The sequence below is a fragment of the Elizabethkingia miricola genome (assembly GCF_001675285.1).
Taxonomy (GTDB): domain Bacteria; phylum Bacteroidota; class Bacteroidia; order Flavobacteriales; family Weeksellaceae; genus Elizabethkingia; species Elizabethkingia miricola.
Genome location: NZ_LSGQ01000028.1, coordinates 115,344 through 173,014, shown reverse-complemented (window position 1 = coordinate 173,014; position 57,671 = coordinate 115,344). Strand labels below are relative to the sequence as shown.

The 57,671-nt window shown below is 35.2% G+C and carries 51 protein-coding genes and 1 riboswitch (1 of these 52 only partly in view); of the genes, 17 read left to right on the top strand and 34 right to left on the bottom strand.

What is annotated here, in order from left to right; genetic code table 11:
* Positions 1-926, top strand: partial view of a glycoside hydrolase family 130 protein gene (locus tag ATE49_RS13475; protein ID WP_065082614.1) — the 3' portion only. Its footprint begins 43 nt before the window's first position; 926 of the gene's 969 nt are visible here — the last part of the coding sequence; its start codon lies beyond the left edge, outside the window; the stop codon is at positions 924-926.
* Positions 927-1,034: 108 nt separating this feature from the next.
* On the opposite strand, the gene ATE49_RS13470 is transcribed toward ATE49_RS13475, so the two are convergent.
* A complete protein-coding gene (locus ATE49_RS13470; protein ID WP_059154021.1) occupies positions 1,035-2,972 on the bottom strand; it encodes a DUF3857 domain-containing protein in 1,938 nt (645 codons plus the stop codon).
* A gap of 6 nt (positions 2,973-2,978) precedes the next feature.
* On the bottom strand, positions 2,979-4,871 hold the full coding sequence (locus ATE49_RS13465; protein WP_065082613.1) for a DUF3857 domain-containing protein: 1,893 nt from the start codon (positions 4,869-4,871) through the stop codon (positions 2,979-2,981).
* Positions 4,872-5,106: 235 nt separating this feature from the next.
* On the opposite strand from ATE49_RS13465, the gene ATE49_RS13460 reads away from it, so the two are divergent.
* The gene (locus ATE49_RS13460; protein WP_065082612.1) at positions 5,107-5,832 is read left to right on the top strand and encodes a Bax inhibitor-1/YccA family protein; all 726 of its coding nucleotides are present in this window, start codon (positions 5,107-5,109) and stop codon (positions 5,830-5,832) included.
* Positions 5,833-5,968: 136 nt separating this feature from the next.
* On the opposite strand, the gene ATE49_RS13455 is transcribed toward ATE49_RS13460, so the two are convergent.
* Genes ATE49_RS13455 through ATE49_RS13440 form a run of 4 tightly spaced genes read right to left on the bottom strand, consistent with a single transcriptional unit; the run spans position 5,969 to position 9,088 of the window.
* Positions 5,969-6,736: a TIGR02757 family protein gene (locus tag ATE49_RS13455; RefSeq protein ID WP_065082611.1), complete on the bottom strand. Its 768-nt coding sequence runs from the start codon at positions 6,734-6,736 to the stop codon at positions 5,969-5,971.
* A gap of 1 nt (position 6,737) precedes the next feature.
* The gene (locus ATE49_RS13450; RefSeq protein WP_065082610.1) at positions 6,738-7,652 is read right to left on the bottom strand and encodes a ribonuclease Z; all 915 of its coding nucleotides are present in this window, start codon (positions 7,650-7,652) and stop codon (positions 6,738-6,740) included.
* A gap of 33 nt (positions 7,653-7,685) precedes the next feature.
* On the bottom strand, positions 7,686-8,252 hold the full coding sequence (gene rdgB / locus ATE49_RS13445; protein WP_059154028.1) for an RdgB/HAM1 family non-canonical purine NTP pyrophosphatase: 567 nt from the start codon (positions 8,250-8,252) through the stop codon (positions 7,686-7,688).
* Between the two features lie 5 nt (positions 8,253-8,257).
* A complete protein-coding gene (locus ATE49_RS13440; protein ID WP_065082609.1) occupies positions 8,258-9,088 on the bottom strand; it encodes a CPBP family intramembrane glutamic endopeptidase in 831 nt (276 codons plus the stop codon).
* A 128-nt stretch (positions 9,089-9,216) separates the two neighbouring features.
* Between ATE49_RS13440 and ATE49_RS13435 the strand changes: the two genes are divergently transcribed.
* Together ATE49_RS13435 and ATE49_RS13430 are read left to right on the top strand one after the other, a co-directional pair.
* Positions 9,217-9,924 (top strand): hypothetical protein, encoded by a 708-nt coding sequence (locus tag ATE49_RS13435; RefSeq protein WP_233174307.1) that lies wholly within the window; start codon positions 9,217-9,219, stop codon positions 9,922-9,924.
* A 58-nt stretch (positions 9,925-9,982) separates the two neighbouring features.
* Entirely contained in the window at positions 9,983-11,581 is a 1,599-nt protein-coding gene (locus ATE49_RS13430) for a peptide chain release factor 3 (RefSeq protein ID WP_059154030.1), read from the top strand.
* A gap of 35 nt (positions 11,582-11,616) precedes the next feature.
* Here ATE49_RS13430 and ATE49_RS13425 read toward each other — a convergent pair whose 3' ends face one another.
* The 6 genes from ATE49_RS13425 to dnaA form a co-directional block, all read right to left on the bottom strand.
* Complete coding sequence (locus ATE49_RS13425; RefSeq protein WP_059154031.1) at positions 11,617-11,997, bottom strand: GreA/GreB family elongation factor; 381 nt, start codon at positions 11,995-11,997, stop codon at positions 11,617-11,619.
* A 325-nt stretch (positions 11,998-12,322) separates the two neighbouring features.
* Positions 12,323-12,895, bottom strand: coding sequence for a hypothetical protein (locus ATE49_RS13420; protein WP_065082608.1), 573 nt, complete (start codon positions 12,893-12,895; stop codon positions 12,323-12,325).
* An 11-nt stretch (positions 12,896-12,906) separates the two neighbouring features.
* Positions 12,907-14,031, bottom strand: a complete 1,125-nt coding sequence (locus ATE49_RS13415) for an AI-2E family transporter (protein WP_065082607.1) — start codon at positions 14,029-14,031, stop codon at positions 12,907-12,909.
* Between the two features lie 50 nt (positions 14,032-14,081).
* Entirely contained in the window at positions 14,082-14,780 is a 699-nt protein-coding gene (locus ATE49_RS13410) for an SAM-dependent methyltransferase (protein WP_065082606.1), read from the bottom strand.
* Between the two features lie 11 nt (positions 14,781-14,791).
* Entirely contained in the window at positions 14,792-15,241 is a 450-nt protein-coding gene (locus tag ATE49_RS13405) for a low molecular weight protein-tyrosine-phosphatase (RefSeq protein WP_065082605.1), read from the bottom strand.
* A gap of 66 nt (positions 15,242-15,307) precedes the next feature.
* The gene (gene dnaA, locus ATE49_RS13400; RefSeq protein WP_034866921.1) at positions 15,308-16,762 is read right to left on the bottom strand and encodes a chromosomal replication initiator protein DnaA; all 1,455 of its coding nucleotides are present in this window, start codon (positions 16,760-16,762) and stop codon (positions 15,308-15,310) included.
* A gap of 128 nt (positions 16,763-16,890) precedes the next feature.
* On the opposite strand from dnaA, the gene ATE49_RS13395 reads away from it, so the two are divergent.
* Positions 16,891-17,295, top strand: coding sequence for an acyl-CoA thioesterase (locus ATE49_RS13395; RefSeq protein ID WP_059154036.1), 405 nt, complete (start codon positions 16,891-16,893; stop codon positions 17,293-17,295).
* Positions 17,296-17,443: 148 nt separating this feature from the next.
* Here the strand turns inward: ATE49_RS13395 and pepE are convergent, their stop codons facing one another.
* Positions 17,444-18,142, bottom strand: a complete 699-nt coding sequence (pepE, locus tag ATE49_RS13390) for a dipeptidase PepE (RefSeq protein ID WP_065082604.1) — start codon at positions 18,140-18,142, stop codon at positions 17,444-17,446.
* A gap of 127 nt (positions 18,143-18,269) precedes the next feature.
* On the opposite strand from pepE, the gene fsa reads away from it, so the two are divergent.
* Positions 18,270-18,923: a fructose-6-phosphate aldolase gene (gene fsa, locus ATE49_RS13385; RefSeq protein WP_065082603.1), complete on the top strand. Its 654-nt coding sequence runs from the start codon at positions 18,270-18,272 to the stop codon at positions 18,921-18,923.
* Positions 18,924-18,978: 55 nt separating this feature from the next.
* Here the strand turns inward: fsa and ATE49_RS13380 are convergent, their stop codons facing one another.
* Entirely contained in the window at positions 18,979-21,150 is a 2,172-nt protein-coding gene (locus ATE49_RS13380; RefSeq protein WP_065082602.1) for a S9 family peptidase, read from the bottom strand.
* Positions 21,151-21,163: 13 nt separating this feature from the next.
* Complete coding sequence (locus ATE49_RS13375; RefSeq protein WP_065082601.1) at positions 21,164-22,558, bottom strand: aminopeptidase P family protein; 1,395 nt, start codon at positions 22,556-22,558, stop codon at positions 21,164-21,166.
* A gap of 174 nt (positions 22,559-22,732) precedes the next feature.
* On the opposite strand from ATE49_RS13375, the gene ATE49_RS13370 reads away from it, so the two are divergent.
* The 6 genes from ATE49_RS13370 (at position 22,733) to ATE49_RS13345 (ending at position 29,417) form a co-directional block, all read left to right on the top strand.
* Positions 22,733-23,611, top strand: coding sequence for an AraC family transcriptional regulator (locus ATE49_RS13370; protein WP_059154041.1), 879 nt, complete (start codon positions 22,733-22,735; stop codon positions 23,609-23,611).
* A gap of 95 nt (positions 23,612-23,706) precedes the next feature.
* Positions 23,707-24,612 (top strand): dihydrodipicolinate synthase family protein, encoded by a 906-nt coding sequence (locus ATE49_RS13365; RefSeq protein WP_065082600.1) that lies wholly within the window; start codon positions 23,707-23,709, stop codon positions 24,610-24,612.
* Between the two features lie 16 nt (positions 24,613-24,628).
* A complete protein-coding gene (locus ATE49_RS13360; RefSeq protein WP_065082599.1) occupies positions 24,629-26,110 on the top strand; it encodes an aldehyde dehydrogenase (NADP(+)) in 1,482 nt (493 codons plus the stop codon).
* 4 nt (positions 26,111-26,114) lie between these two features.
* Entirely contained in the window at positions 26,115-27,113 is a 999-nt protein-coding gene (locus ATE49_RS13355; RefSeq protein ID WP_065082598.1) for a 4-hydroxyproline epimerase, read from the top strand.
* 8 nt (positions 27,114-27,121) lie between these two features.
* Positions 27,122-28,387 (top strand): NAD(P)/FAD-dependent oxidoreductase, encoded by a 1,266-nt coding sequence (locus ATE49_RS13350; protein ID WP_065082597.1) that lies wholly within the window; start codon positions 27,122-27,124, stop codon positions 28,385-28,387.
* A 31-nt stretch (positions 28,388-28,418) separates the two neighbouring features.
* Entirely contained in the window at positions 28,419-29,417 is a 999-nt protein-coding gene (locus ATE49_RS13345) for a CE1 family esterase (RefSeq protein WP_065082596.1), read from the top strand.
* A 122-nt stretch (positions 29,418-29,539) separates the two neighbouring features.
* On the opposite strand, the gene ATE49_RS13340 is transcribed toward ATE49_RS13345, so the two are convergent.
* Genes ATE49_RS13340 through ATE49_RS13315 form a run of 6 tightly spaced genes read right to left on the bottom strand, consistent with a single transcriptional unit; the run spans position 29,540 to position 35,700 of the window.
* Positions 29,540-30,424 (bottom strand): GLPGLI family protein, encoded by an 885-nt coding sequence (locus tag ATE49_RS13340; protein WP_065082595.1) that lies wholly within the window; start codon positions 30,422-30,424, stop codon positions 29,540-29,542.
* Positions 30,425-30,435: 11 nt separating this feature from the next.
* Positions 30,436-31,323 carry a GLPGLI family protein gene (locus ATE49_RS13335; RefSeq protein ID WP_065082594.1) on the bottom strand — a complete coding sequence of 296 codons (888 nt, stop codon included), beginning with the start codon at positions 31,321-31,323 and terminating at the stop codon, positions 30,436-30,438.
* 2 nt (positions 31,324-31,325) lie between these two features.
* Positions 31,326-32,174 (bottom strand): GLPGLI family protein, encoded by an 849-nt coding sequence (locus ATE49_RS13330; RefSeq protein ID WP_065082593.1) that lies wholly within the window; start codon positions 32,172-32,174, stop codon positions 31,326-31,328.
* A gap of 1 nt (position 32,175) precedes the next feature.
* Positions 32,176-32,997, bottom strand: coding sequence for a GLPGLI family protein (locus ATE49_RS13325; RefSeq protein ID WP_065082592.1), 822 nt, complete (start codon positions 32,995-32,997; stop codon positions 32,176-32,178).
* 40 nt (positions 32,998-33,037) lie between these two features.
* Positions 33,038-35,335, bottom strand: coding sequence for a M56 family metallopeptidase (locus tag ATE49_RS13320; RefSeq protein ID WP_065082591.1), 2,298 nt, complete (start codon positions 35,333-35,335; stop codon positions 33,038-33,040).
* Positions 35,335-35,700 (bottom strand): BlaI/MecI/CopY family transcriptional regulator, encoded by a 366-nt coding sequence (locus ATE49_RS13315; RefSeq protein WP_034868453.1) that lies wholly within the window; start codon positions 35,698-35,700, stop codon positions 35,335-35,337. Before ATE49_RS13315 ends, ATE49_RS13320 begins: the two co-directional genes overlap by 1 nt.
* Positions 35,701-35,874: 174 nt before the next feature.
* On the opposite strand from ATE49_RS13315, the gene ATE49_RS20250 reads away from it, so the two are divergent.
* The gene (locus ATE49_RS20250) at positions 35,875-36,057 is read left to right on the top strand and encodes a hypothetical protein (protein WP_155759310.1); all 183 of its coding nucleotides are present in this window, start codon (positions 35,875-35,877) and stop codon (positions 36,055-36,057) included.
* 241 nt (positions 36,058-36,298) lie between these two features.
* On the opposite strand, the gene ATE49_RS13310 is transcribed toward ATE49_RS20250, so the two are convergent.
* Positions 36,299-37,780, bottom strand: a complete 1,482-nt coding sequence (locus ATE49_RS13310; protein WP_065082590.1) for a SusD/RagB family nutrient-binding outer membrane lipoprotein — start codon at positions 37,778-37,780, stop codon at positions 36,299-36,301.
* 7 nt (positions 37,781-37,787) lie between these two features.
* Positions 37,788-40,763, bottom strand: a complete 2,976-nt coding sequence (locus ATE49_RS13305; RefSeq protein WP_065082589.1) for a TonB-dependent receptor domain-containing protein — start codon at positions 40,761-40,763, stop codon at positions 37,788-37,790.
* A 332-nt stretch (positions 40,764-41,095) separates the two neighbouring features.
* Between ATE49_RS13305 and cdd the strand changes: the two genes are divergently transcribed.
* Both cdd and ATE49_RS13295 read left to right on the top strand, forming a co-directional pair.
* Positions 41,096-41,581: a cytidine deaminase gene (cdd, locus tag ATE49_RS13300; RefSeq protein WP_065082588.1), complete on the top strand. Its 486-nt coding sequence runs from the start codon at positions 41,096-41,098 to the stop codon at positions 41,579-41,581.
* A 6-nt stretch (positions 41,582-41,587) separates the two neighbouring features.
* A riboswitch (cobalamin riboswitch) is annotated at positions 41,588-41,761 on the top strand.
* A 103-nt stretch (positions 41,762-41,864) separates the two neighbouring features.
* Positions 41,865-43,775 (top strand): TonB-dependent receptor plug domain-containing protein, encoded by a 1,911-nt coding sequence (locus tag ATE49_RS13295; RefSeq protein WP_065082587.1) that lies wholly within the window; start codon positions 41,865-41,867, stop codon positions 43,773-43,775.
* Positions 43,776-43,834: 59 nt separating this feature from the next.
* Here ATE49_RS13295 and ATE49_RS13290 read toward each other — a convergent pair whose 3' ends face one another.
* Positions 43,835-44,830, bottom strand: coding sequence for a YihY/virulence factor BrkB family protein (locus ATE49_RS13290; RefSeq protein ID WP_169817118.1), 996 nt, complete (start codon positions 44,828-44,830; stop codon positions 43,835-43,837).
* A gap of 32 nt (positions 44,831-44,862) precedes the next feature.
* Between ATE49_RS13290 and rlmH the strand changes: the two genes are divergently transcribed.
* Positions 44,863-45,336 carry a 23S rRNA (pseudouridine(1915)-N(3))-methyltransferase RlmH gene (gene rlmH / locus ATE49_RS13285; RefSeq protein ID WP_009093184.1) on the top strand — a complete coding sequence of 158 codons (474 nt, stop codon included), beginning with the start codon at positions 44,863-44,865 and terminating at the stop codon, positions 45,334-45,336.
* Positions 45,337-45,397: 61 nt separating this feature from the next.
* Here rlmH and ATE49_RS13280 read toward each other — a convergent pair whose 3' ends face one another.
* The 4 genes from ATE49_RS13280 to ATE49_RS13265 all read right to left on the bottom strand — a co-directional run bounded on the left by ATE49_RS13280 (position 45,398) and on the right by ATE49_RS13265 (position 50,645).
* Positions 45,398-45,952, bottom strand: a complete 555-nt coding sequence (locus ATE49_RS13280; RefSeq protein WP_059344601.1) for a phosphatase PAP2 family protein — start codon at positions 45,950-45,952, stop codon at positions 45,398-45,400.
* 3 nt (positions 45,953-45,955) lie between these two features.
* Positions 45,956-46,381, bottom strand: coding sequence for a Sec-independent protein translocase subunit TatA/TatB (locus ATE49_RS13275; protein ID WP_034868432.1), 426 nt, complete (start codon positions 46,379-46,381; stop codon positions 45,956-45,958).
* 60 nt (positions 46,382-46,441) lie between these two features.
* Positions 46,442-47,653, bottom strand: coding sequence for a TCR/Tet family MFS transporter (locus ATE49_RS13270; protein ID WP_065082586.1), 1,212 nt, complete (start codon positions 47,651-47,653; stop codon positions 46,442-46,444).
* Between the two features lie 97 nt (positions 47,654-47,750).
* The gene (locus ATE49_RS13265) at positions 47,751-50,645 is read right to left on the bottom strand and encodes a protein translocase subunit SecDF (protein WP_059154058.1); all 2,895 of its coding nucleotides are present in this window, start codon (positions 50,643-50,645) and stop codon (positions 47,751-47,753) included.
* Positions 50,646-50,844: 199 nt separating this feature from the next.
* Here ATE49_RS13265 and ATE49_RS13260 point away from each other — a divergent pair, with 199 nt between their 5' ends.
* Positions 50,845-51,510, top strand: a complete 666-nt coding sequence (locus tag ATE49_RS13260; protein ID WP_081278479.1) for a murein L,D-transpeptidase catalytic domain-containing protein — start codon at positions 50,845-50,847, stop codon at positions 51,508-51,510.
* A gap of 68 nt (positions 51,511-51,578) precedes the next feature.
* Here ATE49_RS13260 and hemN read toward each other — a convergent pair whose 3' ends face one another.
* From hemN to ATE49_RS13230, 6 genes are all read right to left on the bottom strand, one after another.
* Positions 51,579-52,937: an oxygen-independent coproporphyrinogen III oxidase gene (gene hemN, locus ATE49_RS13255; RefSeq protein ID WP_065082584.1), complete on the bottom strand. Its 1,359-nt coding sequence runs from the start codon at positions 52,935-52,937 to the stop codon at positions 51,579-51,581.
* Between the two features lie 56 nt (positions 52,938-52,993).
* Complete coding sequence (locus tag ATE49_RS13250) at positions 52,994-53,215, bottom strand: putative signal transducing protein (RefSeq protein WP_065082583.1); 222 nt, start codon at positions 53,213-53,215, stop codon at positions 52,994-52,996.
* A gap of 319 nt (positions 53,216-53,534) precedes the next feature.
* Complete coding sequence (locus ATE49_RS13245; RefSeq protein WP_065082582.1) at positions 53,535-53,945, bottom strand: hypothetical protein; 411 nt, start codon at positions 53,943-53,945, stop codon at positions 53,535-53,537.
* 10 nt (positions 53,946-53,955) lie between these two features.
* Complete coding sequence (locus ATE49_RS20425) at positions 53,956-55,374, bottom strand: hypothetical protein (RefSeq protein WP_179195565.1); 1,419 nt, start codon at positions 55,372-55,374, stop codon at positions 53,956-53,958.
* Between the two features lie 254 nt (positions 55,375-55,628).
* Positions 55,629-57,005, bottom strand: coding sequence for an APC family permease (locus ATE49_RS13235; RefSeq protein WP_065082581.1), 1,377 nt, complete (start codon positions 57,003-57,005; stop codon positions 55,629-55,631).
* Between the two features lie 116 nt (positions 57,006-57,121).
* Positions 57,122-57,562 carry a PepSY-like domain-containing protein gene (locus ATE49_RS13230; RefSeq protein WP_065082580.1) on the bottom strand — a complete coding sequence of 147 codons (441 nt, stop codon included), beginning with the start codon at positions 57,560-57,562 and terminating at the stop codon, positions 57,122-57,124.
* Positions 57,563-57,671: the final 109 nt, after the last annotated feature.

The following is a 57,671-nucleotide window of genomic DNA, read 5'->3' as shown; positions in this document are numbered from 1 at the left end:
ACTGTACAGATGTAATGTGGAGATATAGTAATAATCCCATTATAGGGCGCTATCATATTCCCAGCTCAAACAGTATTTTTAATAGTGCAGTTGTTCCGTTTGAAGATGGTTTTGCCGGAGTATTCAGATGCGATAACAAGGCTGTGCAGATGAATATATTTGCAGGTTTTAGTAAGGATGGAATTAACTGGGATATTAATCATGACCCAATTGTAATGCAGGCTGGCAATACGCAGATGATAGAATCTGATTACAAATATGACCCAAGAGTAACTTTTATTGAAGATCGCTATTGGATTACCTGGTGTAATGGTTATCATGGACCAACAATAGGAATTGCATATACTTTTGATTTTAAAGAGTTTTTCCAGTGTGAGAATGCTTTTCTTCCCTTCAACAGAAATGGTGTGCTTTTTCCGGAAAAGATTAACGGCAGATATGCTATGCTCAGCAGACCTAGTGATAATGGGCATACACCATTCGGAGATATTTATATCAGTTTTAGTCCGGATATGAAATATTGGGGTGAGCATCGTAATGTAATGAAAGTAGCTCCTTTTCAGGATAGTGCATGGCAGTGTACAAAAATTGGTGCTGGTACGGTTCCGTTTTTAACCAAAGAAGGATGGTTAATGTTTTATCATGGTGTAATTAATACTTGTAATGGTTTCCGTTATTCTATGGGGGCTGCTATTTTAGATAAAGACAATCCTGATAAAGTTCTGTACCGTAGTAAAGATTACCTATTGGCTCCTGCTGCGGGCTATGAACTTGCAGGTGATGTTCCAAATGTAGTTTTCCCGTGCGCTGCATTGCAGGATGGCGAAAAAGTATGTGTTTATTACGGCGCAGCAGATACTGTTGTATCTGTGGCTTTTGGGTATATCGATGAAATTATTGAATCGATTAAGAAAAACAGCTTATAGTACTGTAGAATACTAAGGAGCGAATGCTAAGCTTTTACTTCTTTTGTACTTACATAACAAAAAGAGAGGCCTTTTAGCCTCTCTTTTTATTTTCTATAATTGTTGTTTTTATTTCTTTACTACAGTAATCAGTTCACCTTCTTTTTTCAGCATGGTATCCCATATTTGTTTGAAAGCAACATAATATCCTTTAGGATAATTGCTGCTTGCCACGATGGTTGAAGTTTTTATATTAATCTTATTTTTATCCTGAGAAACCTCATAAGTATAAGAGATTTCTTTGTCTTCTGTAACTATTCTTTTGGATTTTGGAAGGTTTTCTACAACATAGCCGTCCGGAATAGTAAGAGAAACATTTTTTATCTTTTCGTAGCCTGTTAAAAGTTCTATAGGCATTGTTCTTTCACCTTTCTGGTCAAATGGATTCTTTTCAGTGTTCAAGAATAATAAAGGGTTAATGATAAACTTATTCCCCACTGCATCCACCATATTATCGGCGGTGAAATTGAATGTTGTTTCGAAATCGTTATTGGGTAAAAGTTCCGTTTTGATATCGGTAAACGGAAACTTGTAACGATCCTTATAATATGATTTCTGGTATTCTTCTTTATCATCCTCATAACGCTCATTATTGACCATAGAATACAAAGAAGTATCTTTATCGGAAAAGCTGCCTTTAATTGTTCCGTCCGGATTAAGTGTAGCATTTACTGTTAAAAATGTTTTACTACTGTTCTCATTCTCCAGATTTACTTCTTTTACCTCTTTATCTTTCATGATAAATCCTCTGTAATTGTATATTTTTGGAGGTAAAACATTGATGAGGGATTGTTTGTTGGAAGCGTCCATAATATAAAGTTTCCCGTTAATTTCAGAACATGCTATAACATAATTAAGGCTGTTCATAGAAGGGTTATAGCTGATAAAACCATTGTTGATTGTAGACAATACTAATGGATTAGTTATTATACCAGCTTCACGAAGCATCTTTACAAGAGTCAGGTTAATATCTCCAACACTTCCGATCTTTGTTTTAATAAGGTTATTGCTTCCATTATCTGATGTAAAGTCATGTACGCGGTCCCACTTAAAGCTTTTTTGAGCAAGAGCAAGTATTTTTTTTGCTTTTTCCATTTCATCTTTCTCCGTCAGTATATCGGCGGGGATAAAGCCTGAAGGAAGTTTCTTTTTCAGTTCTCTGCCAAAGTCATCATGCTCATATAGCTGCTTTCGGATGTCTTCCCAGCTCATTGCATAGTTTTTGACTTCACCACTTCTGTAAGCTACAGAGTTTAGTTCAGCAGAAATTTTAGTTTTATAGTTGTCACTATTCAGTACATATTCTTCCTCTTCAAATGGTTTAAGATTTTCAAACCCGAAACGGTATGTTCTGCCTTCTACTCCATACAAGAATTCTTCAGCAATATGCCTGTTTTTTGGAGTTAAGCTACCTGTATAATTGATATTATAACCAAAGTATTTCGGCATATCGAATACATATTCTGTGTAGACTACAGGAATATCCTTTTCAATCGTTGTTGTTGGAACATACCAGAAAAATGGAGATATTCTTTTATATTTAAATTCCAGAACAGAACCATTTTTCACATTAGGAAATGTAAACTTGGAAACCTCGTAGTTTTTACTCTCTTTTGATTTAAACTTATCTTCTTTTTCTACTTTGTCAGCTTCAACTTTTCCGTTGACAAAATTATAAGTCGTTCCTTTTAGAGCAGTAAGTATTTCTGCATCAGAGGATTTTGTAGATTTATATAGATTCAGTTCTACTGTGAGATAATCTTTTGCTTTATTTTTATCATAGATCTTTACCTGACTGTAAACTTCCTGATTCAGCATGTTACTACTAGGATCTATGAAATAATGTACTGAGCGATACAAAATTTCAGCACCGGCATTCGGGTCGATGGCTGATTTTTCTTTTTTCATATCATTTTCAGATACTTTAGGATAGTTCAGAAACTTATCTTTTTGAGCATAGCTCATTGTGAAAATCCCTGAACAAGCAAGTAAAATTAGTTTATTCATTAATATCTAGTTTTTAGTAATTAGCATTTTAGAATTGTCCGCGCTGACAATTTTTTTACGGAATGCGAGATAATCTGCAAACTGTTCTTTTGGGTAACTTCCTCTGTTAATTGTAATTTGTCGTTTAATGATAATCTGGTTTTTATCATTAGTGACTGCCTTCAAGGAATAGTTTCCATAAACAGAGTTTATAGACTGTGATTGTGGTATTTCTGATATTTTATATCCAGCAGGAATATTATATATGATTTCATAATCATCGGCATAAGCAAATGCATTTTCAAAAGGTAGTTTTCGCTCTTCGGTATTATTGATGGATGTTAATTCGTTGAAAGGAATTGCCCGGAAAAGTAAATCCTGACCGATCTTTTTTGAATAATTTTTTGCCTGATAATCAAAATCGAATGACATTACTGCATCATTACGGTTGTTTTTGAAATTGTTGATATTTGCTGTTTCATAATTCAGTTCACTGAATCTGCTCTTTAAAGCATCAGAAGCTTCTTTATTACTCTGGCCATCTAATGAGAGGTACATATCGTACTGCCATCCTGTAAGACTGAAAGTAGATTTACCGCTAACACCACCTTCACTGTTAATCGTTATTTCAGCTTTCATGATGCTCTTGTTTTTTCCGGCATCGTAGACAGGAGTCTTTATAATTTTTATTCCGTTCTCATCTACTGCTAAAACGTTTCTGGCAGTAGTTGAATAACTTAAGTGATTAAATGCTGTTTTTTGTGAGGTATTTTCCAGCCAGATATTATCTTTTTCTGTAGGAATCATCAAAATAGCATGATTGCCTCCCATTTTTGGAAAATCTTCATCAAAATTAATAACGCTGTCATCGCTGTTTATAATGGCATAATAAGATTTTATTCCGGCAGCATCCAGAAGTGTTTTCATATAATTGGACAATGCCTTGCAGTCACCATAGCTTTTTTTGCGTACATCATCTGCAGGCATAGGCTGCCAGCCACCAATACCAATTGCAACGGCTATATAGCGGGTCTTATTCTGCATATATTGATAGAGGCTTCTTACTTTATCTTCGGTGCTCCCCTGAAGATTGAGTGCTGCAATTTCTTTTTTCAAATCTTCTGTGAGAACAGACGATGGTTGAAGAAGATTGCTATAATACCATTTCCCAAAACTGTTCCAGTCTTTAAAATCTCCTTTCTTCCCTTCAAGGCTGAATTGATCGAGTGAAAATTGTACTTTGGGAAGCATCTGATCCAAATCCGGAGACTTTACCTCATTTTCAACGGCTGGAACATTTGTAAAGGTATAGCTAATAATGTCATTGGTACGTTGCTCTGAAGGAGTTGCTATAAAGCTAGGATTAACCTTGGTTCTTAGATTGATACCAGATGTATTTTTAATATTAACACTGGCTTTCTCTAAAGATATTTTATAGGAGTGAAATGGTATAAAACTCGGGAAAAATATTGTATTACTGGTATTCACAGTATATTCTGCAACTACAGTATACGGAAAGGTAGAGGCTTCGGGAGTTAGGAATAATACTCTGTCATCAGTATACAGAACAAAATTTTGACCATGGCTGTAATCTTTAAAATCGGATTTTGAATAAGTTTTAATCTGTTTGCCATTTTCATCCAGTATGCTGACTTTTATTTGGCTGGGCCTGGATAATTTATCATAAGGAATAGTTATATAAGCAAGCTCAGCTCCACTCTGGTTAAGAACAGTTGTGGCTTTCGAGTACTTTATTTCCATCTGATCGATGGATTTTATTGTAATATCTTGCTGGTCCTTTCTGATGACAGCGTTTGCTTTCTTTTTCAATTCATCTTTTATATTGCCTACGGCATACTCTTGTCCATATAAGGCAGAGATACAGAGGATTGTGAAAGGCAGAAAATAATTTTTCGGCATAAAAATAATTTCGGTAAAAATAAACAAATAACAAACTGGAATGATTAAAATTTATCAATATCCTGTGAGATAATTTTATTCCGGATATAATCTATTTATTTACAGAACTATTTTATAAAATTTATCTGCTTTGTAATTTAAATTTTAGTGTCATATTGTCTTAGCTTAATCCGTGGTATAGAAGTTGATTTAATCAATTGAAATAATTATATTTGTATTTAATCAAAATAACGAAATGGAACAAAACACTTACGAACCAAGGACAATTCAGGTAGTGCCTGAAGAACTGAAAGCAAGTCAGGCGAAGTACATGTCGAAAGTTTATGGATGGATGTCACTGGCTTTAGTGGTAACTGGTTTAATTGCTTATTTGGTTGCAGGGAGCGAAACTCTTATTACTGCAATTATGGCTAATAAACTTCTTTTTTATGGATTAATCATTGCTGAGTTTGGATTGGTAATCTGGTTATCCGCTAGAATTGCAAAAATGTCTACGACTACTGCAATTGCTGCATTTATGGGTTATGCAGTATTAAATGGTTTAACATTATCATTAATATTCCTAATCTATACCTTCTCTTCTATTGCATTAACATTCTTTGTTACAGCTGGTACATTTGCTGTAATGAGTGTTTACGGATATGTTACCAAAACAGATTTAACAAAAATCGGTAAAATCATGATGATGTTGTTGGTAGGTATAATCATTGCTTCTTTAGTAAATCTATTCTTAAAGAGTCCAATGATCTACTGGATTACAACTTACATTGGTGTTGCAGTTTTTGTAGGACTTATCGCTTATGATACTCAGAAAATTAAGAACTATTTCCTTGAACTAAACGGAGATGAATCCTTAATGGGAAGAATGGCTATTATGGGAGCTTTAACGCTTTATTTAGACTTTATCAACCTGTTCTTATTCCTTTTAAGATTATTCGGAGGCGGAAGAAGTAACGACTAAGACATCGCCAAAATATAAAAACTATAGGCCGGAAGATTACTCTTCCGGTTTTTTTATATTTTTATCAAAATACAAACGCCATAGATTTTGAATCTATGGCGTTTGTATTTTCAGAGAAGAGTCTTAGTCTACTACTCTATTCTAATTCTTTTGTTACTCCTAATCCGAAAAGTGCAAAATCATAAAGTGCAGGATCTTCGGAATTATACGTTCTAAGTTTTATATCCAATTCTTCAACAGCTTTCCAGTCGTTCTGCTTTCTGTTCAGTATTCCCAATTGTCTGGCAATATTTCCGGAATGTACATCCAGAGGACAGGATAATTTTTTTTGATCTAAGTCCGACCATATTCCCAGGTCTACTCCTCTTTTATCTTTTCTTACCATCCATCTCAGGTACATAATCAGTCTTTTTGCTGCAGAATTTTTATATGTACTGCTTACATGCTTGTAACAACGGTGATTATTTTCATTAAGAAATGCTGTCCTGAAACGCTCTAAAGCATGATAGAAATTTTGTTCATCATCTTTTGGCTTGAAAAAATAAGCAAGGGATTCCTGTTCCTGATAGAGCCTTTGCAGATTGAAAACAAACTGCTTCAGGTCTTCCCCATTGAAAGTTCTGTGTACAGCTTTATCTTCGATACTTTTAAAATCAGATTCTTTGGCATTCATCACAAAATCATAGGGAGAATTTCCCATGAAGTCCATAATCTTAGTAGCATTCGTAATAATGCTTTTTCTGTTTCCCCAAGCTAATGTAGCTGCAAAGAATCCTGAAATTTCGATATCCTGTTTCACAGAATAACGATGTGGAATCTGAAGTGGATCGCTATTTATATATTCCGGATGATTGAAAGCATTTGCTTTTTCATCCAGAAATGCAAAAATTTCTTTTTCGGTCATTTTATACTTTTACAGGCTCTAAAGCTATTGGTAAAAAAGTATTTGGAAAATATTCACGGGCTTCATCAGTAAAGACGGTCAGGTCTGCATACCGGTTAGAAAAATGGCCTAAAATAAGTTTCTTAACACCAGCTCTTTGTGCAATAATTGCAGCTTCTTTCGCCGTGGTATGCCCTGTATAATCTGCCATTTCTTTTAGATCATGCAGGAACGTAGATTCATGATATAACAAATCTACATTTTCAATTATTGGTATAATATCCTCTTTGAATCTGGTATCAGAACAGAAAGCATAAGATACGGGTGGTTCCGGATTTGTAGTTAAGACCTCATTCTTCAGCACATATCCATCAGATAAAACAAAGTCCTTACCACGTTTCAAATTATGATAATCGCATATTTCAATTTCAGAATATTTAGAAATCTCGACCATATTCAAGCGCCTGTCTTTTGGTTTCTCTCTGAAAAGATACCCGTTGCAGTAAATTCGGTGGTCTAAAGGTATAGTCCATACCTCCAGTTTATCATCTTCATAAACTTTCTGAGACTGATCTCCCTCCAGTTCATGATAAATAATTGGAAAACCGCGATGGGTTTCAGTAATTTCAAATATCGTTTCCAACATCTTCTTGATTCCTTTCGGTCCATAGACATGCAATTCCTGATCTCTTCCTAAAAGTCGGAATGAAGCAATAAGTCCGGGCAGTCCGAAACAATGATCTCCATGAAGATGAGAGATGAAAATATGATTGATCTTAGAAAACTTTGCTTTAGCTTTTCTCAGTTGTACCTGTGTTCCTTCACCACAGTCGATAAGAAAACAGCGTTCATCCATTTCCAGGAATTGTGCTGTAGGTGAAGATTTAACGGTTGGTATTGCTGAATTATAACCTAAAATAGTGAGATATGCCCCCAAAATTTATACTTAATTTTATAACAAATATACGTTTTATGCTTTTAAATAGTCTAAAAACTTCTTCAAAGCATTGGCTCTGTGGCTGATTTTATTTTTTTCTTCTGCAGGCATTTCAGCAAATGTAATACTGTGGTCCTTAGGAATAAAAATCGGATCATAACCGAAACCTTTCTCTCCGCTTGGTTTATATGTTAAAGTACCATATACCCTGCCTTCAAAATATTCTTCTTTTCCTTCAGAAATAAGACAAAGAACAGTAATAAAGTAAGCTTCGCGATCAGTTCTGTCTTCCATTTCGCCAAGGACTTTTACAATATTTGCTTTGAAATCATGATCGCCCGCATATCTTGCTGAGTAGATTCCTGGTCTTCCGTCTAATGCTGGTACCACTAATCCGCTATCGTCTCCAAGGCTTGGTTTCCCCGTCTTTTCAAAACAGTATTTAGCTTTTATTTTTGCATTTGCTTCAAAACTGTCACCATCTTCAATGATTTCTTCAAAAAGATCATAATCGGTAAGACTTGTGATATTGTAATCGGGTAAAATTTGCTGAATTTCTTCTTTCTTGTGTTGATTGTGTGTTGCAACTAGAATTTCCATCTTCGTTAATCGTTATAATGAATTTTATTTTTATAAATAAACAAGTAGCCAAAAACAGCTGTCAGAACTATACCAATTAATAATAAATAGATTTCCGGAACTCCGAAAAATTCGGAATAGGATTCCTTTTTGGTATAAATGACAAGCAGTGACGATATTAGATTGTTAAAGGCATGTAAAAGAATTGGGAGTAATAATGTTTTGGTTTTGTAATAAACCAATCCCATTACACTGCCTAAAATTGCTGCTCCCATAAACTGCCAGGGATTTCCATGAACAACTCCGAAAACTATAGCGGAGATAATAATGGCTTTAGCCGGAGAAACACCTTTATTAATCAGCCCTTTCTGAATTATACCTCTGAAAAGTATTTCTTCGAGTATCGGAGCGAAAAAACTGGTCATTAAAATCATTGTGAACGGATCCAGAGACATTCTTGCAAAAAGACTGGTTACCTGTTCATACCAAGGACCAAAAAATTCTCCTGTTGTAGGAAGTAATCCGGAAGTGTATTCGGCAATAAATATTCCGCCAATCATTAACGGAAATACAAGCAGATAGGTAGAAAAAGGCGAAGTACGCATATTAAAACTAAGCCTGCTGCCTGTGGGTTTTACAATAAACTGATCGAATGCAAATATGCATCCTGTAAAAGTTAGGATATAAGAAATAATAATAAAATAATCTTTATAAGCCGGATTATCATGAAGCACAAACATTTCGAAGGCTGACCAGCCAGCCAGTAAAAACTGCATGAATAGAAATGTAACTGCTAAGAGTATAGCTTCTTTCCAACCAAACAGGTAATTTCTTCCGGGATGTAAATCTTTATCCATTAAAATGATTTGAACAACAAAGATAATGTTTGTGCTTCTTTTTTGCTAATGTCCCTGTCTATATTTACTTGTGATTAGCATAGCTATTGCAATTATCCTTTGTCTGTTTTTATTATATTTGAATTATTATGAAAATCGATTTTCCTGAAATGATATCCGGATCATATTTTCCTAAATCTTTAAGATTTCTACAGGGATTTATGCTTGGTATTGTATTCATTATTATTGCTACTGTTCTTCTGATTTTAATTTTATTGACTTTCACTGATTATGCACCAATAATAGATGATACTTACAGATTTTTATTTTTTGTTTTTTTTATCATTTTGGCTTCACTTGCAGGCTTACTTATTTATGATACAATCAATAATAAAAAGCGTAGAATAAGCTGGTATAAAATTAATAATCTGGGAATCTTATTTTTTAATAAAGAAAATCAACTGATTCAAAAAATACTCTTCAATGACCTTACAAAAAATCCTGATATCTACAGCAAGGATGTTTACAGTGAGTCTTCTGGTTCCGGAAAATATCGTTCCTTTAAAATGAATCTCTGTGTCTTCGAAAAAGATGCCAATGGACAAGTCGGAAAAAGAATTGTTGATTTCAACTCTGTTTTCGTGAAGAACAAATATAGCCTTATTGCTCATTTCCTTAAAGGTATAAAATTGTTTAGACCCGACATTATTATTAATGCTGACATTTACAAGGATTTTTATCTTAATGAAAATACATTAGACTTTGTTCCTGAACAATTCAAAAAGGATATTTATATGAAGGGTGTTGTTTTTGGTATTATAGCACTTCTATTTATAATAGTAAGTTTTATAATATAACAAGATCATTTGATTTGCTCGTAAAAAATCCCGATTTTTGCACTCATTAAAATTCAATATGTCGAACTTACTACAAGAAATACAAAAACGTAAAACCTTCGGGATTATTTCCCACCCGGATGCCGGAAAAACAACATTGACCGAAAAACTCTTACTTTTTGGTGGAGCAATTCAGGAGGCAGGAGCTGTAAAAAGCAATAAAATTAAAAAAGGGGCTACTTCTGACTTTATGGAAATTGAACGTCAGAGAGGAATTTCCGTTGCAACTTCTGTTTTGGCATTTGAATACAAAGATCATAAGATTAATATTCTGGATACACCAGGACACAAGGATTTTGCTGAAGATACTTACCGTACACTTACTGCAGTAGACAGTGTGATTGTAGTAATAGACGTTGCTAAAGGGGTTGAGGAACAAACTGAAAAGCTAGTGAAGGTTTGTCGTATGCGTAATATCCCGATGCTGGTTTTCATTAATAAGCTAGACCGTGAAGGTAAAGATGCGTTCGACTTATTAGATGAAGTTGAACAAAAATTAGGGCTTCACGTAACACCTCTTTCATGGCCAATTGGTATGGGTGCCGAATTCCAGGGAATTTATAATATCTGGGAAAACAACATCCAGTTATTTTTAGAGGATAAAAAGCAAAAGGTAGGTGAAGCTATAAAAATAGAAGATGTCAATGATTCAACAGTAGATGAATTAGTTGGTGAAAAAGCTGCAAGTGCACTTCGTGAAGAAATTGAATTAACTACTTCAGTATATCCTGAGTTCGACCGCGAAGCATATATGAAAGGAGACCTTCAGCCAGTATTTTTTGGTTCTGCATTGAATAACTTTGGAGTAAGAGAACTTTTGGATGCATTTATCGAAATTGCGCCAATGCCCCAGCCTAAAGAAAGTGATAAAAGACTTGTAGAACCTGAAGAAGCAAAATTCAGTGGTTTTGTATTTAAGATTCATGCTAATATGGATCCTAAGCACCGTGACAGACTTGCTTTCGTAAAGATTGTATCGGGAACTTTCAAAAGAAATGAAAATTACCTGTTGGTAAGAGAAAATAAAAAAATGAAGTTTGCATCTCCGAATGCATTCTTTGCAGATAAAAAAGAGATTGTGGACGAGAGCTTCCCGGGAGATATTGTTGGTCTGCACGATACCGGAAACTTCCGTATCGGAGATACATTAACAGCCGGAGAAGTAATGAGCTTCCGTGGTATTCCTTCTTTCTCACCGGAGCATTTCCGTTTCATTAACAACGATGATCCGTTAAAAGCAAAACAGTTAGCAAAAGGTATAGACCAGTTAATGGATGAAGGTGTTGCACAGCTGTTTACAATGGAAATGAACGGACGTAAGATTATTGGTACTGTTGGTGCATTACAATATGAAGTTATTCAGTACCGTCTGGAGCATGAATATGGAGCAAAATGTTCTTATGAGCCAATTAATATTCATAAAGCTTGTTGGGTAGAAGCTGACGAGAAGTCTGAAGAGTTCAAAGAATTTGCAAGACTAAGGCAGCGCTTCTTAGCCAGAGACAAATATGATCAGTTGGTGTTCTTAGCTGACTCATCATTTACGATTACAATGAATCAGGAAAAATTCCCGAATATCAAACTTCACTTTATCAGTGAATTTAGAAATGAGGATTAATTATAAAGGCTGGCAGTTCGCCAGCCTTATTTATTTTAGTTTTCGAAAGGTTCTACCTTCAGGATTTCAATTTTTCTTTCACCATCTATAAATGGCCATTCTATAACATCTCCTACCTTATAACCTACCGTTGCCAAAGCTATATCCGAAAGTATAGAATATTTATTCTTCTGCGGTTTTGCTTTTGTAGAAGGCACAAAAATGTATTCTTTTTCTGTGTCTGCAGTATGATCCTTTATAACAACTCTTCTGTTAACGGTTACAACTTCTTTTGGAAGATCTCTTCTAAGTACCTGTTTAGCAGTTTTAAGTTCATTTGCTAATCTTATTTCCTGTTCAGGTGTTACTCTCTTTCTTCTTAGCTGATCTTTGATTACATCATAAATTCCGGTTGTTACAATAATATGTTCTGACATTTTTCTTGAAATTAATAAGTTTAATTGATGGTGTATACTTTTATAGCCCGGAATCCGGATAAATTATACGCTGTAATTTATCCGATGTAGAAATACACCATAATAGAATTGAATTATAAAAATAAAGAGATAGCCCTGCTCCGAACTTCGGCAGGGATTAATGAATAAACTCCTTGGAGTTTTGTAAGAATTTATCGTCGTGAAGGTATGTAAGAATTACAATACCAAAACAACTCTGAAGTTGATTAGAAAAGTTCATTTCAATATTCTTCAATATCAGAGAGCAAGTTATAGCTTTTAAATATGATATCCAAATATGATGTTCCTAATAAAAATAATTGCTTCTGTAAGGCTCAAAATTTCTGAGATTAGGAAGAGGTCTTATTTTAACAATTTTGTCCTCTTTACTTTCCGTTTGGCCGGTTTCGTAATTGGATAATTTACTAATATATCTGCCGGTAGAGAGATTAAATTCTACGTCTGTAATATGTCCTTGCCCGTCGGAGACACCATAGCTGAAGCCAATTAATTCGAATCCGTTATTCTGATACCTGAAAATATGCTTGGATTGGCCTCTTAGGAAGCTATAATTGATATGTAAGGCTCCTTTTACAATCTCAATATTTTCCAGATTATCTCCGGTACCATGCTGAGAAGCTTCTATTGCATTTGCTGTATTGACTTCAAGTTTTTTATTCCCTTCTTTATCCAGAAAATATATTTCCAGAATATAAGTTGTTATAGCATCATTTTTACTTGCCTTTACAATCGCTAAATCAGGAATACCATCTTTATTAAGATCGCCTTTTACAGTTTGATGGATGACTTTCTTTTGCTGACTATAGATAATCCCGGCAAAAAAGATAAAGAATAGATATATAACAGATTTGGTGTGCATAGAGGTTTTGTTTATTTTTCTATTTCCATTTCTGTCTCATCCTCTTCAATTGGCAGAAGCTCTTCCTTTCCATATTCTTTTGCATCATCGTCATCCCCCATTAGATAGCCCCAAGGTTTTAAATCTTCTACTCTGTCGAAAATAATTTTTGCAATGGCCATAATTGGAATTGTAAGAAACATTCCCATAACACCCCAAACACTTTCTCCTACTATAAGTCCAATAATTACAATTAATGAATTTAGTTTAACCTGTGATCCTACAATTTTTGGCATGATAATGTTTCCGTCCACGGCATGTACGGCAACCATTCCTACTAAAACCCATAGCACATTGGCAGCCGAGGAAGTGGCAAAAGTCACAAAAATACCTAATACAGTTGCTATTAAAATCCCCAGATATGGTAATACATTGAATATCCCTGTGATAATAGCCAAAAGGAAATTATACTTTATTCCGATAATAGTGTAAGCTATAAAAGATAAAATAGTTACCAGGACCATTTGTATAATAAGGCCTATCAGGTATTTCTTTACCATATACTGGATACTGTTTACAACATCCATCACTACAGCTTTATGCTTGTCTGCAAAACACATAATGATAAAGCGAACCAGCTGTCTTCGGTATATCAGAATAAATAAAGTAAACAGGAATGTAAGACCAATCAGCATCAGAATATAGGTAATTGATTTTAGCATTTTTTCAACAATAACAGTCCCGGTGCTTAATGACTTTTGCGCAAGGTCGTTGATATAAGTAAGCTGCTTGTGCTTTTGTACTCCAAATTTATGGGCAATCCAATCCTGAATACTATCAAAAGCTGCAGTAATCTGTTTCTGAAAAGCAGGCCAGTCTTCTGAAAAACTGGTAGTCTGTACCCCTATAAGATATAGTATAAGTCCTATTAGAGCCAACCCCAATACACTGACTACAATTGCGGATATAGAACGGTTAAATCTTAGTTTTTTCTCCAGAAAGTTGCATACAGGTACGAGTAATATTGCAAATAACAAACCCATAATCATAGGAATGATTAAATCCTGCCCCTGAATAGCCAGGTAACCCAAGATCATTATGCTAATAAGTACTGAAGCCAGTTTAAGATAAAACGGCCAAGATAAAAATGCCTTCATACACAGAAAATTCAATGCATTAAAGGTAAAAAAAGTTTAGCTGAAACGGCCTATTTTCCTAAAACAAAAATAGCTGGAATCTTATGAAAATCAGTTTTAGATTTTTTCCAATCGTTAATGCTCTGGGTTTTAATAAACTCTCCTTCCGGGTCATTAATATTGGCTGCTACGGAAAGCAATGTTTTGCCATTTAGTGTTTTGGTAAGTTCCTCCAGTAACTGGTTGTTACGGTATGGAGTTTCCATGAAAATCTGAGTATAGCCTGTTTTCTGAACTAGTGATTCCAAATGAAGGATTTGTTTTCTTTTCTCTCCTTTATCTATAGGTAAATAACCATGGAAAGTAAATTGCTGTCCATTGAATCCACTGGAAATTAAGGCTAATATAATAGAACTTGGTCCGTTTACAGGGACTACTTTTATATTGTTTCGATGTGCCCATGCTACCATTATATTTCCGGGATCCGCAATACAAGGTAAGCCGGCTTCAGACAACAGACAAAAGTCCTGCCCCTTCTTCATAAGATCCTGGGCTTCTTTTAGGTCTGCAGTTTCTGAATACTTATCGAGTAAAAACAGTTTTAAATCAGACTGCTTTTTTTCAGGTGCAAAGAATTTAATGACCTTACGGGCTGTTTTTTCATTTTCTACAAAGAAATAATCTGTCTGCAGGATATATTCTTTGATTGCTGAGCCAAAATGTTCTACAGGTGTATTTTCCGAAAGATATGCAGGTAGTAAGAAAAGCATTGGTTCTGTTTTTATTCTGAGAGTTGAGATTTTATAATATCACAGGCTTTGTTCAGTAGCTGAAATACATCTTCAAAATCCTGCTGATTTCCCCAATATGGATCGGGAACTTCGATATTGTTGTTATCATGAAGAACATCGAGTATCAAAGATATTTTTTGTCTTTGTTCTTCATTTTTAGCCATGGCAGATACGTCTTTCAGATTATTACGGTCCATACAGTATATTCTGTCAAAAGACTCTAAATCTTTGGGCTGAATGGGACGGGAACGCTGTTTGGAAATATCTATATTGTGTAACGCCGCAGCTTTCACAGAGCGTTTATCAGGATGATTGCCTTCATGCATAGATATTGTTCCGGCGCTGTCTACTATATAATGGTCCGGAAGTTTAGATTTTAGAATTCCTTCAGCTAAAGGAGACCGGCAAATATTGCCCAGACAGACCATTAAAATTTTCATGCTAGTATAAATTTACAGAAGAAAATATACTGTTTACTATAAAAGTAAACAGTCAGTTAGTAGCTATTATTCAAATATCTTATCCTTAATTTCTTTAATGAATTTCTTCATTTCCTTATCTACTTTCGCAACGTCACGGATTGTGTCACATGCGTACATTACGGTTGAGTGGTCTTTACCTCCCATCTCTTCACCGATTTTTGTAAAAGTAGCATTGGTGTATTCTTTAGCAAAATACATAGCTAGCTGACGAGGTAATGCTACCTCACGTTTTCTGGTTTTGGATAATAGTCTGTCCTTTTGAAGACCAAAATATTTACATACTACATCCTGAATATAAGCGATATTTATTGTCTTTTTCTGATTAGCAGCAATCTTACTAATTGTATCTTTCAACAATCCGATTGTAAGTTCAGACTTAACAATCATAGAGTGTGCAATAACTGAATTGATAATACCGATAAGCTCTCTTACATTAGAGTTAACTTCTGTTGCAAGATAATCTATAAGCTCGTTGTCCAGTACAATACCATCGCGGTGTAGTTTGTTTACAACGATTTTCTTCCTGGTATCATAATCCGGTGACTTAATCTCTGCAGATAATCCCCATTTGAATCGGGAAACAATTCTTTCCTGAATATCCTGAATGTCAGCAGGTGCCTTATCCGATGTCAGGATAATCTGCTTACCATTTTGGTGAAGATGATCGAAAATATGGAAGAACATATCCTGTGTTGCAACTTTGCTGGATAAGAACTGTACATCATCGATAATCCACACATCTATCATCTGATAAAAGTTGGCAAAATCTGTTTTGTTCTGAGCTTTAGCTGCGGATACGAACTGCTGAATAAACTTCTCGGAGGATACATATAGTACTACTTTCTCAGGATAAAGATTCTTAACCTCCAGTCCGATTGCATGTGCAATGTGGGTTTTCCCTACCCCAACACCTCCGTGAAGGAATAATGGATTAAAGGATGTTGCTCCTGGTCTTTTAGCAATAGTTCTTGCTACTGTAGAAGCAAATTTATTGCTCTCCCCTTCAATAAAATTATCAAAAGACAATGAAGGATTCAGCTGGCTGTCTATATTAACTTTCTTAATTCCCGGAACTACAAATGGATTTACTACATTCTGAGCGTAAGCAGGATTTCTTACTTCCTGAGGTCTTGGTGTCTGTATAGACTGACCTTTCATCTGTATAGTTACTGGTGGAACTTTTCCTACCGGTTTGTTTTCCATTACAGAATACCAAAGCTTTACACCTTTACCGATGTTTTTCTTTAAAGCTGCTGAAAGAAGAGATAGGTAATTATCTTCAATATATTCACGATAGAAATCACTTGGAACCTGTAATGTCAGGTTCTTTTCTAATAAAGAAACAGGCTTTACTTTTGAAAAGAGTAAATCGAAGGAATCGTCTAATTTATTAACACCTTCTTTTTCCTCAATAGAATTGAGATTATCCCTCATAAAGCTGAGGCAATTGTCCCAAATCAAAGTAATGTTCTGCTCCATAGAAAGATAGTAATTTTTGCGTCTTGAAAATAACAGGATGACAAATATGAAAATTAAAATTAGTAAAAAAAAATATTTGACTCTTGCTTATTAAAAAATATATTTGTAAGTATAGATAAAGACTTAAAATGATTAGTACAACTTGCACATTAAGAGTTAGATACGCTGAAACTGACCCCATGAAATATGTATATTATGGTAACTATGCAACCTATTTTGAGGTGGCTCGTGTGGAACTTTTTCGGGGTATCGGAATGTCATATGATGAGATTGAAAAACGTGGAATTTGGCTTCCGGTTTCGGAGTATAATATTAAATATCTGAAGCCAGCTCTTTATGATCAGGAACTTAGGATTGAAGTGAAGGTAAAAGAGCGTCCGGGAGTTCGGATTATTTTCGATTATGAAATATATAATGAAGAGGGTGAAAAATTGACGGAGGCATCCACTACTCTTTTCTTTTTGGATGCTGAAAAAAATAAAGTTGTCAAGTGTCCGGACTGGTTAATGGAACTTATGGATAAACACTTTTAGTTACAAAATAAAAAGAGGTTGTCTCAAAAGATGTCATGTTGAGCTTGGTCGAAACATTGTCATTAATAAAGTACTAATAGTCAAAGATCCTTTGACAGGCTCAGGATGACAAAGAATAATACTTTTGGTTTTGTGACAACCTTTTATTTTAAAATCTCAGTTCACTTCCGGCTTCTATTTCATAAGGTTCTTTGCCCCTTTCAAAAATTCTGGTTAATTCAGAACCTTCAGTTGTTATTTTATCGCCAATTCTTCGGATCCAGTTTCCTTCACGCAATCCTACAACCGGCGTATCATTCTGGGTTAAGAATTCCAGAATACGGGTTTCTCTAGTTTCACCATTATGGTGTAATTCCGGATTAGGATCAAGATAATGCGGATTCAGATTAAAGGGTACCAATCCCATACATTCAAAACTTGGTGGATATACAATAGGCATATCATTGGTCGTTCTCATATTAAGTCCCCCGATATTAGATCCGGCACTGGCTCCCATATAAGGTTTACCACTTTCTACGTTTTGTTTCAATACAGAAAGTAATCCCTTTTCATGTAAGGTCTTTACCAAAAGGAATGTATTACCACCTCCAGTAAAGTAACCTTTAGCTTCGTTTAATGCTTCTACAGGATTATCGAATTCATGTAATCCTTTTACTTTTATATTAATGGTAGAAAAAAAACTTCTTGCTTTATCTGTATATTCATCATGAGAAATACCTCCCGGACGTGCAAATGGTACAAAGATAATTTCGTCTGCTCCGTTGAATAGCTTTATAATTTCTTCCCGAATGTATTCTAAATATTGTCCGCCAAATAATGTAGAAGTGGACGCTAAGAGTATGTTCATATATATATGTTGTATAGACAAACAAAAATAAAGCTTTTACGGATAGTAAAAGGAAGAACTTATATTATTTTTTCGGAATGCCAAAGCAAATCGTATCTTTGTGAAAGTTTATAAATCTAAAAGAGAAATGAAATTTTTTATCGACACAGCCAATTTAGAGCAGATTAAAGAAGCACAAGATTTAGGAATTCTTGATGGTGTAACGACCAACCCGTCTTTGATGGCGAAGGAAGGTATTAGCGGAGCTGAGGCTATTAAGCAGCATTATAAAATAATCTGTGAGATTGTAGATGGTGATATTTCTGCTGAAGTTCTTTCTACTACTTATGAGGAAATGATTAAAGAAGGAGAAGAATTAGCTGCTATCCACCCAAATATCGTAGTGAAGATCCCTATGATTAAAGATGGTGTAAAGGCGTTGAAATATTTTTCTGAGAAAGGAATTAAAACGAACTGTACATTAATTTTCTCTGCAGGTCAGGCGCTTTTAGCTGCTAAAGCCGGAGCTACTTATGTTTCTCCTTTCTTAGGACGTCTTGATGATATTTCTACGGACGGTCTTAACCTAATCGAGGAAATCAGAACAATCTATAACAACTATATGTATGATACTGAGATTTTAGCAGCATCTATCCGTAGTCCTATGCACATTATTAACTGTGCTAAGATTGGTGCAGATGTTATTACATCTCCGTTACCTTCAATCCTTGGCTTGTTAAAGCACCCATTAACAGATCTTGGTTTAGCTCAGTTTGTAGCTGATGCTAAGAAACTTGGATAGTTAATGAGATAGCATAAAATAAAAAATCCCACAGAAATGTGGGATTTTTTATTTGTTACCTTCCTCCCGGAGGACAATGTTCTTTTAAATATTTCGTAAACATCGTTGCGAGGTGAAGCGATGTTCCTTCCCCCTCACTAATAGAATGGGTTCTGTTAGGGTAAGACATCAACTGGAATTGCTTGTTGTATTTTACCAACTCATTAATATAGACTTCAGTATTCTGATAGTGTACATTGTCATCACCAGTTCCATGAACCAATAAAAGATTTCCTTTCAGGTTTTTTGCATAAGCCAAAGGAGAACCCTTTACAAAATCTTCTCTGTTTTCTTGTGGAAGCCCCATGTATCTTTCCTGATAAATATTATCGTAAAATAGCTGATTGGCTACAGGTGCAATGGCGATTCCTGTTTGGTAAATTTCAGGATACTGACCTAAAAGGTTTAATGTGGAAGATCCACCACCACTCCAGCCCCATACAGCAACTCTGGAAGTATCTATATATGGCCATTTTGCAAATAAAGCTTTGGCACCCATTGCCTGATCCCGAATATTAAGCTGTCCGATTTTACGGTAAACGGATTTTCTCCATTCACGTCCTTTTGGAGCAGGTGTACCACGATTTTCAAGAGAAACATACAGATAGCCGTCCTGAGCCATATCACCAATATATAAGCTGTTCCAGCCTGTGTAGAAATTATCCGTTACTGTTTGGGATCCGGGTTCACCATATACTGTGAAAACAATTGGATATTTTTTTGTTGGATCAAAGTTTTTAGGTTTTACTACCCATCCATCTAAAGTAACACCATCTTGGGTTGTTATCTGGAAAAATTCTGCTTTAGATTTTGCAGGATCTGCTTTTGCGGATCTCTTTGCAGCTACCAATTCTTTATGGTCAGGAAGAGAGATTACTGTACCTGCAGAAACACCATCTACACTACTGTTATTGAATATAGCGAGCTTTCCGTTTGGCGATATCGTATATTTGTTAGATCCTGTATAGGCTTCCGGTGTAATTCTTTCTGCTTTCCCCCCATCCAGACTCACTTTATATAAATATTCCTGAGCAGCATTTTTAGGTGAAGCTGAAAAATAGATCAGCTTATTAGGCACATCAAAAAACTCTGGCTTTATAACATCAAAAGCATCTTTTGTAATTAATGTTTCCTTTCCGTTCATATCTATTTTATAAATATGTCTCCAGCCATCTTTTTCGGATAGCCAAAGGAATTCCTTCCCGTTATTGATCCAATCCCATCCGCTTGGGTCACCATCATTCCACATTGTTTTTACATCAATCCATGCCGGATCAGATTCCGACTGGATAGCTTTACTAGCTCCTGTAGAAGCATTTGCCAGAATAATTTTGCTCTGGTTTTGTTTTCTGTTCAGCTGTTGTAAAATTATTGATTTAGAATCCAATACCCATTCCATTCTCGGAATATAATGCTGTACTTCATCTCCTTCTATATTAGCTTTTTTTGTGGTATTGGTGGAAAGGTCATAAAACCAGATGCTGCAACCTGAAGGGTTCTCTCCTACTTTTGGATATTCTACCGGAATAGTAAATGAATACAGACTATCGGTATTATTAATCATCAAAAAGTTTTTAGTGCCATTGGCATCCAGCTTCCAGTAAGCAATTTTACTCCCATCCGGAGACCATCTGAAACCATCTTTAGCACCGAATTCTTCTTCATATGCCCAGTCGAATGTTCCATTAATCATTCTATCGGTGCCGTCGTTGGTTATCTTATTTAGTTTATTGTTTGCAAGATCCTCAATATAAATATTGTGTTTAGACACATAAGCTACCTTCTTACCGTCTGGTGAAAATTTAGCAAACATAAGAGAGGCTTCGGGTAAACCTTTGCCCAGCTGTGTAAGTTTCTTTGAATTTTTATTGAAAACCCAATAATCCCCTTTTGTATTCACCCGCCATACACGTTTTGTATTGGCAAATAATAACAGATTATTCCCGTCCGGAGACACCTGAAAACTTTGTACATTCAGCGGTGTTGAGCTTCCTGTAGGAATAAGTGCTTCTTTTGGAAGAAATGGTTGATTTTTCCCGGAATTAACAAGGTCTACAACCTCGATTCCGTTTTTGGTAAACGAATAATAAGCATTACCATCTGGCGTCCATTGTTTGTTCTGTGCTATCAGTGGAGAAATGCACAAATAACAAAACGCCAGGTTAACTAGTTTTTTTATGTTCTTCATATCTGGTATTTAATTAAGCTAAATGTTGGGTTCTGTAATCTTCAATTTCTTCAACCGTTTTAATAAGTCCATTTCCTAAAAGTCGGTATCCGTCGTTGGTAATCAGAAAATCATCTTCAACACGTACACCGCCAAAATTCCGGTATTCATTTACTTTATCATAATTGATAAATTCTGCATTTTTATTTTCCGCCTGCCACATATCAATTAATTCCGGGATCATATAGATACCCGGCTCTACGGTTAATACAAATCCGGTTTCCAATGTTTTACCTAAACGCAAAGATTTAAGTCCAAAAGTTTTAGTGTCTTTTGGCTCTGCTTCGGTATAGCCAATATATTGTTCACCCAAATCTTCCATGTCGTGTACATCCAATCCCATCATATGCCCTAATCCGCATTGGAAGAATAAAGCATGAGCATGATTTTTTACAGCTTCTTCCGGATTACCCTTCATTAATCCTAAATCTATAAGACCCTCTACCAGGTATTGTGAAGCCCTTAGATGAATATCTTTAAATTTAGTTCCGGGTTTTAATAATTGCTGTGCATTATTAAAAGCATTCAGAACTACTTCATACATCTCTTTCTGTTTAGTTGTAAAAGTATTGTCTACCGGAAAGGTTCTGGTAAGATCACCGGCATAACCCATTGAAGTTTCTGCACCGGAATCATTCAGAAAAAGGTCACCACTTTTTAGCGTGTTCAGTCGGTAATGGTTATGAAGAATTCCTCCGTTTATCGTTACAATAGGTGGATAAGACATCTGACATTCTTGATCTGCTGCAAGATGCTGGATTGCATTGGCAATCTCATATTCTTTAACCCTTGGTCGGGCAATACGCATGGCCAATAAATGCATCTCATTGGATACATTTATAGCTTCTTCTATCTGTACAATCTCCTGAGCCTCTTTTATAGAGCGCTGTTTTACAATTGCTTTAATGAACTCAACAGATGGCTGTAATTCTGTGATTCTGGTTTCAAGAAGATCACCCAGCAAAATTTTATTGGAAGGCTGATATGGAGGAAGGTAATGTACCTTTCTTCCTGCTGATTGGGCTTTCTGAATATATTTATAAAGTTCTGCATATGGTAAGGTTTCCTGTACACCAGCTTTTAGACTTTTCTCCTTCAATGTTTCCTGTCTGCCCATCCAGACTATATCGTCTATACTAAGCTCATCTCCGAAGATAATGGTTTTATTTTCCTCTATATCAATAATGGCTGCAATCCTGGGTTCCTGAATTCCAAAGTAATATAAAAATGTACTATCCTGGCGGAAGTAATATGGGTTGTGCTCAAAATTTACCGGGTTTTCTATATTTCCCAGGAACAACAAAATTCCATTAGCCACATTGCCTTTTAATACGGCTCTTCTATCTTGATAAGTTTGTGATGAAAACATATTATGAATATTGGTTATTTAAAGGTTTAAAGTTACGATTTTATAATGTTTACAAAGGGGTTGCTTATGAAAAATAAACAGGATGTAAAGATTGGATTTTAATATGATATCCAGTGTTTATATTTTGCTTAAATTCGGCAGTATTTTAACACCTGGCCAAATAGTTTAGCTTATATGAAAAGTCTTCAGTTTTCTGTGCCTGCCAATACTAATAAAAGTATTAGTATTCAGGAAGATATTATGACTCATTTTTATCCTTATTTCCACCGTCATGACGAAACACAGATTATGTGGATTGTGAAAGGACACGGAACATTGGCAATAGAGCAAAATTTATTGAATTTCAGTGATGGAGACATTTTTTATCTGGGTGCTAATCAAGCTCATGTTTTCAAAGCAGATTTTAAGAAAAATGAAAAACACAAAGTTCATGCAATTTCTATTTTCTTTGACCCTCACAAGAAGATTTCCGGCGTTTTTGACTTACCTGAATTTGAAGAACTAAAAGACTTTATATCTGATTCTGAAGTTGGCTTTCAGGTATCACAAGAATTAAAAGCAGATATCAGCAGTAAAATAAAACAATTACAACAGCTAAAGGGTATAGAACAGATTATCTGCTTTGTAAAGATTCTTAATAATCTTATGCAGAATAAAACATCACATATTCCACTGTCTGCTGGCAAGAATATGTCTAATCACATTTCTGACAACGATAAAAGAATTATAGACGCTCAAAGTTATATCAGGAAACACTTTGCCCAACAAAAACTTACATTGGATGATATTGCAGAACAAGCTTGTCTTACACCACAGGCATTTTGCAGATCATTCAAAAAACGGACAGGCATTACTTATATTCAGTATCTCAATGAATTACGCGTGCAGCGGGCATGTAAACTGCTTACATCTTCGGGTATGAACAGTATTTCTTCTGTTGCTTTCAATAGTGGTTTCAATAGCCTGACCAATTTCAATCGTGTATTTCGTACTATTATGAAATATTCACCCAAAGAGTATCTAAAGCGATATAAAGAGACTATAATGGATTGAAATTTAGCAGGTGTTAAAATACGGTTAGAATCTATTAAAATATTAACATTTACGGATTTAAAATTCTGTTAGTTTTGGAAAAATAAATATTTGATATGAGTACAAAACTTAACTGGGAAGGAATTTACCCGGCTGTGTTAACTCCTTTTACAAAGGATGGAGAAATAGATTTTGATATGTTTGCAAAGAATACCGAAGCCCAAATCAAAGCGGGTGTACACGGTATTATTCTTGCCGGCACATTAGGAGAAGCCAGTGCTTTGGAAACGGAAGAAAAATTTGAGCTTCTTAAATTTGCTAAAACCATCACAGACGGCAGAATCCCGGTTATTCTTAATCTTTCAGAAAATACAACCCGAAATGCAGTTAATTATGCTAAAAAAGCAAAAGAATTAGGTGCTGATGGGCTAATGCTGCTTCCGCCAATGCGTTATAAGGCAGACAATCGTGAGGTTGTAGAGTATTTCAAAGCTGTAGCTTCAGCAACAGATCTTCCTATTCTTATTTATAATAATCCTGTAGATTATGGAATTCATGTAACTCTGGAAATGTTTGATGAATTAATAAATTATCCTACTATTCAGGCTGTTAAAGAATCTACAAGGGATCTTGCAAACGTTACCAGAATGATTAACCGTTTTGGTAAAAGAATTAAAATACTGGGTGGTGTAGATACAATTTGTCTGGAAACCCTGATGCTGGGGGCAGATGGTTTAGTCGCAGGACTTGTAGATGCTTTCCCAAATGAAACAATGGCAATGTATAATTATGTTAAGGCCGGAGATTATGATAAAGCTGTGGCTATCTACCGTTGGTTTATGCCTTTGCTGGAATTGGATATACATCCGAAACTTATTCAGTATATAAAACTGGCTGCATCTGCCGAAGGAATAAGTAATCCTTATGTAAGAGCACCAAGGTTGGAGTTGCATGGCGAGGAAGCTGACAGAATTAATAAAATAATTACTGATGGTATTGCTGATCGTCCTGTATTAGGTTAACACTAAATATCTATTTATGATTGAAGAAACATCTTTTCAGGTAATTGATCAGAAAGTTCGGCAGGCTACTGATGCCTATCAATTTTTAAAAAATACGACGATAAAAGAACGTGCAGCATTTATGAATGCTGTTGCGGACAAAATAGAAGGATTAGGTGAAAATTTGCTTACCACAGCATTTGCGGAGACGTCTTTGCCATTAGCCCGATTGACAGGAGAAAAAGCAAGAACTATAGGGCAATGGAGAAGTTATGCCAAAGCTGTGTCTACCGGAATTTATACAGAAGCCAGAATAGATCTTCCACAAGCTTCCCAACCAAAATCAGATTTGCGTAAATACAATGTTGGCTTGGGTCCTGTTGTTGTTTTTGGAGCCAGCAATTTTCCGTTTGCATTTTCTACAGCTGGCGGCGATACTGCCAGTGCTATTGGAGCAGGTTGTCCCGTTATTGTAAAAGCACATCCTGCACATCCTGAAACATCACAGATAATGGCAGATGCTATAACAGAAGTTGTAAAAGAATTTGGATGGCCGAAAGGTGTATTCAGTCATATTACCGGGAAATCTAATGATATTGGTGCTTATTTAATCCAGCATAAAGAAATAAAAGCAGCAGCATTTACGGGTTCTTTTTCAGGAGGAAAGGCATTGTTTGATTTAGGGAGTCAGCGTAAAGAGCCAATCCCTGTATTTGCAGAGATGGGCAGCATAAATCCTGTGTTTGCATTTCAGAATCAGTTAAGTGCTAAAGCTGAACAACTGGCTAAAGAATATGTTGCATCGTTAACTTTAGGTGTCGGACAGTTTTGTACCAATCCCGGAATATTCATTACCGAAGCTGGTGATAGTTTTGAACGTTTCAAAGTTGCACTTCAGAATGAAATTCTGAATGTAACACCTGTGAATATGTTGCATAAAGGAATTTTTGAAAACTTTGAAAAATATAAAAAACTGGTTTGCTCTCAGCCTGATGTTTCTATTATTTCAGAAGTTAATTCAGATATTATGGAATGGGAAGGACGTGCTATTGTGATAGAGACAACGGCAGCTAATTTTATTAAAAACAATATTTTAAGCGAAGAAGTTTTCGGTCCATTTGGAATCATTGTAAAATGCAATTCCAAAGATGAAATGTTTCAGATTGCAAAACAGTTACAAGGGCAATTGACTATTACTATTGCTGCAACCAATGAAGACGTACACCTGAATATTGATATAATAAATATTGTAAAAGATAAATGCGGGAGACTTTTATTCAACGGAATGCCAACGGGTGTAGAAGTTGCTTACGCAATGCAGCATGGTGGTCCTTATCCTTCGACTACTGATGCCCGCTTTACATCTGTAGGGCCAGATGCCGTGAAACGGTTTGTTCACCCAATAACTTTTCAGAATTGGCCGGATGAATTTTTACCGGAAGAACTCAAGAACGAAAATATACTTCAAATTAGCCGGATTGTTGATGGAGAAGTGAATTCAGGATCATTAAAAAATTAAAACGATGAACAGAACATTTTTTTGTATAGATTCTCATACCTGCGGTTGCCCTGTGCGCCTTGTTGCGGGTGGCGGCCCTGTTTTAAAAGGAAATACAATGATGGAGCGCAGACTCCATTTTATGAAAGAATATGATTGGATTCGTAAAGGATTGATGTTCGAACCCAGAGGACATGATATGATGAGTGGCAGTATCCTCTACCCTCCTATTGATGAAGCAAATGATACAGGGGTACTTTATATTGAAACCAGCGGCTGTCTTCCTATGTGCGGACACGGAACTATTGGCACCGTAACTATTGCTATAGAAGAAGGTTTGGTGGCTCCGAAAGTCCCGGGTAAATTGAGATTAGAAACTCCTGCGGGTTTGGTTCTTATCGATTATGTACAGGAGGGCAAAAAGGTGAAATCTGTAAAGCTAACAAATGTAAAATCTTTTCTGTATGCAGAAGATTTGGAAGTTGACTGTCCGGATCTGGGTTTGATAAAAGTTGATGTAGCCTATGGTGGTAATTTTTACGGGATTATAGATCCACAGGAAAACTTTAGAGATATTTCAGATTTCACAGCAAGCCAGCTCATTCATTACGGAAAGATAATCAGGAAATTACTAAATGAAAAATACAGTTTTATACATCCTGAAGATGAAAATATTAATGGGCTAAGCCATATTCAGTGGACAGGAAAGCCTGTGGATTCTAAAGCAAGTGGGCGTAATGCTGTATTAGTAGGTGAAAATGCATTGGACCGATCTCCTTGTGGAACGGGAACATCTGCAAGAATGGCTCAGTGGTATGCTAAAGGAAAGCTAAAAGAAGGTGAAGAATTTATTCACGAAAGCTATATAGGGTCACAATTTATTGGCAGAATTGAGGCTGCAGCAACAATCGGTGGGAAGCCTGCTATTATTCCTTCAGTCGAAGGATGGGCCAGAATTACGGGTTATAATCATATTATTATCGACGATGAAGATCCTTATTGGTTGGGATTTCAGGTTATGTAAACACATATATGACACAAAATAAAGGAAAAGCACTTATTATAGGTGCAGGAATCGCAGGACTAAGCTCCGCATATTATCTGTTAAAAAAAGGTTGGCAGGTAGAGATACTGGAACAAAATGATTTGTCCAATAATTGTTCGTATGGAAATGCCGGAATGATTGTACCCAGCCACTTTACACCTTTGGCTGCACCCGGTGTTGTAGCACAAGGGTTCAGGTGGATGTTCAACACTAAGAGTCCGTTTTATGTAAAACCCTCTTTAAGTTCTAAACTAATTTCATGGGGATTACAATTCTTAAAGCATTCTAATCAGAGGCATGTTGATGCATCCGCACCTGCTATAAGAGATCTTAATTTAGCCAGCAGCAAGTTGTATAATGAATTGGCTAAAACTGAAGATTTCAATTTTGAGCTTAATCAAAATGGTATTCTAATGTTGTATAAAACAGAAAAGGTTGCTGAAGAAGAAATTGAGTTAGCCCATATTGCTGAAAAATTAGGTTTAGATGTTGATGTTTTGGATCAGAAAGGAATTCAGGATTTAGAGCCGAACATTAATCTGGATGTTATTGGTGGTATAAATTACAAATGCGATGGTCATCTGGATCCCAGAAAATTAATGACACAGATGATTTCTTATCTCAAGAATAATGGTGTTACTTTTTATACTCAGCATCGTGTTTCGGGCTTTGAGACTTCGGAAAGCAGAATTAATGCAGTTATTGCCAACGGAAAGAAATTTACCGCAGATCAGTACATTATGACAGGAGGTTCTTTTCTCCCTGAATTGGCACAAAAAGCAGGTATAAAAATACAGTTAATGCCGGGTAAGGGTTACTCTTTTATGTATACACCAGAAAATGAAGCTTATAAACTCGAACATGCCGCATTACTATTGGAAGCAAGAGTTGCGGTAACACCTATGAGCGGGCAGATAAGGTTTGGTGGAACAATGGAACTTGCACAGCATCATCATAAAATTAATATGAATCGGGTTGAAGGTATTGTTGCATCTATACCGAAGTATATGCCGGATTTTCAGATAGCTATTCCAAAAGAATCTGAACTCTGGTATGGTTACAGACCATGCGCTCCAGACGGACTTCCCTATCTCGGAGTATCTTCTAAACTAAAGAATCTTATAATCGCAGGTGGTGGTGGAATGATGGGATTAAGCCTGGGACCGGTTTTCGGAAGAACTGTTTCTGAAATCGCTAATGGAGAAAAACTATCTGTTGATATTGATATTTTCAGACCTGAGAGATTTAACTAGTTTATTCTGATAAATCCAAATTACTTAATATATGAAAACAAAAAATGTATTTACAGATTATGCGTTAAAAATAGCTTTTTTTATAAGCTTTATGCTATTCTTTTCTTGTGAAAGTAAGGAACTAGGGACAGCAGAAGAATTAGAGGCAAAAGTAAAAGCCTCATCCGTTCTTTCTGCTGACAATATAGAGAGCGGGCAGAAAACTTACACTTTCTCACAAGCAGCAGGAGGTTTAAGAAGTTATTACATCTCTATTCCTAAGAATTATAGCAAAGACAAAAAATATAAACTTTTGTTTGTTTTTGCAGGTACTGATTCAACTGGTAAATCTATGTATGATTGGATGGGTAAAGGATGGAACTCCAATGTTTCGGGACTGGAAAAGCTTATGGATAATACTATTTTTGTTTATCCTGACCAGAAATACATCTGGCAGGACAAGGATGGCGAAGATATAAAAGGATGGGCACTGGGCGATTATGCAGCCCCATTTAACGGTAAACATGATATTGAGTTTACCAAAGAACTTTTGGAGCTGATACAAAAAAACTATTCAATAGACAGTAACCGTATTTTTGCAACTGGACATTCATGGGGTGGAGATATGACCAATGTTACGGCTTATTTTCTAAAAGGAGTTTTTAGAGCTGTGGCTCCTGTTGCAGCTAATAAACCTTATTGGTTTGAAAATAACGGGAATTTCATCCATGATCCAAATTATCGTGCAAATACAGCAGTATGGATATTTTTTGGGCTTAAAGATGACTATTTTAAAGATGATAGTATTGACGGGGACTTTGGGAAACAGCAGGCAGATTTTTGGGTTTATGAAAACGGCGGAAGTATTGATAATAATACGTCAAAACCAATTGGGAATAAAGGAGACGTTACATTGACTTATCCCGGAACCTCGCAGGTAAAGCTTACCCTGTATGATTATGGCCAATATTCCGGAGGCGGAAGTGCAAGAGGCCATCAGCCGCCAGATTATTACTTCAAGGCTGTTACAGACTGGTTCAATACGTTTTAATAATAATAATAATATCTATGTGTGTTTTATCACAAAACAATATTTTGTGATATCAGGTTCTGAATTTTCGGAACCTTTTTTAATAAAAAAATCCAACTTATAATTAAGCTGGATTTTATCTTTTAATCGAGTTTTAACTCTATAGGATTATTTTCTTTTTTTAATTTGTCTTTCGCTGTTTTTTCAATCTGGCGAATCATATCATTAGAATCTGTAACTTCTTTCCCGTTTACATTGAATTTCATTTTCATCCCGGGTCTGTTGAGGAGTTCCCGCATGCTCTGCCCTGGATCTTTTCTATACTGTTCTACTAGTTTCACATACTGATTTTGGGAAATATCCAGTGGTTTATTTCTCAGGATGGATAATTCAGAGGAATTGCTTGCTGTAAGCTGCTCTTCTGTCATTTTTTTTACGCCTTTCAGTTCCATGCTATGTGTTTTATCTGCACTTTCAATTTTCACAATTAAACCGGGAAGTCCATGGAATTTATAGGGGCCATCCTGAAAAGGAATGTCAGTAGTAAACCATGCTATCCATTTTCTGCCGGCAAAATTAGTCTCGGCTTTCTGAGCATTGAACTCTCCTATTTTTTGTTGCTCTTTCAGAATCTTCCACTCCATTTTTCTGTCGTCCAAAACTTTATACTTAGATACACCACCTATAGCTCCGACATTAGTTAATAAATAGGTTTTGAAGTCCGGGTAATTTTTCTCTACAGAGAAATTAATGCTGCCTTTATATCCTGATTTCATCTGAATGTTGGAAGAGCCCATTTTCATTTGCTTTTCTACTTCAGCTTTTATAAGACTGTCGCTTTCATATTTGGCTTTACTGTAGAATTTGGAACCTGATTTACTGATATCTAAAATCATATGCTCAGTGTTTAAAGAATCCTTTCGTGTAGAATCTAGAGCATATTTATACTCATAAGTAAATCTTTGTGCTGCTATTGAGGCCTGCAAAGCAATACAAAATATGAAAAGAAGAAATACTAATTTTTTCATAGCGTCTTTTATTACAATTGCTGTTCTATAAGATTATTATCGCGTTTTATCTGCTCCCGTGCAGTTTTATCCATTTGCTTCAAAATTTCAGCATTGTCACTAATAATACGTCCGTCGATATTAATGCTGACTTTTGTATTCGGTTTATTCATCATTTCACGGTAGCCTTGTACAGGATCGTTTTTGTATTGTTCGATGAGTCTTTTATATTGATTCTGATTCACGGATAATCTCTTTCCCATTTTTTCTTTATAAGCAACCGCATCTATTTCATCTTTTGTTAGCTGGCGTTCAGGAATTTTCTTTACAGCCTTTAGCTCCATAATATGGGTATGTCGGGCATCTTCAATTTTCACGATAAGCCCGGGAAGTCCGTGGAATTTATACGGCCCGTCCTGAAAAGGAATATCGGTAGTAAACCATGCTATCCATTTCCTTCCGGCAAATGAAGTTTCTGCTTTTTGAGCTTCAAACTCCCCTATTTTTTGTTTATCCGGTAATATTTTCCAGCTAAGTTTACGGTCGTCTACAACTTTGTAATCTGTATTCCCAAAGCCAACCCCTACAGAAGTATTGAACTCGATTCTGAAATCAGGATAGCTTTTCTCTATAATATAATCTATCCCTCCTTCACCGAAGCTTTTATTTATAGAAATACTGCCAGGGTTCATTTTCATTTGTTTGATAATGGCAACTGTCTGGATAGAATCAGAATCAAATTGTTTCTTGCTGTAATATTTTGAGCCAGTTTTCAGAACATCCAGAAACATATACTCAGATTTCAAAGAATCTTTTTTCAAAGAGTCATTGGTAAATTTATATTCATAAATAAACCGCTGAACTTGCCCTTGTACAGTTAATACAATAAGCAAACAAAAAATTGATATTGCATTTTTCATAATTACTTTAATAAATCCAATTCTAGAATATTATTGTCTTTTTTTAGTCTTTCCAAATCTTGTAACTCACGCTCTTTCATCATTTTATTCATGTCTATAGGATTACCACTGGAATCTCTTAAAACTTGATTCGAAATAGTAGCCATTCTTTGCTTAAACTCTGCTGTGGGGTCCTTTCGGTACATTTTGTAGATTTTCACATACTGAGGATAAGGTATATCTACAGCTTTCTGGGATAAAATAAATTCTCCATTGAAAGGAGTCACCAATTTACTTACTTCTTTCAGTTCAAATACATGAGATTTGCTTGTATCTTCGATTTTAACAATAAAGCCAGGAAGCCCATGGAATTTATATGGACCATCCTGAAACGGAATTTCAGTAGTAAACCATGCTGTCCATTTTCTTCCGGCAAAAGTTGTCTCGGCTTTCTGAGTCTCATAGTTTCCTATTTTTTGTTTGTCCGACAATATCTTCCAATCGAGTTTACGATCATCGATAACCTTTAAAGCTTTTCCTGTTGTAGAACTTTCCTGTGTAATTTTAAAATCAGGATAGCTTTTATATATTCTATCTCTGAATCGGCCTTTTCGCATATTAGTTTTAACATTAATGCTATTTGTTGCCTTAAGCTGCCTCTCCATATCTGCTTTCGCCAAAGAATCACTTTTGTAAACTTCATAACTATAAAACAATGAACCTTTTGAAGTAACCTCCAGATGGGTGATTTCAGATTTAATATCGCTTGCATTGGTAGAATCTGATATAAATTTGTATTCATACACAAATTTCTGATTCTGTGCATAGAGTATGCCGTATCCGGCAAGGAATAAGTAGAGGATTTTCTTCATATTATCTTAGTGTTACTGCGTTATTCTTTTCAATTGGATTGTAACTATCACGCATTTCTTTTTGTGAATTTTCGGTTGCTTCTTTTAAGTCTGCTTTTGTCTTATACTCTTTATCTCCGATTTTTATACTCCATCTGCCTTCAGGTGCTCCTCTAGCCCATGCAAAGGGATCATTGTAATAGTCTAAAAATAATTTTTTATACATGACCATAGATATATTAGTGGGTGATTTGCCATAATAGGTTTCTAAAAAATTCTCGGTAGACTGTGTTTTACTATAATTTTTATTTTTCACTAATTTATAATGAAAATGTCCTTCATTGTCTGATATTTCAAAAATTAATCCAGGTAAGCCTCTGAATTTATAAGGACCTTCATTAATCTGAATATCCGGAGCAAACCACGCGGTCCATTTTCTTCCACCAAAATCAGTTGTAGCTTTCTGAACTTTATAAGTATCTATTTGTTTAGTTTCATTAGATAAAGTCCATTTAATAGGATCTTCTGAAGGAAAAGCAAAATAGTCACTAACTCTGTAAAAGTTGGTATTATTAAAAGAATTCAGATCTCTCTTTAATAGTTGTTTCGTTTCACTACCTCTATAATGTCTTATCGCATCCGGAAGCTTATTTAAAGAATCTGTTTCCAGAAATCCATATTCGTAGAATTTTACATCCTTAGGGTTAATGTCCAATACCATATCAACATTTCGTTTACTATTCTTGACAATATTGTCTGTAAAAGTTAACTGGTAGATATATCGTCGGGTCTGAGAGTGCATAAGAATACTAATGCACAATAAAAAGGTAATTGTGAATTTCATGGGTTTGGTGTTTGAAAAAGGCTGCTTCCGCAGCCTTTTATTAAGATTTTTTCTGAATTTTTATAATGGTTTTCTTGCCTGTACTCTTAGAAACACTCATACTTTGTATTTCTTTTGGATTGATATCTTTTATATCATCATATTCTACTTTTACACCATTTAGATAAACTTCAGCATCTTTTCCAAAAGAAGTTATTTTCAAAGATGGTTTACCAACATCATCTCCTGTTGTAGAGTACGTTGAAGTAAAACTATAGCTTTTAGGTTCATTACCGGCTACAGCCATAACAAATGGAGAGTCTGTTTTTGCGGAGATATTTATGGCAGTACCAATCTTCGAAGAATTGCTAAAGTTTTTCTTTACATTTTCAAGAATCTTCTGAATGTCTTCATCCTTCATGTTTTTGTCTTTCAGACTGTTCTTTAATTCTTCTAAAACTTTATTCTGTTTTTCTTTGGTCATAAAAGTTCCGGAAAAGTCTACATTTTTAAAGCTGTCTTTAAACTTACTACTCCAGTTTTGAGCAGCCAATCTGCTCTCTTCCATTATTTTTTTATATTCCGGAGAGTTAAGGTATTCACGGGCTTTCTCGGCCTGCTTTCTTCCATCTTCGGCAGCCTTTTTAGCATTCTCCATTATCTGCTTATACTCTGGAGAGTTCATGTAATTTCTAGCTTTTTCTGATTCTCTCCTGGCATTTTCCATTATTTGCTTATATTCAGCAGAATTAAGATAAGCTCTTGCCTTCTCAGCTTCTCTCCTTCCTATCTCAGCAGCTTTACGGGAATCTTCCATTATCTTTTTGTACTCGTCAGAATTAAGATAAGCTCTTGCTTTCTCAGCTTCCCTCCTTCCTATCTCAGCAGCTTTACGGGAATCTTCCATTATCTTCTTGTATTCGTCAGAATTAAGATAAGCTCTTGCTTTTTCTGCCGCTTTTCTTCCTTCTTCTCCAGCTTTTTTGGCATCAGCAATTATTTTTTTATACTCAGCAGAATTAATATAATCTTTTGCTTTCTGAGCCTCTTTCATGGCTTTATCAAAGTCCTTTTTCTGTTCAGTTGTCATATCTTCATAACGGACATAATTGCCATTATAAATAATACTTCTTTGGTTGTTCTTAAATCTTTTGCTATTTTCTGCAAATTTGGACTTAGTGTCTCCGGAAAGGTCTTTTGAACTTAGATCATAAGCATCAAAAATTGTAGTACCCGAACCAGAAGTTCCAGAATGATTGTAAGCATAACGGGCTTTTTTGTTTTGGTGATAGAATTCGGTGAACTCGGATTTGGTAACTGCTTTACCATTGATTTTGAAAATAGCATTGTCGGAAGCCTGCTCTATTTTTGTTAAAAGAGAACCTCTGTTATTATTTTCATTAATCTGGATGTGTACATTCTTATTATTTCCTGATCCGATAGTGTCTTGTTGTAATGCATTGATAGCTACTGCTATTTCGCGATTGGTTTTAGCAATTTCTTTATTTTTAGCCGTAACTAAATAGGTGAAAGAAATTCCGAATAAAACCGGAAGAGCCATTACCCTGCGCGCATAACTAAATTTGGTGTAATGAGGTTTAGTGAGCATTTGTAATCTTTTTTTGAGGTTAGAAGATAAGAATGGACTTGTTGCAGGTAAATGTGTTCCGGAAAATTTACTTGCCAAAAGCATCTGCGCAAATGCTTTTGTGTCATTCTGTTTTACTGCCTTTTTATCGGCAAGATATTCGTGGATTAAGAATAGCTCTTTCTTAAGCCAATAAAAAATTGGATTGAACCAGAATACGGCCTGTACAAATTCTATGAATAACTTGTCCCAGCTGTGTTTCTGTTCTATATGTACCATTTCATGTTTCAGGATTTGCTTTCCAAGGTCTGAATCTATTTCAATAGATTTTTTCCAAAAAAGATTTTTGAAAAATGAGAACGGAGCATCATGTAAGTCTGTTATATAAAAGCGAACGCCTTTCAGCTCTTTTCCGTCATACTGATTTTTCATTCGATTAATCTTATAAATACCAATCAGTAATCTTATAAAAAGAACTATAGATACTACTAATAAGATGAAAAGTGCAATGCTTTTCCAGTCAAAACCAGCAGTCGCCTGCTTTGTTGTTTGTAAACTGAAACTTTGGAGAAGAAGAAATATTCTATTGTCAGTTTCTATAGTAAAGTACTCTACCTTTAATAATGGTAAGAATAAACTTATTACTATTGTTGCTAGAAGGTAAAACCTGTTATAGTGATGGAAGGTTTTATCTTTCAAAAAAAGCAGGTAATAACTCCACATAATAGCAGAGCATAATAGCATTTTTCCAAGGTATAGTAGTATTTCCATTATTCTTTATCTTTAAGTTCCTGTAAAAGCATTTCAAGATCTTCAACACTCATTTCATTCTTTTCTACCAAAAATGAAACAACATTACGGTAAGAACCATCAAAATAATTTTTCATCAGTCCTTTTAACGATTTTCCGCTATAAGCTTCTTTCGAAACAACCGGAAAGTATTCGTGCTGGCGTCCATGTAAAGTATAGTTTACAAATCCTTTCTCTATAAGAATTTTAATAAGCGTAGAAACAGTATTCGTATGTGGTTTCGGTTCCGGAAATAAATCCAGAATATCCTTTAGGAATGCTTTTTCCAATTGCCACATATACTGCATAATCTGTTCTTCTGCTTTGGTAAGACTTTTATTTTTCATAGGGATTATTTTATAACTAAAAACTTAGTATAACAAATGTAAACAAAATTTTGATTCACTCAACTAAAATTTTAGTAGTATTTAAAATTTATGATTTTTTAACATATTATAGTTAATATATCTATAAAGAATATCTAATATTTTGTTAATTTCGTTAGCTCAAATCCAAATCAATTGAAGAATACTTTATTTATCTCCGGGCTACTAATGATTTTACTTACATCAGGTTTAGCTTTGGGATTTTCTACAACCATCAGAATGAATATGATCGTAGGCGGAATTATTCCTGTTGTACTTATGCTTAATGTTTTATACTCTGTAATAAAGGCTATTAAAGTAAAAGCCAAATCTAAATAGTAATATCTTATTCTAGTATTAAAACAGTACAGGCTTCTTAATTCGTCTTGGAGCTCAGTAACTTTGCTTATTCCTAACTTTTAATTACTTTATTTCGATTCATTTGTCTTATAACTGATAATGGTCAATGATTTGGCATGTACAGATCATAATAATATAACTTTTGTCGACACATAATAAAAAAGTCAGGATCTGAGACCCTGACTTTTGTTAAAAATAAAGTGTAATTATGAAGAAAAAGTTATTGTAACCACCATGGTGTCTGGAAAATATCATCTTTCCCACCATACTGAGAGCTGATTGCTGCATTCAGATTTCGCGAATTAGTATTGTATTCATCCTGAGGATATCTGAACCTTTTAGGAAATACACCACCACTAACGATTGGTAATTTCGGATAACCTGTACGAAGTGCATCATAATAACCAGTCCACTGACTCTGATGGAACATTGTCATATATTTCTGAGTAAGAATTCTTTCCATTTGCTTATCAGTGCTTTCACCTGTATTATAGGCAACAGGCGCACTGTTTAAATAATTGGGAATGTCAAAACCTGCAAATAATTTATCCGAATCTTTCACATTGGCTTTATAAAAATCGAAGCTAGCCTTAACTGCAGTATCATAGTATTGTTTTGCTCCGCTTTGATTAATCCACCCTCTTACTGCGGCTTCTGCCAAAATAAAGTTTAGTTCCGAGTAGCTTAGGATATTACTTGGCTCATTTACCGGATCCAGGTAGAAGCGTGTTTTTACTTTTGAGATAATCTTCTGATCTATTAGTTTTGCATTATCTGAATAAGGTGAAATAGGATTTCCACCCTGGTATGCATTATAGTCTGTCAGCGCAAGATTCTTTTCTTTCGCGGAAGTAGTTTGCTCTGCGAAAGTGAAGATTCTTGGATCCTTTCTGTCCTTGAAGTACTGAATAAATGTATCGGACATATATAAACTGGAACCATAGGAACTGCTGTTAAAAGTTGGATAACGGCTGTTAGCCAAATCAAAGAAAGTCAATTGTCCGTTGTCACTATTTGATTCCATTAATCTTTCAGAATTTACAATACTCGCAAATTCATTTTTAATATCAATATTTCCTGCTTTAGTTTTCTTAGAAAGCGTAATAAGGATTTTTAAACGGAATGAGTTGATTAGCTTTTTCCATCTTTCGATGTTTCCGTTATAAACGATATCTCCACCAATTTTATCATTGGTATTGATTAATGAATTGGCTTCTTTCAACTCAGCAAGAATTCCTGCGAAAACATCTTCCTGCTTGTCATACTTTGGCAATCTTATATTATCAGTTTCACCTTTTAATGCCTCTGAGTATGGAATATCTCCTACCCTCATACTAAGATTATAGAAATGAAGTGCACGGAAAAATTTACCTATTGCCTGATAGTTTTTATTATTACTCTTGGCTGCTTCCTCCATCATTTTTACATCATTCAGCAAAATGTTTTTGTAAGCATCGAAAGAAGCATTATTCCATTTCAGGTACTGATAATCGTTCTCTTCTCCTGTATTTACAAGCATTCTTAATGCCGAATTAGAGCTATTGTCAACCGGGAAAGATTGTCTCGCTACATTGGTAAGCAATACACTAGGATCTACATTTGCAGGATCCTTGGGGTTCTCATTAATTTTTGTTAAGTCAGATTCACAAGAACTCAGTAATAAGAAAGGTACTGCAAGAACTGATATAATATATTTTTTCATTGTTTTTTTAGAATTTTAAGTTAAACCCAACACCAAACCATCTGCTGGAAGGATCCTGAATGTCATTAGATGAATTTGCATTTCGGCCTGAACCAATGCCAGTTCCTCCAATCTTATAGTCTGGGTCTGAATAAAGGTTTTTAGATTTCTTCCACATCGCCAGATTGTATCCGGATAAGTTTACAGTAAGTCCTTTTACAAAGCCTTTAGGATTTAGTATGGATGTGAAATCATATTCTAACACTACAGAACGAAGTTTGATGAATGATCTGTCAAAAACGTTTGCGTATTCTTTACTTTCGCTTTCTGTTACCATTGCACGGTATGGATAGTTCTGTGCCCAATCCTGGAAGCTTATTGCTTTTGTATGTGGTGTATAAGTATTAGTCGTTGGATTGTAATTAACTCCGTTTGGTACAAAGGTATATTTACCCTGATCGTATTCTGCATCCCTATATTGTACAGAATTTGGATGCTTACCACCCCACCACATTTTCTCAACAACTACAGATTCCATTACGCCGCCAAAACTACCATCAATACCAACAGTTAAACTAAGGTTTTTATATTTGAAGGTATTGGTAAAACCAAATGTCCAATCCGGATTAAAATGTCCAAGATAAGAAGGAGCATCTGCTCTTGTAGGAAGACCTGTATTAGCATCTAAAATAAGCGCTCCGTTAGCATTCTTTTTCCAGGTATAACCGTAGAAACTGTCAGTACGTTCGTTAAGCTTAATGTTATTATAGTTATCTCTACCCTGATAGATTTCAGTGATCTTCTGAACCGACTTACTCCAATTAAGTAAAGATTTCCATTGGAAATTTCTGTTCTTAATAGGTACAAGGCTTAAGGATATATCTACACCATTTGTAGTATATTTATTTCCGTTTACCACTTCTGTAGCAAAACCAGAAGTCTGTGAACCCGGGAATCTCAGAATATTATTATAATCCAGTGTATTGTAATAAGCTACATCCAAGCTAATTCTGTTATTCAGCATACCGATATTTAAACCAGCTTCATAAGATCTTGTCTTCTCAGGACCAATGTTCCCTTCTTTGTTTAATACCGATGGATATGTGTAGTAAGGATTTCCATTAAAGGTATTTCCACCGTTGTTCAGGTAATAATTACGGATAGCATAAGGATCGAAGTCGTATGCAATCTGTGCCCATGAACCATAAAGTTTTACAATATCAAAAGCTTTTGGCATTGGAATTATATTATTCAGCAATAAACTGAAGGATGCAGACGGATAAAAATAAGATCTGTTACTTTTCGGCAAAGTAGATGACCAGTCATTTCTTCCGGAAACATTCACAAATAAAGTTTTGTAGAACTCTAAATCCACAGTACCATAAGCACTGTAAATTAATTTTTCGCTAATATTATAGTCACGTGTTAAAGGCTTTATCGAGTTATCGAAAGAATATACTCCGGGAACTTTTAATCCGTCTACAGATGTTATGTCATCTTTATACTTATAGTAGAATCCTGACCCTCCGGCATTAACTGTTAAATTAATATTGTCTGTAATGGCCTTATTATAGGTAGCAAGGACATCGTAGTTCAGGTTTATAGTTTTAGAGTTTGTTACTCTGTAACGTCCATTTCTTGGTGCATCGTAGTTGAAATAAGAATATGGACTCTTTAATTCATTTTTAGTATCATTCTCTACATAAGAGATTTTACCTTTCACTGTAAAATCATCGGATGCTTCATAAGTTAATCCTGTCTGGGCGCTATAGACATCTGTCGCAACACTGTTTTTAAAGTTTTTAGCACCAAACCATGGGTTGTTATACCAAGCGTAGTTCCAGTTTGCTTGTTGATAGCCTTCTCTTCCTTTTACCCAAAGATTATTTTTAAGATCTCTTCCGTCTACGTCACCACCCATCCAGATAAGTATGGTATACATATGTCCGCTCGGGTCATAGTTATAGTTAGGCATACTTGGGGTAGTTGTTCTGTTATAAGCCAATTTTGTATTAAAGCTTAACTTATCTGTGATGTATGTATTACTGGAGAAGTTAGCTCCGTATTTTCTAAGATAAGATTCAGGAATTCTGTCATCAAAATTCATGAAGTTTCCGGAAAGTCTGTAGGTATCTTTATTATGCTTATAATTAACTGCGAAGTTTGTATTATTGATAAACGAAGGTGTCAAAAACGTATTCAGGTTATCGTGGTAAGTCCAGTCTGTAGGTACTCTTTCGTATCTTGATTTATCATTATACGGAGTATTGGCTACGTTACCATACCACGGAATTACCTGGCCAGTTTGTTTATCCAGTATTGGGCTGTTCCACTGAGCAAGCTTTCTTCCAGGAACAAATTTTGGCCCCCAGATCATATCTCCGTCATTGATTCCCCCATCGGCACCATCCCAGAATTCATATTTACCGTGAGAACCGTTTCCGTATTCTGTTTGTGTTTTGGGAAGATTGGTAAAACCAGCTGTAAACATAGTGTTCTGGCCAAATTCTACTGTAAATCCACTTTTCTTAGCACTTTTGGTGGTTACCAGAATGGCCCCATATCTACCCCTGGAACCGTATAATGCAGATGCTGTAGCTCCTTTTAGTACGTTAATATTCTCGATGTTGGAAGGATCCAGTGCCTGGAATGTTTTGTCGTCTACAATAACGCCATCTATTACAATAATAACGTTAGAGTTTCCACGCAATGTAAAAGTTGGTTTTTGCTGCATTCCCGGAGGATTGGAGACATTAAGTCCGGCAACCTGTCCCGCAAAAAGATTTCCTACACTGGGTGTCGTTACAGTTTCGAACTGTTTGGTATTGATTTCCTGAGTGGAATAACCAATTTTCTTTGCTTTTTTACCAATTCCCAAGGCAGTAATTACAACTCCATCAATGTTCTTCTCTTTCTGTTTCAGTGTATCTTTTTTACCAACTTCCTGTGCATAAGGCAGAAAAGGTAATAATACAACTGAAGCAGATAATAATACTCGTTTCATTCAGTTTTTTTGCAAAAGTATCCCTCGTATTTTAAGTTAATATTAACACCTGTTTAGCATTTTATTAACTTTATATTTAGGAAATAGTACAAAAACAAGGCTTTAGAAAATATAAAATATCCTGCTCTCTATATATTAAATTTCGTTAAAACAGTATTGTTTGATAAAGTTTTCTGGGATGAAAGAATTATAACAATACTATAATTATCTTTTTTTTCGGATTTGCAAATACCTGATTTTCTTTCTATGTGCTGATTAAAATTGCATACTTTATTATAATAGTTTGTATTTCGATATTTATGATTAATTTTACCTCCCTTTATTTGTAACGAATGAAACAAGATTTAAACATTCATTTTGAAGTTTATAAAAACATATCGGAATTAGACGATACTGAAAAGAAGCTATTCGAAACAGCTTCTGAAATCCGTAAAACAGCTTATGCTCCCTATTCGGAGTTTTTTGTAGGATGTGCAATCCTTCTGGAAAATGGTGAAATTATTGTTGGTAATAATCAGGAGAATGCAGCTTATCCTTCAGGATTATGTGCTGAAAGAACTGCTATATATTGGTTGGCAGCAAACCATCCCGGACAGGAAATTAAAAAAATATTTGTAGTTGGCGGCCCAAAAAACGAGATGGCTGACAATAATATTCCAATTCCGCCATGTGGTTCATGCAGACAATCTATATTAGAATACGAGAGTAAACAAAGCTCTCCTATTGAAATTTATTTTGCGTCTACACAAGGAAAAACAGTTAAATGCTACAGTGTAAAAGATTTACTGCCTTTCTCCTTCGACAAAAATTATTTATAACTTTCTTATATTTGCAAAAATTCAGGTTCGGCATTGTCCGATGAAAAGGGAATCTGGTGTAACACCAGAGCTGTCCCCGCAACTGTAGATCACTGAAGTATTTCTGTACAAAGCCACTGTAATTACGGGAAGGCACAGAAATGTGAAAGCCAGGAGACCTGCCTGAAACTATAATTATTAATTAACAACTTTCGGAGGAAAAGTTCGGATTATTTGTCCTATAAATATTATTAGGTCTATTTGTTCTTATTTCTCCGGATACAGGTTTAACTAAATTTTATTCATGAATAAAAAACTATTTGTAATCGGAGCTCTTCTTTTTGTTGGTTCCGGCTTATATGCTCAGGAAGAGAAAAATGGCCAGATTGAAGAGGTAACCATTGCTTCTAAAACGTCTCAGAAGCTTTATAAAACAGGTAAAAATGTTACCCTTATCACCAATAAAGATCTGGAAAAATATAAAGGACAAAACCTTAGCGATGTATTGGATCAGGTGGCAGGATTCCAGATTACAGGTAATTTTAATAACGCCTCCGAACCTAAAATAATGAGGGTAAGAGGAGGTAAAAACGCTAATATAGTTATACTATTAGATGGAGTTCCGTTAAGAGATGTTACCGGAAATGACTATACTGCAGCCGATCTTCGTTTGTTAGCTCTGGAAAATGTAGAAAGCATTGAGATACTGAATGGTGCTTCTTCTGTATTATACGGTTCTAATGCTACAGTTTCTGTGATCAATGTAAAAACAAAAAAAGCATCGCAAAAAGCTATTGAAGGAGCTCTTACTGCAAGAGCCGGGTCTTATAATACATATGCACAAGATGGAGCATTAAGAGGGAAAATTGACAAATTTAATTATCAGCTCAATGCCTTCAATGAAAAATCTCAAGGCTTGTCTTCTGCTAAAGGTGACAGCACCTTTGATAAAGATGGTTGGGAAAAACAGAACCTTTCCGCTGGTATAGGTTATTCAGGAAATAATTTTGATGTTAATATTAATGGAGGATGGAATCATAATCTCTATTTATATGATACAGGAGCTTTCACTGATGGACAGAACCGTGGAAACGACAAACAGTTTTATGTAGGCGGTAATGCTAACTACAGATACCATAATGGTAAAATAGTATTCAATACCCGTTATACGGATGTAGACAGGTTAGGGCAAAGTATAAAAGGAGCTTCTTATCAGGATCAGTTTTCATACAATGGGAAAAACTTTATTGCAGAGCTTTACAACAATTATAAAGTAAATGATTACTTTAATTTTACTGTAGGTGTACAATATGAAGATCAGAGAATGGGATCAAAAAGTCTTCCATATGGTAAGGATAATATGGAAGAAGTCCTGAAAAGCGGTGATACAAAACTTCATAGTTTTGATGCTTACGCAAATTTCAATGCAAATTATAAAGGATTCAATTTAGATGCAGGCGTCAGAATGACTGATAATTCTAAGTTTGGTAACCACTGGATATATAGTGTAAATCCATACTATTTGAAAGAATTTAATGACACCTATTTCAAAATCGGATATTCTTTTGCTACAGCATTTATTGCTCCTACCCTCTATCAGAACTATGGATCACTTCCTTGGACTTTACCAAACCCTGATCTAAAACCAGAAAGAAACCAATCCCATGAAATTGATTTAAGTTTTGGTAAAAAAGACAGAAGCCTGAACTTTAATGTAAGCTTATTCCAGAGAAAAGAAAAAGATGCTTTCGCTTATGTATCTAATCCTGATTATACGGGAAGCTTCCAGAATATAGACGAAAATAAAGTAAAAGGATTTGAAGTTGGTTTCGACTATCAGATCATTGATATGGTTAAATTTGGAGGGAACTATAGTTTTGTAGAAAAAGATAAAGAAGCAACAATGCTGCGCCAGCCAAAACAAAGAGTTAACTCTTATGTAGAGGTGAAGCCTTTTGCATCAACAAGAATTACCGTTTCTCACCAGTTTGTAGGTAAGAGAAATGATGCATATTATGACTCTGTTTCATTTAGTACCAAAAATGTTAAAGTAGCCGATTTCAATTTATTCAACCTGAACATCAACCAGAAGATCGTACATAATATTGATGCTTATCTTAACATCGGTAATCTCTTCAATAAAGATTATGTAGATGTAATCGGTTATACAACTAAGAACAGAAATTATACATTAGGAGTCTCTTACAGATTCTAATAAAAGATACCAAATCATCTATCCTCGGCCGTGTATAAGCTTGCTTATCACGGCCCTTTTTATAACCGGATATTGTGATCGCTATTATTAGGACCAGATGAAGTTTGCAGAAACTGTTGCTGTTCTATTTGTGCCGCCAGCTCATCTCCTATCTTTTTGTCCATTTTTACTTTTTTTATTGCCAGATTAAGCTCGTTACCAAACAAAATAAGAATGATATTCAGGTTTACCCAGATCATAACCAGTATTATGGAACCAATAGAACCGTATAAGAAGTTATAACGCGCAATATCCCGTACATAAAAGGCAAAAACATAAGTAATAAAACCAAATAGCAAAGTACTGAAAATAGCCCCCGGAATAGCCTCACTGAATCTTTTAATTTTAAGGCAGCCTACCCAGTAAAATAAAGCCAGCAAGATGAAATAGAATAAAGGGAATGATATGAAACTGATAATCTTTGTAAGATTGTTCACCAACCAGGAAATACTGTTTACCGGATTGAAAAGTTTCATTACAACCTCTGCGTAATAAATTCCCAGAAGAGACAAAACAGTAATGCTTACAAAAGCAATTGTTATGAGTAATGCAATTCCATAGTTTCTGAAAAAAGTACGCTTTACATCTGTATTCAGATTAAAACCCATAATGAGGGCATGTGTTCCGTTTGTTCCAAATATTAAGGCGAGTATAATGGTTACAAAATTACTGATGCCTTTAAGGTTAGGAATAAGTGTGTCTTGGAGATATTCTGTAACATAAACCTTTATATCAGCCGGTAATATATTGGCCAGCATAACATCGAATATATAAAACTGGAGCTTATCGTAATGCGGCAGATATGGAAGAATTGAAAGCAGAAATAATAAAAAAGGGAAAAGACTTAGGAAAAAAGCCCATGATATTGCTGCAGCTTGTCTGATAACAGGATTTTTAAAAATTCCCTCTCCATAGATTTCAAACATTTTCAACAGCGAAATACCTAACATAGGCAGGTGTATGCTATCGAGAAAATCACGAAATCTAATGATTAATTGAGGCGTTTTTAAAGGCATTCATCTATATTTGCAAAAGCAAAGATAATAAAATGCGTATAAGTTTAATATGTATTGGCAAAACGGATGATGCTGAAATTAAGAAACTCATTGCTTATTACATTCCGCGTCTTCCGAAACATTTCAATTTTGAATTCATTGAAATTCCTGACGTTAAAAATGCCAAAAACCTTACTGATATTCAGTTAAAGAAAGAAGAAGCTAAGTTATTCCTTAACTATCTGGATAATACAGATACTGTTGTATTATTGGATGAAAAGGGAAAACAGTTTACATCCCGTGAATTTGCATCCAAAATAGATAACTGGATGAATATGTCTACCCGGCATCTTGCATTCCTTGTAGGAGGAGCTTATGGGTTTTCTGAAGAAATCTACAGCAGAGCTCAGGAAAAAATTTCATTATCAAAAATGACATTTACCCATCAGATGATTCGTTTGTTCTTTGTAGAACAGATTTATCGTGCTTCTACAATTCTGCAAGGAAAACCTTATCATAATGATTAATAACCTCTAGGATATAAAAACTAAAAAGGTTCTTCAAAGCGAAGAACCTTTTTTATATTTATTATTTTTTGCTCACGTATCTCAATGCCAGTGTAGAGAATAAACCTCCCAATAAGAAGCCCATTAAAGCCCCAACAGCGACATCTCCAGGAAAATGAACTCCTAAATAGATTCTGCTGTAAGAAACCACTACTGCCCATAAAAAAAGCAAGTAAGGCAGGAACTTATAATTTCTCCCGATAAGGAAACTTAAAAATGTAGCCAGAAAAAAAGTGGTACTCGCATGTGCAGAGTAAAATCCATATTTTCCGCCACAGGTAACCAAACGCATATGATTAATAAGTTCCGGATCGTGACAAGGTCTTAGTCTCAGGAAACCATATTTAAAAATATTGGCGATCTGGTCGCTTGCTGTAATTCCGACAGCTATAAAAAGAAGGATAAATAAAAAATTCTTTACAGAATATTTCTTATAAACCAGAAACATTAATAAAAGATACAGAGGTATCCAAACCAATGGTTTGGTCATATAGATCCAAAAAGAATCAAAACCTGGTGATCCAAGACCATTTAGGTATAGTAACAGCTCTTTATCCGAATGAATGATTTCTTCCATATTCTATCGGCTTACCGGACCAACATGTTCATCGCTTAAAGGATCAACTTTTTTCTCGGCTGAAGCTATTTGTTCGGTTTCTGTATGGGCTATTGTCTCTGTAGTTTTTTCCGGAGCCGGAGAAGACGTATCAGCTGTATGCTGATCCATTGGATTTACAGAGTTTTTCATATCCTCTATCTGCTTTTGTACATCATTAAGCGGATTAATATCGGTAACAGTTTGCTTTACTTTATCAATCTCTTTTTTGATGTCTGAAATCGGATTATCAGCCTCCTTCATAATCTCCGTTTTAATATCCTCCATCGCACCTTTCATTTTACGGACACCTTGTCCTAATTCGCGTGCGATACTCGGTATTTTATCCGGTCCAAATAATACTACGATGACTAATGCCACCACTAACATTTCTCCTATGCTAAGTTCCATAAATCAAAATTACAAAAGATATTCTTAACCTTGCTGTTTTTAAGTTTAATTTCAGCAATTTTATTTCTTTCTAAAGTTAAAGTAAGCAATTATTGCCCCCATTCCCAACATTATAAACGCTAAGAAAAATGGAGCTCCCGGAAACTGAAAAGGTGCCTGATCATGCGTAAAGTAGAAAAACAGGTTTGTCATTAATGGTGGCCCTACAATAGCAGTTGCACTCATAAGACTGGTTAATGCTCCCTGTAACTCACCTTGTTCCTGTTTGGATACGTTACCGGTAATTACAGACTGCAATGCAGGTCCGCAGATACCACCTAAACAGTAAGGTACTAAAAAGGCAAACATCATCCAGCTTTCAGTAGCAAAAGCAAATAGTAACATTCCTATTGCATATAATCCAAGTCCGTAATAGATACTTCTTTCATTTCCAATTCTAGGATTTATCCAGCGTATTAGTAGCCCTTGTACAAGTCCTACTAATAAACCAATAAGTCCAAGAGATAATCCTACTTCTTTTTCTTTCCATCCAAACATGTACATGGTGAAATAAGACCAGTTACTTTGTACCGCATGTGCACCAATATATATCAGAATAAGTACTAATATCAGCCCCGACATTTTAGGATGCTTCTTCAGCATAAATAATGATCCTATAGGGTTAGCTCTTTTCCATTCAAATTCTCTCCTGTGATCTTTATCCAGAGATTCCGGAAGAATAAAGTAACCGTATATGAAATTGATTAAACAAAGAACTGCCGCAGCGTAAAAGGGAACTCTGGAACCAAACTGTCCTAAAAGTCCGCCTAATACAGGTCCGATAATGAATCCCATCCCAAAAGCAGCTCCAATAAGCCCGAAATTCTTTGCCCGGTTTTCTTCTGTACTAATATCGGCGATATAAGCACTGGCTGTTGTAATACTTGCTCCCGTCATACCCGCTATAACACGACCGATAAATAACCAGATAATATTTGGAGATAATGCCAGAAATACATAATCTATCGCAAACCCCAATAAAGATATCAGGATAATGGGACGTCTCCCGTATTTATCACTAAGGTTGCCCACCAGAGGAGCAAATATAAACTGGGTAAATGCATAGGCAAAACTTAGCCAGCCTCCATATTTTGCGGCTTCACTGATATCACCATGAATAAGTTCTTCTATTAGCTTTGGTATAACCGGGATAATAATACCCCATCCTGTTATATCGATAAGCATTGTGATGAATATAAAGCCTATCGCGGTGTTCGTCTTTTTATTTTCCATAATTTAAAAAAGCGCAACAAAAATAATGAATTGTTACTGTAATATTGTTTATTTTAAAATTAATAATAAAAAAAGCCCCGAATTTCGGGGCTTTTTATTATTTGTTTATCTCATGTACTGGCGGGGCGTCTTTTTTTCGTCCTTTCAAACAGTCATAAGCAATTGCTGATGCGATGAAGATGGATGAATAAGTACCGAAACCAATACCGATTAATAATGCAAACATGAAGCCCTTCATATTATCACCTCCGAAAAGGAAGATCGCAAGGATAACCAATATCGTAGTGAATGAAGTGTTGAATGTTCTACCCAACGTGCTGCTGATGGAATCATCAAACAGACCTGCAAGGCTGATAGATTTTCTTTCTCTAAGGTATTCACGGATACGGTCAAATACAATTACCGTATCGTTAATGGAATATCCTAATACTGTTAATACAGCTGCAATGAAATCCTGGTTGATCTCCATATTGAATGGCGCTACTGTGTAGAATAAGGAGAATACCCCTAAAATTACTACCGCATCGTGGAACAATGCCACAACAGCACCAAGAGAGAATTGCCATTTTCTAAATCTTAATAAGATGTAGATGAAGATTCCCGCTAAAGCAGCAAGAACTGCTAATGTACCGTGAACCTGAATGTCATCTGCTACTGTAGGTCCTACTTTCGTAGAAGAAACGATTCCTGCATGTCCGACATCAGAACTTTTGAAAGCTTCGAATGTTTCGTTAGCCGGAAGGTGTTTCTTTAATCCGTCGTATAATTTATGTTCAATCTCAGAGTCAACAGTTGTGTTAACGTCATCAATTTTGTAGTCAGTTGTTATTCTAAGCTGATTAGAGTTACCAAATGTTTTAACATCTACAGCTTCGTTTTTACCGTCATTAGTTTTAAATATCGGAGCCAACTCTTCCTGAATATCGGAAGCCACAACCGGCTTATCAAATCTTACAACATAACTTCTTCCTCCTTTGAAGTCAACCCCAAATTTGAAGCCTTTTGTAACGATAGATGCGATACAGATAATCATCAATATAGTAGAGAAGATGTAAGACCATTTTCTTTTCCCGATAAAGTCGATCCAGATATTTCTGAAAAGATTTTTTGAGAAAGATGTCCATACTGAAATCTCTTTACCTTTTCCAAGTCTGCTGAAGATCATTACTCTCGACAATAGTACAGAAGTAAAGAACGTCATCAGAATACCGATAATTAAGGTTACAGCAAATCCTTGGATTGGTCCTGTACCGAAAATATATAATACAACAGCTGTTAGTAATGTTGTTGCGTGTCCGTCAATAATCGCAGATAAAGCGTGCTTGAAACCATCGTTGTATGCTTCACGGATTCCTTTTCCTGCAAATAATTCTTCTTTGGTTCTTTCATAAATGATTACGTTCGTATCTACTGCCATGGCCATGGATAATACGATACCCGCGATACCTGGTAAGGTAAGTGTAGCATCGATAGAGTCCATAATACCGAACACGTAGAATAAGTTAATAATCATCGCAATTACCGCATAAACACCAGCCATTCCATAGTAGAAAATGATATATACCATGATAAGGGCAAACGCAATAATGAATGACATAACACCAGCGTTGATAGATTCAGCACCTAATGAAGGTCCAACAACATCTGCCTGAACAATTTTTGCAGTAGCAGGAAGTTTACCTGAGTTTAGTACATCTACTAAATCTTTAGCTTCGTCCTGACTGAAGTTACCTGTAATTACAGATTGTCCGTTAGGAATTGCTGTATTTACATTAGGAGCAGTATATACATTGTCATCCAGAGTTACAGCGATTGGTCTTCCGATGTTTTTCTCAGTAAGTGTTTTCCATACTTTAGTACCATCAGAATCCATTTGCATTCCGATTTCAATTCTTCCGATCTGGTCGTAGTTAACACGTGCATCTTTTACAGCACCATCAAGCGGAGCTTTGTTGTTTGCTGTTCCACGGATTGCATATAATGTCAGATTATCCGGAGTATTAGATTCAGGTTTTGCAGCCCACATAAACTTTGTAAATCTAAGGTTAGCCGGACGCGCTTTAATAGCCTGAGCACTGTTTAATAATTTATTTACAGTAGCTGTATCAGAAAGTTTAACGTTACCTACTCCATTCTGTCTTGCACCATTCTGCATATCCAGAGTATTGATAAGATTCATATTCTTATTAACACCAATAGAATCTCCTTTTGTCATTACAACAGAAGTAAGTTGTTGGAAATACGGAGCAACTTCACCTGCAGTTTGTACTTCCCAGAATTGTAATCTTGCAGAAGTCTGTAGTAATTTCTTTACTCTGTCAATATCTTTGATACCAGGCATTTCAACCAAGATACGACCTGTTCCAGGTACTCTCTGTACGTTCGGTTGTGTTACCCCTAGTTTATCAATACGCGTACGGATTACTTCAAAAGCTGAACCTACAGAGGCATCAATTTTCTTAGAAATAATCTTTTTTACTTCGTCATCAGGTGTATTGAATTTAATCTGATCACTTAGCTTCTGAGTACCGAAAACTTCAGGGTTAGAAAGTTTTACATTTGTCCCTTTTTCCTTGTTTACAGCATCAAACTGAACAAAAAAGTTATCGATGTATGTCTTAGTAGAGAACTTTTGTGCAGCATCTGTTCTGTTCAGAGCTTCTACTAAAACTGGGTTTGTGGAATAATTCGTTAAATCATTAACCAGGTCTCTTTGATTAATTTCCAACAAAACGTTGATCCCTCCTTTCAAATCCAGACCAAGTTTCATTTCTTTTTCCTTGGCAGAACGATAATCCAGTTTTGTGAAACCCAGATTAAGCGTGTCTTTGGACAACTTTTCTAATTCCTTTTTGTACTTAACTTCATTGCCTCCGGAAAGAGCTTGTGCCTCTTTCTCAATTCTATTCGCATAGAAACTCGGCAGGAGTTCATTAATGCATATCAATCCGAGGATGATTGCAATAGTGGTAATGAGTCCTTTTCCTTGCATTTTTTTATGATTTAACGACTATTTTTCATTGATTATAAGGCGCAAATATAATGATTTTTAGTAAATTTTAACAATTTTCTTTTTAACTGCTCTCAAGTGCGGTAAGAATGTAAATTTGACAGTAATCTACACCTGAAATTATAAGAGTAATAATAATTCTGTCTTAATTATCTTTATTTTTGCCATTAATACAAAACCAATGATGTCTAAAAAAATCTTTTTATTCTTTTTTATAGCTTTTTTAGCTACCAGCTGTCAGGAAAAAGAAGAGAAAAAGCATCCACATACACCAGTTGTTATAAAGAATGATGAAAAGCCAATTGTAAAGCAAAAAACAGATATTAAAAAGCTAAAACAAAAAGCAGAAGAAGCATTATTATACAACAGACAAAATAAATTTAATACCGATTTCTGTATTCTGATAGACATGAGTATGCATTCTGGCACTAACCGCTTTTTTATATGGGATTTCAGGGAGAATAAAATTGCTAAAGAATATCTTGTAGGACATGGTTGTGGTGCAAATAGCTGGTCTTCTGATGAATCTGCAGCTAAAGCTGAATTTAGTAATGAAGATGGAAGTCACCTGTCCTCTCTGGGAAAATATAAAATTGGTGCTCGCGGATACAGCAATTGGGGTATTCATGTAAAATATCTGATGCATGGACTGGAAGAAACAAACAGCAATGCTTTGAAACGCGTTATTGTATTTCACTCGTGGGATAAAATGAGTGATGAAGAAGTTTTTCCTAAAGGCAGTCCGGAAGGCTGGGGATGCCCTACAGTATCTAATAATGCAATGAAAATTATTGATCTTAAATTAAAAAATTCTGCAAAACCTGTATTAATGTGGATTTATAGCTAGTTCTGCAGAATTAATATGCTAGTTTCTTATTTCGCGATATCATCATCGCCAAGAAGCTTCTGAATCTTTTATATTGTCATGGAGAATATCCTTGTTCCCGGTTGTTTTCTTAACATTCTCAGGTCAAATGTCATGGTAACATTTCGGGTAAAGGCTCTTCCCTCTTCAGTTATTTTTATACCATTTTCAGACAGCTCAACCAAGCCATCTTTCTGCATTTCCTGTAATTTGTCCATTGCATTTTCAAATTCTGGAAAAGCTGTTTCTGCGTCCCATGATGTTTCCAGTCTACACATCAGATTCAGAATATGCCTACGGATAATAAGATCTTCTTCATTTAATATATGTCCTTTTACTACTGGGAATTCTCCGTTATTTACCATCTGCTCATAACCTTCCACTGTTTTTTCATTTTGCGCAAATGCATACCAACTGTCGGATATTCCGGACATTCCTAAACCTACCATTAGCTGAGTTTTAGAAGACGTATATCCCATAAAGTTACGATGAAGCTTCCCTTTCTTCATAGATTGATAAAGATCGTCATGTGGTAATGCAAAATGATCCATTCCTATTTCGAAATAACCCAATTCTTCCAGTAAGCTTTTACCCTCTTCGTATAATCTGCGTTTCTCATCACCGGAAGGCAAATCATTTTCATCAAAGCCTCTCTGCCCTACACCTTTGATCCATGGAACGTGTGCATAAGAATAGAATGCTAATCTGTCTGGTTTTAGCTCCAATGTTTTACGAATGGTATTTTCCATGCACTCCCAGTTTTGGAAAGGTAAACCAAATACCAGATCGTGACTGATTCCTGTATAGCCAATTTCACGAGCCCATTCTGTTACGTTTTTTACATTTTCAAAAGGCTGTATTCTGTTGATGGCTTTCTGCACCTTTTCATTATAATCCTGTACACCAAAGCTTACTCTTCGGAAGCCCAGATCGTAAAGTGTTTTAAGGTGGTCATATGTTGTATTATTCGGATGTCCTTCAAAACTGAATTCAGGATGTTCCGCAATTTTTACAGTTTCAAAAATTCCGCTGAGAAGTTTCTTAAGATTTTCCGGAGAAAAGAATGTAGGAGTCCCGCCTCCTAAGTGAAGTTCTTTTAGCTTCGGTTTCTCGTCGAAAAGATTCAGATAAAGCTGCCATTCTTTCAGAACAGTTTCCAAATATGGTTCTTCTACAGAGTGTTGTTTTGTAATTCTTTTATGGCATGCACAAAAAGTACACAAAGCCTCACAAAAAGGAAGATGAATATATATACTGATCCCTTCTTCCGCATTAGATTCTTTAAAAGAACGTATCACCGACTTCTTCCAACCCTCTACAGAAAAACTTTCAAGATCCCAGTAAGGAACGGTTGGATAAGATGTATAGCGCGGGCCAGGTATATTGTATTTATCTACTAATGAATTCATGCTGCAAAATTACAAAATATAACAGGCTTTTGCACGGAATTTTAACCAAATTAAAATCAGGTTTCTGTATCCCTGGTTTCATTAATAATTCTTTCTGCTTCTGCGGCATCCTCTTCAGCAACATAAAGTATGTAATCCTGATTAATTGGCATCACAGAAAGATTGTTTACAAATTCGTTTTTCACAAAGCTTTCAATACCATTAGCAGCAAGTTTACCTTTAACAATTTCAACCTGAAATAATATGTTTGACTGATATATTCTAATAAATTCTCCCATAAATAATTACATAAAGTTATCTAAACTAAATTTAAGAATAAAAATCAGAACTTGATAATCCAAAATAAAACAGTAATTGATATTATTAATGTAAAAATGGTTATCAAGCATACCATTTTTTATCAGAGAATTTGTCGTTGTTATATAATCTTTAATTTTTTTATTATTTTAATTTCGATGAGTTCTTCTTTCTGATTATGTTTAAACTGCACACATGCTAACATAAAACTAAATGTTGATAGAAAGAAAGTTAAAGTTGTATATTCTTTCATACTACTCTCATTGTAATTAATTATACATTTTTCTCCTCAAAAAAGAATTAATTAGACACAGCCATCACAATGAGTTCCCCATATTTTTTTATGGCCCCTTGCATGCTAATGTCTTCTCTACCTATTTGTAAGGGTATTTGACGAATTGGATTTTGTTTAACATATAAAGTGATACTTGTAGGGTTTTTACCATTGGATCGCTCTCGCTTGTATTCTTCATTTGAAACAAATTTTATTACAAATGTAATATCTCCAACTTCTGGCGAATCAGGTATTACCATTATCATTTTCATATCTGGAAATTGTTTAAGCACCTCTGATAAAGGTCTTTCCCTATAATTTAAATCATTATTAATTACCTTTGCTACTGCTTCGGCCTGAGGATTTTTAACTTGAGCGTTTGAACAACATGAAAACACAATAGTTAATATTAATATTAGTTTTATATAAATTTTCATAAGATCTTATTTAATTATTACAATTAGTTTGGTTATATCCCGAATCAAGCCTTACAGCTCCAATTTTATTAAAATTACCTGTATTATTCTTTTTTGTAATAGCTACACCAGCATTATACTTATCTAATATATATGCTGTGGCTATTTCCAAAGATGTTTTACTAGCATTACTATAACCATCATTGGTTGAAATATCTTGCCACTCTGTTTTTAAATTTCCCGGAAAATTAGTAAAAACTCTATTAGAATCAGATCTCCTTTCAGGAGGATACATTTTAAGAAAACTTTTCAAAGCATCTATATCCGTTACTATTAATGCATATTCTGTACCCTGCTGAGTGTATATATATTTAGTTCTGTAATTTTGAAAGGATTCAGCCATTTCTATTAACCCATAAACGTCCCCCGGGGAAGGAGGGATATCCTCATTATGATTATGAATATCACCAACAGTACTGGAAGTGGCCTCACCTGTAACATTTCCAGCGTTACCATCGAAGGTTTTCCCTTTAGAAAGTTGTCCGTTACTATTTTCAATCATTGTTGTGTGTTCTTTTTTAGCATCAGCAGGATCATTGTTATAAGCATTTTGGGTTGCTTCTTTAGCGCTCTGTACTGCAGCATTTTTGTAATTTTCTGTTGCCTTCTTAGATGCTGCAGATGCTTTACCACATAAATCTTGAAGGCTTTCACCAGCTCCACCACCTCCGCCATTAGGATCAATACAATTGGCATGTTCTTGACAACCGCCACCGCCACCACCTGGTCCTGATGGGTTTGTTGTTCCTGGATTAGGCTTTGGTACGGTAATAATAACATCTGGAATACTACAATCGACCCATTCACCATCTTCTTTTCTACATCCTAATCCTGCAATAGGATTAATGCTTGCACTAAGTGCTAAAGTTTTAAATTTCCGTTGAAATTTATTTAGTGATTCTTGAAACTCAACTACATTTAGTTTATACAACTCATCTTGTTCATTATAATTATGGTATTTTACATAAGTTCCTTTTTCAGTAAGGCTTGCAGATACTAACCCAATAACTCTATTTCCTTGGACTTTTGGAAATACAATCCACTTATCTCCGTTTTCTTCTGTAATAATTTGAGATTTGATATTAAACTCAACATAGGATTGTCCATCTTGAGTGACAGAAGTGGTTTTATCTGCATTTGCTATAGTCCCAATTATTGGTTTATTATTAACGCCAGATAAGTTGGTTTTCTGCACTCCATAATATCTTTTCATCAGAAAAGCAAAACCATCAGCATAATTAATTGGTTTTCCATTTTTTTGAACAAAAACAGAGAAACGTAAATCTTTTTCTTGCTGTTTCTGAGTAAGTCCATCTTCGGTTCGGCAAGATGAAAGTAAGGATAATGCAAAAACTCCCCACAATGGAGCAAAGAGTATTTTTTTCTTCATACTTTTTGTAATTTAGTATTTTCAATTGTTATAAATATATAATAAAAATCTATATCTACATTGCATTTTTCCGTAAATTCATATAGAATTAGCATTATATTCTTTTTATAATTAGTGTAATACTATAGTCACAATAACTAGAAATTTATTAGATTAAAGCGATGAAATAATTACTTAACTTCTAATTTTTAAAACTCATCAATTCATTTTCAAAGCAATATTTACACATATTTTCAAACTTTAATCTACATAAACTACACCTTCTTTCTAATCAGGAAATAGACCGGCAGTCCCAAAAGAAGGAGAATAAATCCCGGCCACGTATAATTTGGTTTGTAAATAATAAGCAGAACACAGAACATAATTCCGATAACGAGGTAAAGCAAAGGTGTTACGGGATATAAAAAAGTTTTGTAAGATCTCGGAATAAAAGGCTTTTTAAATCTCAGCCAGATTACGGCAAAAACAGTAAGCATATAAAATAATACGATAACAAAGGAAATCATATCCAGAATATCTCCATATTGTCCACTAAGGCACAATAATGAAGCCCATATTCCTTGTAGCCATAAAGATTTCTCCGGAACGTTATTTCTGTTATTTTTAATAGCTGAGCTAAAAAATAATCCGTCTTTAGCCATTGTCTGAAATACTCGGGCTCCGGATAGAACAAGTCCGTTGATACAACCAAAAGTAGAAATCATAACGAGAACCGCCATAATAATGGTTCCGGTATTTCCCATAATCTTTTCTGCAGCAGCAACAGCAACACGGTCATTGGCTGCAAAAGCGATTTCATCACGGGATAATGCACTTAGATAAACCACATTACAGAGAAAATAAAGTATGATAACAGATGCTGTACCAATAACCATTGCACGGACTACATTCCTTTTAGGATTTTCGATCTCCCCAGAAACAAAAGTTACACTCTCCCATGCAACGCTACTGAAGACAGAACCTACCATTGCTGCTGCAATTCCGCCCAAAATAGCTTTTCCGCTAATAGGCATCCACTCTTCTCCTTTCAGATTCTGAAAAGCCTTTGTTCCAATATTTAAATTTTCGCTTAGGTGTGAATCTTTAATAAAAATAAGCCCCAGAACAATAAGTCCTAAAAGTGCTATAATTTTTGAAGCTGTAAAAACGGACTGTATTATTTTCCCACTTTTGATACCTCTGGTATTGATATAGGTAAGCAACAGGATAATACCAATACCTAAAATCTGAAGCCAGGTAATCTTAAAACTACCTTGTTGAAATAAAGGTGCAGCATCATTGAGCTGCGGAATAAGATAGGCTGTAAATTTACTGAATGCAACAGCTACCGCAGCAATAGTTCCGGTTTGTATAACTGTAAATAATCCCCATCCGTATAAAAATCCTGTAAGCTTGCCAAAAACTTCGGTAAGATAAGTGTATTGCCCTCCGGCTTTTGGGAAAATAGCGGATAATTCCCCATAGCATAATGCCGCCGATACCGTAATAACACCTGTGATAAGCCAGACAACTAATAGCCACCATCCGGATCCGAGCTGCCTCATAATATCGGATGAAACAATAAAAATTCCGCTACCGATCATAGATCCCATAACGATCATAGTGGCATCCCATAGTTTGAGTTTTTGCATAGTTTAAATTTTGATCCCAAATATATAAATAATGCAAATTGAAAAATGAAAAAGCTGCAAAATCTTGCAGCTTTATATAATAAATTGAAAAATATCGACTAATAAGTACAGTAACCTTAATTAATTTTGGAAAACGTTCCGTTCAGCTCAAATTCTAATTTAAGCCCGCTTTTTAGTTTTACTTCATACTTACCTTTTTCACGGCTTACCCATACAATAGGGTCTCCTTTGTAGTTAGAATTTGTATAATTGGTTAGAGATCCCGGAAGAAATCCTGTAGAAATGGCATTACCTTTACCATCTACTTCTTCCCATTCACCATCATTGTGAAATTCTACTTCTACTCCGTTACTATATTTTACAGTAAAGTCTACATCATTAGGATTTTCTGCATTTTTAATATAAATAAATGGCTTACCACTGATGTATTTATTCAGGAAATCCTGAGCATTGGATGGAAGTTGTGCTTTGGTAATGGTTTGTTTTTGTGCGGCTACCATACCTACAACAACTATACCCGCCAATACCATTAACCTTTTCAGATAAATCATTTTCATAATACTATTTATGTTTTAATCTTAAAAATAAAGATAGCTTTTTTTTCTAAACACTAAGGCTGTCTAAACTCAAACTGTGTAATAAGTAACAAATTTTAAACCATAAAGG

What these genes read in the sequence shown, in the direction of transcription:
- pepE (WP_065082604.1), bottom strand. Translation starts at nt 18,142, where the DNA reads ATGAACATACTCTTAGCGTCCACTTCTACATTATTTGGCGGACAATAT.
- ATE49_RS13430 (WP_059154030.1), top strand. Translation starts at nt 9,983, where the DNA reads ATGTCGAACTTACTACAAGAAATACAAAAACGTAAAACCTTCGGGATT.
- ATE49_RS13375 (WP_065082601.1), bottom strand. Translation starts at nt 22,558, where the DNA reads ATGTTTTCATCACAAACTTATCAAGATAGAAGAGCCGTATTAAAAGGC.
- ATE49_RS13455 (WP_065082611.1), bottom strand. Translation starts at nt 6,736, where the DNA reads ATGACCGAAAAAGAAATTTTTGCATTTCTGGATGAAAAAGCAAATGCT.
- ATE49_RS13460 (WP_065082612.1), top strand. Translation starts at nt 5,107, where the DNA reads ATGGAACAAAACACTTACGAACCAAGGACAATTCAGGTAGTGCCTGAA.
- ATE49_RS13425 (WP_059154031.1), bottom strand. Translation starts at nt 11,997, where the DNA reads ATGTCAGAACATATTATTGTAACAACCGGAATTTATGATGTAATCAAA.
- ATE49_RS13245 (WP_065082582.1), bottom strand. Translation starts at nt 53,945, where the DNA reads ATGAAAATTTATATAAAACTAATATTAATATTAACTATTGTGTTTTCA.
- ATE49_RS13370 (WP_059154041.1), top strand. Translation starts at nt 22,733, where the DNA reads ATGAAAAGTCTTCAGTTTTCTGTGCCTGCCAATACTAATAAAAGTATT.
- ATE49_RS13235 (WP_065082581.1), bottom strand. Translation starts at nt 57,005, where the DNA reads ATGCAAAAACTCAAACTATGGGATGCCACTATGATCGTTATGGGATCT.
- ATE49_RS13405 (WP_065082605.1), bottom strand. Translation starts at nt 15,241, where the DNA reads ATGAAAATTTTAATGGTCTGTCTGGGCAATATTTGCCGGTCTCCTTTA.
- ATE49_RS13280 (WP_059344601.1), bottom strand. Translation starts at nt 45,952, where the DNA reads ATGGAAGAAATCATTCATTCGGATAAAGAGCTGTTACTATACCTAAAT.
- ATE49_RS13440 (WP_065082609.1), bottom strand. Translation starts at nt 9,088, where the DNA reads ATGGATAAAGATTTACATCCCGGAAGAAATTACCTGTTTGGTTGGAAA.
- ATE49_RS13250 (WP_065082583.1), bottom strand. Translation starts at nt 53,215, where the DNA reads ATGGGAGAATTTATTAGAATATATCAGTCAAACATATTATTTCAGGTT.
- ATE49_RS13275 (WP_034868432.1), bottom strand. Translation starts at nt 46,381, where the DNA reads ATGGAACTTAGCATAGGAGAAATGTTAGTGGTGGCATTAGTCATCGTA.
- ATE49_RS13465 (WP_065082613.1), bottom strand. Translation starts at nt 4,871, where the DNA reads ATGCCGAAAAATTATTTTCTGCCTTTCACAATCCTCTGTATCTCTGCC.
- ATE49_RS13295 (WP_065082587.1), top strand. Translation starts at nt 41,865, where the DNA reads ATGAATAAAAAACTATTTGTAATCGGAGCTCTTCTTTTTGTTGGTTCC.
- ATE49_RS13265 (WP_059154058.1), bottom strand. Translation starts at nt 50,645, where the DNA reads ATGCAAGGAAAAGGACTCATTACCACTATTGCAATCATCCTCGGATTG.
- ATE49_RS20425 (WP_179195565.1), bottom strand. Translation starts at nt 55,374, where the DNA reads ATGAAGAAAAAAATACTCTTTGCTCCATTGTGGGGAGTTTTTGCATTA.
- ATE49_RS13335 (WP_065082594.1), bottom strand. Translation starts at nt 31,323, where the DNA reads ATGAAAAATGCAATATCAATTTTTTGTTTGCTTATTGTATTAACTGTA.
- ATE49_RS13230 (WP_065082580.1), bottom strand. Translation starts at nt 57,562, where the DNA reads ATGAAAATGATTTATCTGAAAAGGTTAATGGTATTGGCGGGTATAGTT.
- ATE49_RS13435 (WP_233174307.1), top strand. Translation starts at nt 9,217, where the DNA reads ATGAAAATCGATTTTCCTGAAATGATATCCGGATCATATTTTCCTAAA.
- ATE49_RS13320 (WP_065082591.1), bottom strand. Translation starts at nt 35,335, where the DNA reads ATGGAAATACTACTATACCTTGGAAAAATGCTATTATGCTCTGCTATT.
- ATE49_RS13470 (WP_059154021.1), bottom strand. Translation starts at nt 2,972, where the DNA reads ATGAATAAACTAATTTTACTTGCTTGTTCAGGGATTTTCACAATGAGC.
- ATE49_RS13315 (WP_034868453.1), bottom strand. Translation starts at nt 35,700, where the DNA reads ATGAAAAATAAAAGTCTTACCAAAGCAGAAGAACAGATTATGCAGTAT.
- ATE49_RS13260 (WP_081278479.1), top strand. Translation starts at nt 50,845, where the DNA reads ATGATGTCTAAAAAAATCTTTTTATTCTTTTTTATAGCTTTTTTAGCT.
- ATE49_RS13415 (WP_065082607.1), bottom strand. Translation starts at nt 14,031, where the DNA reads ATGAAGGCATTTTTATCTTGGCCGTTTTATCTTAAACTGGCTTCAGTA.
- cdd (WP_065082588.1), top strand. Translation starts at nt 41,096, where the DNA reads ATGAAACAAGATTTAAACATTCATTTTGAAGTTTATAAAAACATATCG.
- ATE49_RS13365 (WP_065082600.1), top strand. Translation starts at nt 23,707, where the DNA reads ATGAGTACAAAACTTAACTGGGAAGGAATTTACCCGGCTGTGTTAACT.
- rdgB (WP_059154028.1), bottom strand. Translation starts at nt 8,252, where the DNA reads ATGGAAATTCTAGTTGCAACACACAATCAACACAAGAAAGAAGAAATT.
- dnaA (WP_034866921.1), bottom strand. Translation starts at nt 16,762, where the DNA reads ATGGAGCAGAACATTACTTTGATTTGGGACAATTGCCTCAGCTTTATG.
- ATE49_RS13325 (WP_065082592.1), bottom strand. Translation starts at nt 32,997, where the DNA reads ATGAAATTCACAATTACCTTTTTATTGTGCATTAGTATTCTTATGCAC.
- ATE49_RS13310 (WP_065082590.1), bottom strand. Translation starts at nt 37,780, where the DNA reads ATGAAAAAATATATTATATCAGTTCTTGCAGTACCTTTCTTATTACTG.
- ATE49_RS13350 (WP_065082597.1), top strand. Translation starts at nt 27,122, where the DNA reads ATGACACAAAATAAAGGAAAAGCACTTATTATAGGTGCAGGAATCGCA.
- ATE49_RS13340 (WP_065082595.1), bottom strand. Translation starts at nt 30,424, where the DNA reads ATGAAAAAATTAGTATTTCTTCTTTTCATATTTTGTATTGCTTTGCAG.
- ATE49_RS13380 (WP_065082602.1), bottom strand. Translation starts at nt 21,150, where the DNA reads ATGAAGAACATAAAAAAACTAGTTAACCTGGCGTTTTGTTATTTGTGC.
- fsa (WP_065082603.1), top strand. Translation starts at nt 18,270, where the DNA reads ATGAAATTTTTTATCGACACAGCCAATTTAGAGCAGATTAAAGAAGCA.
- ATE49_RS13355 (WP_065082598.1), top strand. Translation starts at nt 26,115, where the DNA reads ATGAACAGAACATTTTTTTGTATAGATTCTCATACCTGCGGTTGCCCT.
- ATE49_RS13420 (WP_065082608.1), bottom strand. Translation starts at nt 12,895, where the DNA reads ATGCACACCAAATCTGTTATATATCTATTCTTTATCTTTTTTGCCGGG.
- ATE49_RS13290 (WP_169817118.1), bottom strand. Translation starts at nt 44,830, where the DNA reads ATGCCTTTAAAAACGCCTCAATTAATCATTAGATTTCGTGATTTTCTC.
- hemN (WP_065082584.1), bottom strand. Translation starts at nt 52,937, where the DNA reads ATGAATTCATTAGTAGATAAATACAATATACCTGGCCCGCGCTATACA.
- ATE49_RS13305 (WP_065082589.1), bottom strand. Translation starts at nt 40,763, where the DNA reads ATGAAACGAGTATTATTATCTGCTTCAGTTGTATTATTACCTTTTCTG.
- ATE49_RS13360 (WP_065082599.1), top strand. Translation starts at nt 24,629, where the DNA reads ATGATTGAAGAAACATCTTTTCAGGTAATTGATCAGAAAGTTCGGCAG.
- ATE49_RS13395 (WP_059154036.1), top strand. Translation starts at nt 16,891, where the DNA reads ATGATTAGTACAACTTGCACATTAAGAGTTAGATACGCTGAAACTGAC.
- rlmH (WP_009093184.1), top strand. Translation starts at nt 44,863, where the DNA reads ATGCGTATAAGTTTAATATGTATTGGCAAAACGGATGATGCTGAAATT.
- ATE49_RS13330 (WP_065082593.1), bottom strand. Translation starts at nt 32,174, where the DNA reads ATGAAGAAAATCCTCTACTTATTCCTTGCCGGATACGGCATACTCTAT.
- ATE49_RS13345 (WP_065082596.1), top strand. Translation starts at nt 28,419, where the DNA reads ATGAAAACAAAAAATGTATTTACAGATTATGCGTTAAAAATAGCTTTT.
- ATE49_RS13270 (WP_065082586.1), bottom strand. Translation starts at nt 47,653, where the DNA reads ATGGAAAATAAAAAGACGAACACCGCGATAGGCTTTATATTCATCACA.
- ATE49_RS13410 (WP_065082606.1), bottom strand. Translation starts at nt 14,780, where the DNA reads ATGCTTTTCTTACTACCTGCATATCTTTCGGAAAATACACCTGTAGAA.